The sequence below is a fragment of the Escherichia sp. AM3 genome, from assembly GCF_032029835.1.
GTDB lineage: Bacteria > Pseudomonadota > Gammaproteobacteria > Enterobacterales > Enterobacteriaceae > Escherichia > Escherichia coli.
In genome coordinates, this window is sequence record NZ_JAVUPQ010000031.1 from 1 (window position 1) to 46527 (window position 46527).

40 protein-coding genes, 1 tRNA gene, 1 pseudogene and 1 CRISPR repeat array are annotated in these 46527 nt (G+C 50.6%); of the genes and pseudogenes, 23 read left to right on the top strand and 19 right to left on the bottom strand.

The features are described 5' to 3' along the window. Position 1: 1 nt before the first annotated feature. Positions 2 to 75 (bottom strand) — tRNA-Met (locus tag RTW80_RS12985). Between the two features lie 208 nt (positions 76 to 283). Here RTW80_RS12985 and mltA point away from each other — a divergent pair. Next, positions 284 to 1381 (top strand): murein transglycosylase A, encoded by a 1098-nt coding sequence (gene mltA, locus RTW80_RS12990; protein WP_000678646.1) that lies wholly within the window; start codon positions 284 to 286, stop codon positions 1379 to 1381. 238 nt (positions 1382 to 1619) lie between these two features. Next, on the top strand, positions 1620 to 2426 hold the full coding sequence (tcdA, locus tag RTW80_RS12995) for a tRNA cyclic N6-threonylcarbamoyladenosine(37) synthase TcdA (protein ID WP_000117728.1): 807 nt from the start codon (positions 1620 to 1622) through the stop codon (positions 2424 to 2426). A gap of 50 nt (positions 2427 to 2476) precedes the next feature. On the opposite strand, the gene csdE is transcribed toward tcdA, so the two are convergent. Further along, a complete protein-coding gene (csdE, locus tag RTW80_RS13000; RefSeq protein ID WP_312719270.1) occupies positions 2477 to 2920 on the bottom strand; it encodes a cysteine desulfurase sulfur acceptor subunit CsdE in 444 nt (147 codons plus the stop codon). Further along, positions 2920 to 4125 (bottom strand): cysteine desulfurase CsdA, encoded by a 1206-nt coding sequence (csdA, locus tag RTW80_RS13005; protein ID WP_001338858.1) that lies wholly within the window; start codon positions 4123 to 4125, stop codon positions 2920 to 2922. The genes csdE and csdA overlap by 1 nt, the downstream gene beginning before the upstream one ends. Positions 4126 to 4316: 191 nt before the next feature. On the opposite strand from csdA, the gene RTW80_RS13010 reads away from it, so the two are divergent. The 4 genes from RTW80_RS13010 (at position 4317) to rlmM (ending at position 7319) form a co-directional block, all read left to right on the top strand. After that, positions 4317 to 4544 (top strand): YgdI/YgdR family lipoprotein, encoded by a 228-nt coding sequence (locus tag RTW80_RS13010; RefSeq protein ID WP_000750398.1) that lies wholly within the window; start codon positions 4317 to 4319, stop codon positions 4542 to 4544. Positions 4545 to 4894: 350 nt separating this feature from the next. Then, on the top strand, positions 4895 to 5812 hold the full coding sequence (gene gcvA / locus RTW80_RS13015; RefSeq protein WP_000044401.1) for a glycine cleavage system transcriptional regulator GcvA: 918 nt from the start codon (positions 4895 to 4897) through the stop codon (positions 5810 to 5812). Between the two features lie 18 nt (positions 5813 to 5830). Then, positions 5831 to 6226 (top strand): DUF423 domain-containing protein, encoded by a 396-nt coding sequence (locus RTW80_RS13020; protein WP_000203905.1) that lies wholly within the window; start codon positions 5831 to 5833, stop codon positions 6224 to 6226. Then, positions 6219 to 7319 (top strand): 23S rRNA (cytidine(2498)-2'-O)-methyltransferase RlmM, encoded by a 1101-nt coding sequence (gene rlmM / locus RTW80_RS13025; RefSeq protein ID WP_001045520.1) that lies wholly within the window; start codon positions 6219 to 6221, stop codon positions 7317 to 7319. The genes RTW80_RS13020 and rlmM overlap by 8 nt, the downstream gene beginning before the upstream one ends. 43 nt (positions 7320 to 7362) lie before the next feature. Here the strand turns inward: rlmM and fucR are convergent, their stop codons facing one another. The 5 genes from fucR to fucP form a co-directional block, all read right to left on the bottom strand. Then, the gene (gene fucR / locus RTW80_RS13030) at positions 7363 to 8094 is read right to left on the bottom strand and encodes an L-fucose operon activator (protein ID WP_000642344.1); all 732 of its coding nucleotides are present in this window, start codon (positions 8092 to 8094) and stop codon (positions 7363 to 7365) included. Positions 8095 to 8151: 57 nt separating this feature from the next. Then, the gene (gene fucU, locus RTW80_RS13035) at positions 8152 to 8574 is read right to left on the bottom strand and encodes an L-fucose mutarotase (protein WP_000920840.1); all 423 of its coding nucleotides are present in this window, start codon (positions 8572 to 8574) and stop codon (positions 8152 to 8154) included. A gap of 1 nt (position 8575) precedes the next feature. Then, positions 8576 to 9994, bottom strand: coding sequence for an L-fuculokinase (fucK, locus tag RTW80_RS13040; RefSeq protein WP_000808374.1), 1419 nt, complete (start codon positions 9992 to 9994; stop codon positions 8576 to 8578). 108 nt (positions 9995 to 10102) lie between these two features. Continuing rightward, the gene (gene fucI / locus RTW80_RS13045) at positions 10103 to 11878 is read right to left on the bottom strand and encodes an L-fucose isomerase (protein WP_000724176.1); all 1776 of its coding nucleotides are present in this window, start codon (positions 11876 to 11878) and stop codon (positions 10103 to 10105) included. A gap of 32 nt (positions 11879 to 11910) precedes the next feature. After that, positions 11911 to 13227 (bottom strand): L-fucose:H+ symporter permease, encoded by a 1317-nt coding sequence (gene fucP, locus RTW80_RS13050; RefSeq protein WP_000528603.1) that lies wholly within the window; start codon positions 13225 to 13227, stop codon positions 11911 to 11913. Between the two features lie 546 nt (positions 13228 to 13773). On the opposite strand from fucP, the gene fucA reads away from it, so the two are divergent. Both fucA and fucO read left to right on the top strand, forming a co-directional pair. Then, complete coding sequence (gene fucA, locus RTW80_RS13055) at positions 13774 to 14421, top strand: L-fuculose-phosphate aldolase (RefSeq protein ID WP_000440775.1); 648 nt, start codon at positions 13774 to 13776, stop codon at positions 14419 to 14421. A 27-nt stretch (positions 14422 to 14448) separates the two neighbouring features. After that, the gene (gene fucO / locus RTW80_RS13060; protein WP_000013591.1) at positions 14449 to 15597 is read left to right on the top strand and encodes a lactaldehyde reductase; all 1149 of its coding nucleotides are present in this window, start codon (positions 14449 to 14451) and stop codon (positions 15595 to 15597) included. A 54-nt stretch (positions 15598 to 15651) separates the two neighbouring features. Here the strand turns inward: fucO and xni are convergent, their stop codons facing one another. The 5 genes from xni to queF all read right to left on the bottom strand — a co-directional run bounded on the left by xni (position 15652) and on the right by queF (position 22114). Continuing rightward, positions 15652 to 16407: a flap endonuclease Xni gene (gene xni / locus RTW80_RS13065; protein WP_000268232.1), complete on the bottom strand. Its 756-nt coding sequence runs from the start codon at positions 16405 to 16407 to the stop codon at positions 15652 to 15654. A 111-nt stretch (positions 16408 to 16518) separates the two neighbouring features. Next, positions 16519 to 17886, bottom strand: a complete 1368-nt coding sequence (gene sdaB, locus RTW80_RS13070) for an L-serine ammonia-lyase II (protein WP_000626368.1) — start codon at positions 17884 to 17886, stop codon at positions 16519 to 16521. A gap of 57 nt (positions 17887 to 17943) precedes the next feature. Continuing rightward, positions 17944 to 19233, bottom strand: coding sequence for an HAAAP family serine/threonine permease SdaC (gene sdaC / locus RTW80_RS13075; RefSeq protein ID WP_000450476.1), 1290 nt, complete (start codon positions 19231 to 19233; stop codon positions 17944 to 17946). Between the two features lie 556 nt (positions 19234 to 19789). Continuing rightward, complete coding sequence (ppnN, locus tag RTW80_RS13080; RefSeq protein WP_000627995.1) at positions 19790 to 21154, bottom strand: nucleotide 5'-monophosphate nucleosidase PpnN; 1365 nt, start codon at positions 21152 to 21154, stop codon at positions 19790 to 19792. Between the two features lie 111 nt (positions 21155 to 21265). Next, on the bottom strand, positions 21266 to 22114 hold the full coding sequence (gene queF, locus RTW80_RS13085) for an NADPH-dependent 7-cyano-7-deazaguanine reductase QueF (protein WP_000100420.1): 849 nt from the start codon (positions 22112 to 22114) through the stop codon (positions 21266 to 21268). Positions 22115 to 22181: 67 nt separating this feature from the next. Between queF and syd the strand changes: the two genes are divergently transcribed. The 7 genes from syd (at position 22182) to gudD (ending at position 29417) form a co-directional block, all read left to right on the top strand. Further along, positions 22182 to 22727 (top strand): SecY-interacting protein, encoded by a 546-nt coding sequence (gene syd, locus RTW80_RS13090; RefSeq protein WP_000342431.1) that lies wholly within the window; start codon positions 22182 to 22184, stop codon positions 22725 to 22727. A gap of 621 nt (positions 22728 to 23348) precedes the next feature. After that, entirely contained in the window at positions 23349 to 23678 is a 330-nt protein-coding gene (locus tag RTW80_RS13095; protein ID WP_000207003.1) for a YqcC family protein, read from the top strand. After that, positions 23678 to 24460, top strand: coding sequence for a tRNA pseudouridine(65) synthase TruC (gene truC / locus RTW80_RS13100; RefSeq protein WP_000890001.1), 783 nt, complete (start codon positions 23678 to 23680; stop codon positions 24458 to 24460). Before RTW80_RS13095 ends, truC begins: the two co-directional genes overlap by 1 nt. 17 nt (positions 24461 to 24477) lie before the next feature. Continuing rightward, a complete protein-coding gene (locus tag RTW80_RS13105) occupies positions 24478 to 24927 on the top strand; it encodes a flavodoxin (protein ID WP_000807751.1) in 450 nt (149 codons plus the stop codon). Between the two features lie 434 nt (positions 24928 to 25361). Further along, entirely contained in the window at positions 25362 to 26714 is a 1353-nt protein-coding gene (gudP, locus tag RTW80_RS13110; RefSeq protein WP_000097082.1) for a galactarate/glucarate/glycerate transporter GudP, read from the top strand. 1 nt (position 26715) lies between these two features. Next, positions 26716 to 28056, top strand: a complete 1341-nt coding sequence (locus tag RTW80_RS13115) for an enolase C-terminal domain-like protein (protein ID WP_000211759.1) — start codon at positions 26716 to 26718, stop codon at positions 28054 to 28056. Positions 28057 to 28076: 20 nt separating this feature from the next. After that, on the top strand, positions 28077 to 29417 hold the full coding sequence (gene gudD / locus RTW80_RS13120; protein ID WP_000098247.1) for a glucarate dehydratase: 1341 nt from the start codon (positions 28077 to 28079) through the stop codon (positions 29415 to 29417). A 231-nt stretch (positions 29418 to 29648) separates the two neighbouring features. Here gudD and barA read toward each other — a convergent pair whose 3' ends face one another. Beyond that, positions 29649 to 32405 carry a two-component sensor histidine kinase BarA gene (gene barA, locus RTW80_RS13125; RefSeq protein WP_000186450.1) on the bottom strand — a complete coding sequence of 919 codons (2757 nt, stop codon included), beginning with the start codon at positions 32403 to 32405 and terminating at the stop codon, positions 29649 to 29651. A 56-nt stretch (positions 32406 to 32461) separates the two neighbouring features. Here barA and rlmD point away from each other — a divergent pair, with 56 nt between their 5' ends. From rlmD to eno, 7 genes are all read left to right on the top strand, one after another. Then, positions 32462 to 33763: a 23S rRNA (uracil(1939)-C(5))-methyltransferase RlmD gene (gene rlmD, locus RTW80_RS13130; protein ID WP_000046812.1), complete on the top strand. Its 1302-nt coding sequence runs from the start codon at positions 32462 to 32464 to the stop codon at positions 33761 to 33763. Between the two features lie 47 nt (positions 33764 to 33810). Continuing rightward, complete coding sequence (relA, locus tag RTW80_RS13135) at positions 33811 to 36045, top strand: GTP diphosphokinase (protein ID WP_000226815.1); 2235 nt, start codon at positions 33811 to 33813, stop codon at positions 36043 to 36045. 77 nt (positions 36046 to 36122) lie between these two features. Beyond that, on the top strand, positions 36123 to 36371 hold the full coding sequence (gene mazE, locus RTW80_RS13140; RefSeq protein ID WP_000581937.1) for a type II toxin-antitoxin system antitoxin MazE: 249 nt from the start codon (positions 36123 to 36125) through the stop codon (positions 36369 to 36371). Next, complete coding sequence (gene mazF / locus RTW80_RS13145; RefSeq protein WP_000254738.1) at positions 36371 to 36706, top strand: endoribonuclease MazF; 336 nt, start codon at positions 36371 to 36373, stop codon at positions 36704 to 36706. The genes mazE and mazF overlap by 1 nt, the downstream gene beginning before the upstream one ends. Before the next feature lie 70 nt (positions 36707 to 36776). Then, positions 36777 to 37568 (top strand): nucleoside triphosphate pyrophosphohydrolase, encoded by a 792-nt coding sequence (gene mazG, locus RTW80_RS13150; RefSeq protein ID WP_001071648.1) that lies wholly within the window; start codon positions 36777 to 36779, stop codon positions 37566 to 37568. Between the two features lie 227 nt (positions 37569 to 37795). Continuing rightward, positions 37796 to 39433: a glutamine hydrolyzing CTP synthase gene (gene pyrG / locus RTW80_RS13155; protein ID WP_000210878.1), complete on the top strand. Its 1638-nt coding sequence runs from the start codon at positions 37796 to 37798 to the stop codon at positions 39431 to 39433. A gap of 87 nt (positions 39434 to 39520) precedes the next feature. After that, positions 39521 to 40819, top strand: a complete 1299-nt coding sequence (gene eno, locus RTW80_RS13160) for a phosphopyruvate hydratase (RefSeq protein ID WP_000036723.1) — start codon at positions 39521 to 39523, stop codon at positions 40817 to 40819. A 59-nt stretch (positions 40820 to 40878) separates the two neighbouring features. Here the strand turns inward: eno and RTW80_RS13165 are convergent, their stop codons facing one another. Together RTW80_RS13165 and yqcG are read right to left on the bottom strand one after the other, a co-directional pair. Next, entirely contained in the window at positions 40879 to 41751 is an 873-nt protein-coding gene (locus RTW80_RS13165) for a TPM domain-containing protein (RefSeq protein ID WP_001268460.1), read from the bottom strand. 13 nt (positions 41752 to 41764) lie between these two features. Continuing rightward, positions 41765 to 41905 carry a cell envelope stress response protein YqcG gene (yqcG, locus tag RTW80_RS13170; protein ID WP_001288228.1) on the bottom strand — a complete coding sequence of 47 codons (141 nt, stop codon included), beginning with the start codon at positions 41903 to 41905 and terminating at the stop codon, positions 41765 to 41767. A gap of 138 nt (positions 41906 to 42043) precedes the next feature. On the opposite strand from yqcG, the gene queE reads away from it, so the two are divergent. Then, entirely contained in the window at positions 42044 to 42715 is a 672-nt protein-coding gene (queE, locus tag RTW80_RS13175; RefSeq protein WP_063119261.1) for a 7-carboxy-7-deazaguanine synthase QueE, read from the top strand. A 339-nt stretch (positions 42716 to 43054) separates the two neighbouring features. Beyond that, positions 43055 to 43937: direct repeats of the CRISPR family, unit length 29 nt; unit sequence GAGTTCCCCGCGCCTGCGGGGATAAACCG. Positions 43938 to 43982: 45 nt separating this feature from the next. Here queE and RTW80_RS13180 read toward each other — a convergent pair. The 3 genes and pseudogenes from RTW80_RS13180 to RTW80_RS31365 form a co-directional block, all read right to left on the bottom strand. Continuing rightward, complete coding sequence (locus RTW80_RS13180) at positions 43983 to 45461, bottom strand: FGGY-family carbohydrate kinase (protein WP_000039694.1); 1479 nt, start codon at positions 45459 to 45461, stop codon at positions 43983 to 43985. 26 nt (positions 45462 to 45487) lie between these two features. Continuing rightward, positions 45488 to 46453: pseudogene (locus RTW80_RS13185) on the bottom strand (MFS transporter); the annotation flags it as partial. A 15-nt stretch (positions 46454 to 46468) separates the two neighbouring features. After that, positions 46469 to 46525: an IS1 family transposase gene (locus RTW80_RS31365; RefSeq protein ID WP_003032489.1), complete on the bottom strand. Its 57-nt coding sequence runs from the start codon at positions 46523 to 46525 to the stop codon at positions 46469 to 46471. Positions 46526 to 46527: the final 2 nt, after the last annotated feature.

The following is a 46527-nucleotide window of genomic DNA, read 5'->3' on the forward strand; positions in this document are numbered from 1 at the left end:
GTTGCGGGGGCCGGATTTGAACCGACGACCTTCGGGTTATGAGCCCGACGAGCTACCAGGCTGCTCCACCCCGCGTCCGTGGATGCGCACTATACTCCGCTCGCGTTTTCATGCAACCTTTTTTTTACCCCGATCACGGATTTGGCATGATTTTGAACAAAAACAAATCACTAAAGCCTATTTTTTGTGCAAAATTTGCGTCAGGGAGAGGCTGCTCATTTCATTAAACGCGGCGGTTTGTTATCTTCGTTGCGCCTTATTTTTTAACCTGAAGAAGAGAACAATGAAAGGACGTTGGGTAAAGTACCTTCTTATGGGCACGGTTGTGGCAATGCTTGCCGCCTGCTCTTCCAAACCAACCGATCGCGGACAGCAATATAAAGACGGGAAATTTACCCAGCCTTTCTCTCTGGTGAACCAGCCAGATGCCGTTGGCGCGCCGATTAACGCCGGTGATTTTGCCGAGCAAATTAACCATATCCGTAATTCGTCACCGCGTCTGTATGGCAACCAGAGTAATGTTTATAACGCGGTACAAGAGTGGCTGCGCGCAGGCGGTGATACCCGCAATATGCGTCAGTTCGGCATTGATGCCTGGCAGATGGAAGGTGCCGACAACTATGGTAACGTGCAGTTTACCGGTTATTACACACCAGTAATTCAGGCGCGCCATACCCGCCAGGGCGAGTTTCAGTATCCTATTTACCGTATGCCGCCAAAACGTGGTCGTCTGCCGTCTCGTGCGGAGATCTACGCGGGTGCATTGAGCGATAAGTACATCCTCGCTTACAGCAACTCTCTGATGGATAACTTCATTATGGATGTGCAGGGTAGTGGGTATATCGACTTTGGTGATGGCAGTCCGCTTAACTTTTTCAGCTATGCAGGGAAAAACGGTCATGCCTATCGCAGCATTGGTAAGGTGCTGATCGACCGTGGCGAAGTGAAAAAAGAAGATATGTCGATGCAGGCGATTCGTCACTGGGGCGAAACACACAGTGAAGCCGAGGTTCGCGAGCTGCTGGAACAGAACCCGTCTTTCGTCTTCTTTAAACCGCAATCTTTTGCACCGGTGAAAGGGGCAAGTGCGGTGCCGCTGGTTGGCCGTGCTTCTGTTGCCTCTGATCGTTCCATTATTCCGCCAGGTACAACCTTGCTGGCAGAAGTGCCGCTGCTGGATAATAACGGCAAATTTAATGGTCAGTACGAATTGCGTCTGATGGTGGCGCTGGATGTCGGTGGCGCAATCAAAGGCCAACACTTCGATATCTATCAAGGGATCGGGCCGGAAGCCGGGCACCGCGCAGGTTGGTACAACCACTATGGACGTGTCTGGGTGCTGAAAACCGCCCCGGGCGCAGGTAACGTCTTTAGCGGCTGATGTGATATTCTGTATGCCGTTTTTACGGATATGACAGGGTGAGGGATAACCTCACATCCTGATTATTGACTAAGTGCGCGTTGTTCATGCCGGATGCGGCGTGAACGCCTTATCCGGCCTACAAATCATGCAAATCCAAAATATTGCAGGAGTTATGTAGGCCTGATAAGCGTAGCGCATCAGGCATTTATGCGTTTAGGGTGAGGGATAACCTCGCCCTTTTTAATTCTGAGGTGCTATGTCTGTGGTAATTAGTGATGCATGGCGTCAGCGTTTTGGTGGCACAGCGCGTCTGTATGGTGAAAAAGCGTTGCAACTGTTTGCTGACGCGCATATTTGTGTGGTCGGTATTGGCGGTGTCGGTTCCTGGGCGGCGGAAGCGCTGGCGCGCACGGGGATTGGCGCAATCACGCTTATCGATATGGATGATGTGTGCGTCACCAATACCAATCGGCAAATTCATGCCCTGCGCGATAACGTTGGGCTGGCAAAAGCGGAAGTCATGGCGGAACGTATTCGCCAGATTAACCCGGAGTGCCGTGTAACGGTGGTGGATGATTTCGTGACGCCGGATAACGTAGCGCAGTATATGAGCGTGGGTTATTCGTACGTGATTGATGCCATTGATAGTGTACGGCCCAAAGCGGCGCTGATTGCTTATTGTCGGCGCAATAAAATCCCGCTGGTCACGACCGGTGGCGCGGGTGGGCAGATTGACCCGACGCAGATTCAGGTTACCGATCTGGCGAAAACGATTCAGGATCCGCTGGCGGCGAAGTTGCGCGAGCGCCTGAAAAGCGATTTTGGCGTAGTGAAAAACAGTAAAGGTAAGCTCGGCGTGGATTGCGTGTTTTCTACTGAAGCGCTGGTGTACCCGCAGTCAGACGGTACGGTGTGTGCGATGAAAGCCACGGCAGAAGGGCCAAAGCGGATGGATTGTGCATCTGGATTTGGCGCGGCAACGATGGTGACCGCCACCTTTGGGTTTGTTGCGGTTTCTCATGCGCTGAAGAAGATGATGGCGAAAGCGGCGCGTCAGGGTTAAACAATCAGGTCGGATGAGACGCGAACGTCTTATCCGACCCGGTTCTGTGCTTAAACCTGCTTCGTCGCAGCGATAATCGCCTCGCTTAACGCATTTAACCCCTGGCTACGTGAGGCGCTAATCTGCGCACGCAATCCCAGCTCATCAAACAATGCCAGCGGCGACTGTGCCTGCAATTCGGCGGCGGTTTTCCCCTCAACGGCAGTCAACAGCACCGCCAGCAGGCCGCGCACTATACGTCCTTCGCTGTCGCCAAAGAAGTGCATTTTACCGTTTTCAGCCACGGTATATCCCAGCCAGACGCGGTTTTCGCATCCGGCAATCTCTTTAGCCTGCGCTTTTAACTCGTCTGGCAAAGCCGGAAGCTGTTTCCCCAGCATGATCAACTGGCGATATTTATCTTCCCATTGCGTCAACGGTGCGAAGGTATTGCGTAACGTTTCTGCGGTTACGGTTGTGCCGAACGGATGTCCGGCGAATTGCGGGTTCGTCATTAATCCACCAATAATTCCAGCGCGCGGTCAACGGCATTCACCAGCGCATCCACATCACTCTTTGTATTATATGGCGCAAAAGAGGCGCGCAGTGTGCCGGTTACGCCTAATTCTGCCAGTAGCGGCTGAGCGCAATGCTGCCCGGCGCGCAGGGCAATACCGTACTCCGCCAGCAGCGTCACCATATCGCTGTGATGAACGCCAGCAAAATCAAAGGCCAGCAGGCTGGAATCCTGGCAGCGGAATGAACGAAAGCCTGGACGTTTTGCCAGCGCATCTTCCGCCAGCGTCGCCAGGCTGCGACTCCAACTTTCTGCCTGGTTGATATCGTAATCTGCCAGCCATTCCAGCGCCGCGCTTAATCCTATGACACCAGCCACATTTGGCGTTCCTGCTTCCAGTTTCCACGGCGCAGATTGAGTCGTGAAGCCGTCAAAACTCACTTCGTGAATCATTTTGCCGCCACCCAGCCAGGGCGACATCGCTTCCAGCAGTTCTGATTTGCCATACAGCACGCCGATACCCGTCGGGCCATACAGTTTGTGACCAGAGAAAGCATATAAATCGATATCCAGTTGCTGAACATCTGCGGGGAAATGCACCGCCCCCTGAGCACCATCAACCATCACCACCATCCCGGCTGAATGAGCAAAGGTAATCGCTCGCGCCAGATCCGGGCAACCGCCAGTAACGTTCGACATCTGACCCAACGCCAGAATCCGACTACGGGGAGTAATCAGTTCTGGCAACAAATCGACATCCGGCAGTCGCTGCGCATTAAGCGGCAATTTCACCACTTTGGCTCCAGTTTGTTGGGCGACCATCAGCCAGGGGACGAGGTTAGCGTGGTGTTCTGCCACGCTGACAATAATCTCATCGCCCGGTTGCAGACGCGGACGCGCATAGCATTGTGCCACCATGTTGATGGATTCAGTGGTGCCGCGCGTCCAGACGATAGTTTTATCATCCGGTGCATTCAGTAATTGCGCCACTTTCTCTCGTGCAGCTTCATAACGCGTGGTCAGGCGTTGGGCTTCGGCAAACTGGCTGCGATGGACGTTTCCGGCGCTCAGACTGTAAAACTGTTGGGTGGCTTCAACCACGGCTTCAGGTTTAAGCGCGGTCGCGGCGCTGTCGAGATAGACGCCCGCATCCTGTAGTGCGGGAAACTGGGCGCGAAACTGCGCTGGATTAAAAACGTTCATGGTACTCCTCGGCTTGATGCACCGATCGTGACGCAAAATTCACTTTGATACAAGGAGAGTGCTAACCATCAGAATTATCTGGATATCCTGGCGAAGCCGCGTAAGTAACATATGCTGAATAGTGTTAGGCGTTAATTTTAGCCTGTTAATCAATACTATTAAGATTTATTAATCGCTTTAAGGAGAAGATGATGAAAAAGACTGCCGCAATTATTTCTGCCTGTATGCTGACTTTTGCCCTGAGCGCCTGTTCCGGTTCGAACTATGTGATGCACACCAATGACGGACGTACCATCGTCTCTGACGGCAAACCACAGACTGATAACGATACCGGTATGATTTCGTATAAAGACGCTAATGGCAACAAACAGCAGATCAACCGTACTGACGTGAAAGAGATGGTCGAACTGGATCAGTAATTCGCGATCGCAAGGTAAAAAAAAGCACCGCAATTAGGCGGTGCTACATTAATCACTATGGACAGACAGGGTAAATGTACAGGAAGTGAAAAAAGGTAGCTTTGCTACCATGGTCTGAATCGCAGACCAATTGCAAACACAACAACACAACATCACAACCGTAAGCCAAAAGTTCACCAGAACACGCATTCCGATAAAACTTTTCGTTCCGGCTCAGGAAGTGCCGCCACTATAGGTATTTGCTGGTAGAAGCTCAACGGACAATTTATAATGGCTCAGATTAAAAAAACTAATAGGTTACATAGTGTGATCTAATTGTTAAATTCATTTAACATCAAAGTTTAAAAGCCATGTCTAAACGATTACCACCGCTAAATGCCTTACGAGTTTTTGATGCCGCAGCACGCCATTTAAGTTTCACTCGCGCAGCAGAAGAGCTTTTTGTGACCCAGGCCGCAGTAAGTCATCAAATCAAGTCTCTTGAGGATTTTTTGGGGCTAAAACTGTTCCGCCGCCGTAATCGTTCACTCCTGCTGACCGAGGAAGGGCAAAGCTATTTCCTCGATATCAAAGAGATATTTTCGCAATTAACCGAAGCGACGCGTAAACTCCAGGCCCGTAGCGCCAAGGGGGCGTTGACGGTCAGTTTACTCCCCAGTTTCGCCATTCATTGGTTGGTTCCGCGACTTTCCAGCTTTAATTCAGCTTATCCGGGAATTGACGTTCGAATCCAGGCGGTTGATCGTCAGGAAGATAAGCTGGCGGATGATGTTGATGTGGCGATATTTTATGGTCGGGGCAACTGGCCGGGGCTACGGGTGGAAAAACTGTACGCCGAATATTTATTGCCGGTGTGTTCGCCGCTACTGCTGACAGGCGAAAAACCCTTGAAGACCCCGGAAGATCTGGCTAAACATACGTTATTACATGATGCGTCACGCCGTGACTGGCAGACATATACCCGACAGTTGGGGTTAAATCATATCAACGTTCAGCAAGGGCCAATTTTTAGTCATAGCGCCATGGTGCTGCAAGCGGCTATTCACGGGCAGGGAGTGGCGCTGGCAAATAACGTGATGGCGCAATCTGAAATCGAGGCCGGACGTCTTGTTTGCCCGTTTAATGATGTTCTGGTCAGTAAAAACGCTTTTTATCTGGTTTGTCATGACAGCCAGGCAGAACTGGGTAAAATAGCCGCCTTTCGCCAATGGATCCTGGCGAAAGCCGCTGCTGAACAAGAAAAATTCCGCTTTCGTTATGAACAATAATTTACGTAGGGTACGACCATGACCAGCCGTTTTATGCTGATTTTCGCCGCCATTAGCGGCTTCATTTTTGTGGCTCTGGGCGCTTTTGGCGCGCATGTGTTAAGTAAAACCATGGGGGCCGTTGAGATGGGCTGGATCCAGACCGGCCTCGAATACCAGGCGTTTCATACTCTGGCGATCTTAGGTCTGGCGGTGGCAATGCAGCGTCGCATCAGTATCTGGTTTTACTGGAGTAGCGTTTTCCTCGCGTTAGGCACGGTGCTGTTCAGCGGCAGCCTTTATTGCCTGGCACTGTCCCATCTGCGTTTGTGGGCGTTTGTCACTCCGGTTGGCGGCGTGAGCTTCCTTGCGGGCTGGGCGTTAATGTTAGTTGGTGCTATCCGTTTAAAGCGCAAGGGCGTAAGTCATGAATAAGGTTGTATTGCTGTGCCGTCCGGGCTTTGAAAAAGAGTGCGCCGCAGAAATTACCGATAAAGCCGGCCAGCGGGAAATTTTCGGTTTTGCCCGCGTGAAAGAGAATGCGGGTTATGTCATTTATGAATGTTATCAACCTGATGATGGCGATAAGTTAATCCGTGAGCTGCCGTTCAGTTCATTAATTTTTGCCCGCCAGTGGTTTGTGGTGGGGGAACTCCTGCAGCATTTGCCGCCAGAAGATCGTATTACCCCCATTGTCGGCATGTTACAGGGCGTAGTAGAGAAGGGCGGTGAACTGCGTGTTGAAGTTGCCGATACCAACGAAAGCAAAGAGTTGCTGAAATTCTGCCGTAAATTCACCGTGCCGCTACGCGCTGCCTTGCGCGATGCCGGGGTGCTGGCGAACTATGAAACGCCGAAGCGTCCGGTAGTGCATGTATTCTTCATTGCACCAGGCTGCTGCTATACCGGTTACTCATACAGCAACAATAATTCGCCGTTCTATATGGGCATTCCGCGCCTGAAATTTCCGGCAGATGCGCCGAGTCGTTCTACGCTCAAACTGGAAGAGGCATTTCATGTGTTTATTCCTGCGGATGAGTGGGATGAACGCCTGGCGAACGGGATGTGGGCGGTGGATTTGGGCGCTTGCCCAGGCGGCTGGACCTACCAACTGGTGAAGCGCAACATGTGGGTTTATTCCGTCGACAACGGCCCGATGGCGCAAAGTCTGATGGATACCGGGCAGGTGACGTGGCTGCGGGAAGACGGGTTTAAATTCCGTCCGACACGCAGCAATATCTCCTGGATGGTATGCGATATGGTTGAAAAACCGGCGAAAGTTGCGGCATTGATGGCGCAGTGGCTGGTTAATGGCTGGTGCCGTGAAACCATTTTCAACCTCAAACTGCCGATGAAAAAACGCTACGAAGAAGTGTCACACAATTTGGCGTATATTCAGGCACAGCTTGATGAACATGGCATAAATGCTCAGATTCAGGCACGGCAGTTGTATCACGATCGCGAAGAAGTGACGGTGCACGTCCGCCGCATCTGGGCTGCGGTGGGTGGTCGTCGCGACGAGCGATAACAGGCAAGGCCGGGGCGTCGTTTCCGGCCTGCTACCCTTTCCGTCAGGCTGTTACCAAAGAAGTTGCAACCTGGCGCTCATCAGAAATAATGTGCGTTACCTCATCCAGATGCCCGATGCGGGCTTCCCCTGAACGATTAAATTTACTTTTATCAATCAATAACAACGATTGCGCGGCACGTTTTAATAGCATCGATTTGTAATCAGCGTTGATGGCATTGGAGTCCCACAGTGCGCCGCTGCTATCGATCCCTTCACAAGAAAAAATAAACAGATCGATTTCCAGCGATTTAAGTTGGGAAATCAGCGAGGGATTGACGTAACAGCCATATTTGCGCTCAAGTGTGCCGCCGGAACTGATCAGTTGAATGCGTTCGCGTTTACCGAGTTCATGGCAAATCGGATGGCTATTGGTGAAGACCTGAATGTTGATGTCAGGCAACTGGCGTGCCAGATACCAGCAAGTTGAACTGGCGTCTAAGGCTATCACCATCCCTTCTTCAATCCACGCGAGCGCCTCGCGCGCGATATCTGCTTTATGCGCATAATGGCTTTTCAGCCTGATGTGAAAGGGATCGCCACTGTCTTGATTTTGACGGTGGATATATTTAGCGCGTCCATGATTGCGCAGAATTTTACCCTGCGTCTGTAATTCATTGAGATCGCGACGAATGGTTTCTTTACTGACCTTTAGCTGTTCAGAGAGAGCTTCCGTGGTCAGGCTGGTATGGTTCAGCAGCAGGTCGACTATCGCTTGCTGGCGTGCCGCTTTCATATTTTTCACCCCATCATTCGATAACCGCCCGCGTCATGCGGGCGTACCGGTATGAGATTACGGTGTTACCCCTTTTTTTAAAAGAATATTCCCGTACTTCGCTCGTTCGCCTGTGATAACGATCGCAAAGGCTTTTTGCGCCCGTTCATAAAACGCAAAACGATTGATGCGGATGATGTCAGGACACGGGGCTTGTAGTGAAAGCGCATTACGGTAACGTCGTTCTACTTCAGGATCGAGAGTGTCACCTTCTACCGCTGCCATCATCACCAGCGGCGGTGCATAACTGTCCAGTTCAAATAACGGGATAATCGCCTGGAGCAAGTCGCTCACCAACAGGCCATCAGCGCGGATCACCTGCGGTCCCATCGAATGGGCGGGAAAGTGAGCATCGGAAAAAATAATTTCATCTCCATGTCCCATCTCTGCCAGCACTTTCAATAGTTCGGGAGAAATTAACGGCGAAATTGTTTTCAGCATTTCACACTTCCTCTATAAATTCAGGTTCAGTTTGCGGGTAGAAATAACGGTACTGATAATGAATCTGCGCGCGGGCTTCTTCCGGGCTGTTAAATTCCCCTATGCCATACCAACCGAACAGCGCAGCTCCTGCGACGGTCGTTTCGGCGTCGTCGAGAACTTTTACCGGAATATCAAGCATATTGGCTTTAATCTGATTCCACAATGTGTTGCGACTTCCTCCGCCGACTAACAATAATTCAGAGGCTTTAAAGTGCCCGATTTTTTCCAGCATCTGTAGATTGCGCTGTAATTGCGCGGTTAACCCTTCCAGCGCCGCGCGATAGAAATGCCCCCGCGTGGTATTAAGCGTCACTCCTTGCCAGCCAGCGTTCTGACACGACAATAAATCACACTGCATTTTTACGCCATCCGCGCCAGGCGCGATCAGACGAGCCTCTTCAATCAACATTTGCCAGGGTGTTTCAGCCGTCCAGAACAGTTTTCTCACCCATTCCAGCACGCCGGATGCCAGCCATTGCATACCTGGGTTATACAACCCTGCCTGGCTATCCAGTTCGCAGGTGGAACCGGCGTACTGACTTAACAGCGAAGTATCAACCTGGGCGCTACGGACCATTAAAATTTCCCATGTACCGGAAGAGAGCACGGGTTCATTTTGGTCGGCACCAGCGCCAAAAAGGGCGAACTGGGTATCGTGACCTGCGGAAATCACCGGTATGCCAACGGGTAAGCCGAGCATTGCTGCGGCGCTGTTCTGTAGCGTACCAATCTGTTCACCCGCTTCCACCAGACGAGGGAAGAGTCGGCGTGGAATACCGGTGGCTTGTAAAATTTGCGGACTGAAATCGCGTTGCTGGATATCCAGCATCTGGCTGGTTCCGGCCATCGTGATATCAGTAGTGAATTCGCCGGTTAAACGGTGGTTAATCAGCGACGAAATAAAGAGCCAGGCGTGCGCGCGTTCCAGCAGTTGTGGATGATTTTCTTTCAACCACACCAACTTATATAACGTATTGAAACTAAAGGCTCCGACGCCAGAAATAGCCTGCAACCGCTGTGCGGAGATCAACTGTTCAATATTGTCCATAACCGCTGCTGTTCGCGGACATTTCCAGCTAATGATCGGATAGAGCAGATTGCCTTGCTTATCTACCAGAGCGCCATCCACACCAAAGGTGGTGACGGCGATACCGCGGATGTGGCATTCAGTTAGTTCACTATTGATTTGCCGACAGCAATCAGCAAAGCGTTGCAAAATGGCGTCTAAAGACCACTGGTGCCAGGTGTTGTTTTCCATCGCGATATCGCTGGCATTAGGCGTTGAGGCGCGGGCAACAATTTTTCCCTGCCGATTAACCGCGATGGCCCTGACATTGGTCGCGCCACAGTCGAGTACCAGGATAACTTCTTGTTTCATAATCGCTCCTGCAATATAGCCGGATAACATTGCTTATCCGGCTAACCACTCTTGCTTGTTCAGGCCCGGTAGCCGGAGCGACCGGGCATCACATCAGGGAGTAATGTATTAACGCTTGTACAACGGGCCGTAGTTCTGGCAAGCGCGGTAATCCTGGCCTTCAATATCCATGCCGTGCGCAGCCCAGGCAGAAGGACGATACACTTTGGTCTCTTCAACGTTGTGCATACATACCGGGATACGCAGCATGGAGGCGAGAGTGATAAAGTCAGCGCCAACGTGGCCGATGGTCAGAACCCCATGGTTAGCGCCCCAGTTCGCCATTACCGAGTACACATCCGTAAACGGCCCTTTACCGGTGAGGCGCGGTGCAAACCAGGTGGTTGGCCAGGTTGAGTTGGTGCGTTTGTTGAGGATGTCATGCACATCCTTCGGCAATTCCACGCTCCAGCCTTCCGCGATTTGCAGTACCGGTCCCAGGCCTTTGATGATGTTGACACGAGTCATGGTGAACGGGACGCCGCCTTCGGTAAGGAAGCGGGAAGAGTAACCGCCGCCACGGAAGTATTCGTGGATCGCCGGGCACCATTCGGTAGCGGCGAGGCAAGCGTCAGCCTCTTGCTGAGAGATTTCCCAGTGTGGCTTCATCGTCGGGTTACCTTCGCTGTCGCGTTGTTTACAGGAACCGTCCAGCGCAGCAGAACCTGAGTTGATCAAATGGATGATGCCGTGTTCTGCCAGTCCATCGAGTTTATGCCCCGTTACACGCTCAATTGCTTCTGGTGACCAGTAGGTACGCACATCGGCAAATACCTGAGCGGTGCCGGTGAGCTGGTGACCCATTAGCATTGCCACGCCGTTAAGACTGTCGTTTTCGGTCGCCACGACAAAGGGTTCGCGCACGCCATTCCAGTCAAATGAACTGTTGAGGATCGCTTCGGCGGTGTCACCATTGGGATATTGATCGGTCCAGTGACGTTGCCCCTGGAAGCCCGCAGCGATGGCGTTGTAGCCAAGTGATTCTTCCACGCGACCAATATCGGCCAGTTTGCTGTTGCCTTGCATCATGTCGCGGATACACATCGCCATCAGTAAACTTTCGCGCAGAACTGCGCGGCTTTGCTCGGCATTACGTTGATACTGTTTGTTATTTTCATCTTCGCCATAGCGGAAGTTTTTATCAGCCCAGGCCAGCGCCATTTCCAGTTCGGCTTCGTCGTAAATCTGCTGATCGATACGGCGACGCAGTTCGGTCATATCCACCGCCTGGACTTTCATTCCCAGCCAGGATTCAAAGAAGTTGTGATCAACAATAGAACCGGCGATACCCATCGAAACGCCGCCCAGCGACAGATAGCTTTTACCTTTCATGCTGGCGACGGCCAAACCGGCGCGGGCAAAGCGCAGCAGTTTTTCTTCAACATCGGCAGGAATCGATGTGTCATCGGCATCCTGAACGTCATGACCGTAAATGGAGAATGCCGGGATGCCTTTCTGGCTGTGAGCTGCCAGAGCCGCTGCCAGGTAAACAGCGCCGGGACGTTCAGTGCCGTTAAAGCCCCAAATGGCTTTCGGGCGGGTTGGATCCATGTCGATGGTTTCACTGCCATAGCACCAGCAAGGCGTTACCGTAATGGTGAGGCCTACATTCTGACTGCTGAATTTTTCTTCGCAAGCAGCGGCTTCAGCCATACCCGCGATACAGGTATCGGAAATGACACACTCGACGGCAGCTCCGCAGGCATGGCGCAGTTTCTCGGTCAGCAGTGCGGCCGTAGCTTTCGCCATATTCATTGTTTGTTCTTCAAGCGACTCACGAACACCCATGCGACGACCGTCAATAACCGGGCGGATACCAATTTTCGGTAAGCTGATTTTTTTCATTACAGATTCCTCACTTTATTCGGAAAATATGTTCAGTTAGTTGCCGTTTGAGAACGGAAACGGGCAAAGATAAAGATGACCGCGAAGCAGAGTGCGGGGATCAGTTCAGCAGTGGGGATGTTGCCCGCCGCGTCACTGACAAAACCCATGACCGGAGTGACAATACCGCCGCCAATGATGGTCATAACGATGAAGGACGAACCGTATTTGGTGTCCTGGCCGAGATTCTTAATGCCCAGCGAGAAGATTGTTGGGTACTGAATCGACATAAAGGCGCTGCATAAAGTCAGGGCTATTAAGCCCACATGACCGCCAGCGAAGGCTGAGATCAGGCACAGTGCCATAGCGATTAATGCGTAGGCGGCCAGGACTTTGTGTGGTGCGAAGCGACTGATGAGCCAGGTACCGGTGAAACGACCAATAAAGAAGCACACCATGGTTCCGGTTAAATAGTTAGCGGCAAAGCCTGCAGTCATACCTGGAATTTCTTCTACAGCGTAGCGAATCAAATAGCTCCAGCAGGCCGTTTGTGCGCCGACATAGCAGAATTGCGCTAATACCGCCCAGCGCCAGTGACGAATACGCGCCAGACGAGAAAGCGATGCGGAGAACGATCCTTGTTTGGCGTCACTGTGATTATCACTCTGCAATGCCGGGAATTTCGTCAGCATGATCAGCAGGGCGACCAGTAACACGATAGCCACGATGATCATATAAGGTGTCTGTACCGATAATACCAGGCTGTGTTTATACGCACTCAATTGCTCTGGAGACATTTTATCGAGAACGTCTTGCGATTGATGTGGCACGTTAGACAAAATAAGACTTTGCCCAAAGACAACCGCGATAATTGCGCCAAACGAGTTAAATGTTTGCGCAAGATTTAAGCGGAAGTGACCACTGCTTTCCGGCCCTAATACCGTAACAAAAGGGTTTGCGGCAGTTTCCAGACAACCTAATCCGGCTGCAATAATAAATAGGCCAACTAAAAATAAGGTGTAGTTCATTATTTCTGCAGCGGGCCAGAATAATGCAGCGCCCAAGGCATATAAAAATAATCCGGTAATAATCCCTGCTTTATAACTGAGTTTTTTCATCAATATCCCAGCAGGGATTGGGATAATGAAATAACCAAAGTAAAAGGCCGATTGGATCAGGCCAGCCTGGAAATTTGTCAGCGTAAAAGCCTGCTGGAATTGAGGTAATAAAATGTCGTTAAGGTTATTGGCTACCGCCCAAAGAAAAAACAGTGAGCACAGCAGCGCGAATGGAATAATGTAACTTCTGCTTTGCCCTGCATCTTTATCTACCGCACGGTAACTCTGCGTTTGTATTGATGTGTTTCCCATAGCATCCTCTTAGGTTCAGAAGCTTAAGCACGTAATCGGTTATGTTTTCAAAAGTGCAAAACCAGCGAGTTCGGGCTTCATATCAGTGAATATTTGCCTGTCTGAAATGAACTCATGGATTCATTTTCAAATAAAAAACGCTCTGTAATATGACGGCGGTCACACTTATTAGCTGGAAGGTGACTTTATGTGACTACCATCACTTTAATAATCGAAATTTCATGCCCGTTTCAGAAAATAAATCATAAAAAACACAAACCAGATGACCGTATTAATTGTTTATGCCGAAAACGGGCATTCCTGGCTTGAGTGAATAGAAAAATGACCGTTTTGATAAATATTTTTAAGAGCGGTCATTTTTAATGGGGTTATAAAAAGAGAACTTGCAGTTATTTACTGTGATTAGTTGAACCAGGTCACAAAATATAAGCTTGTGAATTTCTTTCTGGTTAATCAGGAAGAAGATGGTGGGTAATTAAACGGCTAATTCAATAGTGTGAAAGGAACAACATTATTGCCCTGTTTTGAATCAGAGAGAGGTAGCTAATGGAACGAAATAAACTTGCTCGTCAGATTATTGACACTTGCCTGGAAATGACCCGCCTGGGACTGAACCAGGGGACAGCGGGGAACGTCAGTGTACGTTATCAGGATGGGATGCTGATTACGCCTACAGGCATTCCATATGAAAAACTGACGGAGTCGCATATTGTCTTTATTGATGGCAACGGTAAACATGAGGAAGGAAAGCTCCCCTCAAGCGAATGGCGTTTCCATATGGCGGCCTATCAAAGCAGACCGGATGCCAACGCGGTTGTTCACAATCATGCCGTTCATTGCACAGCAGTTTCCATTCTTAACCGACCGATCCCCGCTATTCACTACATGATTGCGGCGGCTGGCGGTAATTCTATTCCTTGCGCGCCTTATGCGACCTTTGGAACACGCGAACTTTCTGAACATGTTGCGCTGGCTCTCAAAAATCGTAAGGCAACTTTGTTACAACATCATGGGCTTATCGCTTGTGAGGTGAATCTGGAAAAAGCGTTATGGCTGGCGCATGAAGTTGAAGTGCTGGCGCAACTTTACCTGACGACCCTGGCGATTACGGACCCGGTGCCAGTGCTGAGCGATGAAGAGATTGCCGTAGTGCTGGAGAAATTCAAAACCTATGGGTTACGGATTGAAGAGTAATTTCGTAAAGCAACAAGGAGAAGGATGATGGCTAACAGAATGATTCTGAACGAAACGGCATGGTTTGGTCGGGGTGCTGTTGGGGCTTTAACCGATGAGGTGAAACGCCGTGGTTATCAGAAGGCGCTGATCGTCACCGATAAAACGCTGGTGCAATGCGGCGTGGTGGCGAAAGTGACCGATAAGATGGATGCTGCAGGGCTGGCATGGGCGATTTACGACGGCGTAGTGCCCAACCCAACAATTACTGTCGTCAAAGAAGGGCTCGGTGTATTCCAGAATAGCGGCGCGGATTACCTGATCGCTATTGGTGGTGGTTCTCCACAGGATACTTGTAAAGCGATTGGCATTATCAGCAACAACCCGGAGTTTGCCGATGTGCGTAGCCTGGAAGGGCTTTCCCCGACCAATAAACCCAGTGTACCGATTCTGGCAATTCCTACCACAGCAGGTACTGCGGCAGAAGTGACCATTAACTACGTGATCACTGACGAAGAGAAACGGCGCAAGTTTGTTTGCGTTGATCCGCATGATATCCCGCAGGTGGCGTTTATTGACGCTGACATGATGGATGGTATGCCTCCAGCGCTGAAAGCTGCGACGGGTGTCGATGCGCTCACTCATGCTATTGAGGGGTATATTACCCGTGGCGCGTGGGCGCTAACCGATGCACTGCACATTAAAGCGATTGAAATCATTGCTGGGGCGCTGCGAGGATCGGTTGCTGGTGATAAGGATGCCGGAGAAGAAATGGCGCTCGGGCAGTATGTTGCGGGTATGGGCTTCTCGAATGTTGGGTTAGGGTTGGTGCATGGTATGGCGCATCCACTGGGCGCGTTTTATAACACTCCACACGGTGTTGCAAACGCCATCCTGCTACCGCATGTCATGCGCTATAACGCTGACTTTACCGGTGAGAAGTACCGCGATATCGCGCGCGTTATGGGCGTGAAAGTGGAAGGTATGAGCCTGGAAGAGGCGCGTAATGCCGCTGTTGAAGCGGTGTTTGCTCTCAACCGTGATGTCGGTATTCCGCCACATTTGCGTGATGTTGGGGTACGCAAGGAAGACATTCCGGCACTGGCGCAGGCGGCACTGAATGATGTTTGTACCGGTGGCAACCCGCGTGAAGCAACGCTTGAGGATATTGTAGAGCTTTACCATACCGCCTGGTAAATGCGCTGATGTGATAATGCCGGATACGACGTTTGCGGCGTATCCGGCTCGCCGTTACCGTACCAACCGCAATTGCTGTAAATTGCCGTCGATATGCAAATCGGTTTGTAAGCGGGCAATATCGCGGCACAGAAACGCCATCTCTTTATGGGTTTCTAATTTTTTGCGCCACTTTTCGGCAACCGCATCCAGATTCTCATATATCCCTTCCAGACTCTGAAACTCGACCAGCAGCTGCGTGGCGCTTTTTGGTCCGATTCCCGCAACACCCGGTACCTTTGAACTGCTGATCCCCGCAAGTCCCCAGTAATCGGGCAACTGCTGCGGTTGAACGCCAAATTCTTTATCGATAAATGGCGCATCCAGCCAACGTTTCTGGAAGTAATCACGAATACGTAATGTCGGTGAAAGTAACTGACAGTAGCCTTTATCTGTCGAAACAATCGTTGCCTGATGCCCGGCCTGTGTCACTTTGACCGCCAGCGTGGCGGCTAAGTCATCGGCTTCGTTGCCGCTGGTTGACCAGCACGGGACGCCGCGTTGCTCAAAGGCGGCGCGTAATGCAGGCATCTCGTCGTGCAACTCTTCCGGCATTGGCGGTCGACCCGCTTTGTAATCTGGTAAACGCTGATGACGCCAGCCGCTACTGCGGTTTTCATCATCAAAAACGGCGACCGCGTGGGTTGGCTGGCTGTGCATAATGAGCTGATCGAGCGCATGCTGGCAGGTTTCGACACAGGGCGATCCCTGAACGGCATGAATGCGACGAATAAGATTCAGTGCATCGACAATAAGCAAATGAACAGCCACGATAACCCCCTTAAAGATCAGGCGATAAGGGTAACATTCGATGCCGGAACAGGCTACGGCTGGATGAGAAATCGGGAAGAGGCCTCGCAAAACGAGGCCTCTGGAGAGCGATTAATCGCAGGCAACGATCTTCATTGCCAGGCCGCCGCGAGAGGTTTCGCGGTACTTGGCGTTCATATCTTTACCTGTTTCGTACATGGTTTCGATAACTTTATCGAGGCAGACGCGCGGCTCGCTGGTACGGCGTAGCGCCATACGTGCGGCGTTCACCGCTTTTACTGCCGCAATGGCGTTACGCTCGATGCATGGCACCTGGACCTGTCCGGCGACCGGGTCACACGTCAGACCGAGGTTGTGCTCCATGGCGATTTCCGCCGCGATGCACACCTGCGCCGGGCTTGCACCTAACAGCTCTGCCAGACCAGCCGCCGCCATTGAGCACGCCACACCAACTTCACCCTGGCAGCCGACTTCAGCACCAGAAATTGACGCGTTCATCTTATAAAGAGAACCAATGGCACTGGCTACCAGCAGGTAACGAGCCAGTGAGTTAGCGTTCACTTCGCGGATAAACTTGTCGTAGTACGCCAGCACTGCCGGGATAATCCCGCACGCACCGTTAGTCGGCGCAGTCACCACGCGTCCGCCAGCAGCGTTCTCTTCGTTCACTGCCAGTGCAAACATGTTGATCCAGTCAACAACCGCCATCGGGTCAGTGGTGGTTTTATCCTGGCTGACCAGCATCCGGCGTAGTGCCGCAGCACGGCGTGGAACGCGCAGTTTGCCAGGCAACACGCCTTCGGTGGAAATACCGCGCTCAATACCGCCACGCATGACTTCCCATACGTTCGCCAGGTGCTGTTCCAGCTCTTCTTTGCTGTGCAGCGCCAGCTCATTTTTCATCATCAGGCCAGAGAGTGACAGCCCGGTTTCCTGACAATGTTTTTGCAGATCGGCTGCTGAACTGTACGGATAAGGAACTTCAACCGGTGCGCTATTCTGCTGGCCAAAATGCTCTTCATCAACGATAAAGCCACCGCCAATAGAGTAGTAAGTCTGGCTGTAAACGACTTTATCGCCCGCCAGCGCGGTAATGCGCATACCGTTTTCATGCAGAGAAAGGTTGTCTGCATGGAAGTTCATGCACTGATCAACCGGGAACTCCACTTCATGCTGACCGTTTGCCAGCATCAGGCGACCATGAGTATTCACATCCTGAATAAAACCAGGGATGGAATCGATATCCACGGTATCCGGCAGGTTACCCGCCAGGCCCATAATAATGGCGATATCAGTGTGGTGGCCTTTACCGGTCAGAGAGAGCGAGCCGTACACGTCAACCACCACGCGGGTCACGTCTTTAAGCAGATTATGGGCAATCAGATCGTCGGTAAATTGTTTACCCGCTTTCATTGGTCCAACGGTATGAGAACTGGAAGGGCCAATGCCGATTTTGAAAATATCGAATACGCTAATCATAGGAAATACATCGCGTTAAAACGGAGGAAGCGCCGCCCGAAAGCGGCGCGAAAGGACTTAGCTGAACAGAGAGTAGAAGATTGCGGAGATTGCAATCAGACCCATCACGACAACGAATACGTTGCTGATGTGACCGCTGTACTTACGCATTGCCGGTACTTTCTGAATTGCGTACATCGGCATCAGGAACAGGATCATCGCGATGATTGGGCCGCCCAGGGTTTCAATCATACCCAGGATGCTCGGGTTCAGGGTGGCAACAATCCAGGTCGTTACCAGCATGAACAGCGCAGTGATACGGTTCAGCTTGTTGATTTCGATAGACTTACCTTTACCACGCAGAGATTTAATCACCATACCGTTGAAGCCTTCACGTGCGCCCAGGTAGTGGCCGAGGAAGGATTTGGTGATAGCGATAATCGCGATAATCGGAGCCATCCACGCGATAACCGGTGCGTTAAAGTGGTTAGCCAGGTAAGACAGAATCGAGATGTTCTGCTCTTTAGCCGCAGCCAGGTCTGCCGGAGTCAGGCTCAGTACGCAGCTGAAGACGAAGAACATTACGGTCAGCACCATCATGATGTGTGCGAATGCAAGGATCTTCGAGCATTTCTGTTCTGCCATATCGCCGTACTCTTCACGCTTCGCAACGGCGAAAGAAGAGATGATCGGAGAGTGGTTGAACGAGAACACCATTACCGGAATTGCCAGCCACAGGGTCATCCACAGACCGTTCCCGGTTGCAGATGCAGTGTCCAGAGACAGCGTTTCCAGTGCTGCGCCGTTCCACTGCGGGATCAGGTACAGAGCCAGCAGCATCAGTACGCCAACAAACGGGAATACCAGAATACTCATCGCTTTAACGATCATCTGCTCACCGAAGCGAACGATGGTCATCATACCCACGATCAGGATCAGCGACAGAATCGCACGCGGCGGTGGTGTCATACCCAGCTGGTGAGACATGAAGCTTTCAACTGTATTGGTGATTGCTACGCTATAAACCAGCAGGATCGGGTAGATAGCGAAGAAATAGAGCAAGGTAATCAGTTTACCTGCGCCAATACCAAAGTGTTCTTCTACAACCTCGGTGATGTCTTCGCCCGGGTTTTTACCAGACAGTACGAAGCGAGTCAGGCCGCGGTGAGCAAAAAACGTCATCGGGAACGCAAGGATAGCCATGATGATCAGCGGGATCATACCGCCAACACCGGCGTTGATTGGCAGGAACAGCACGCCCGCGCCGATTGCCGTGCCGTAAAGGCCCAGCATCCACATGGTGTCTGTCTTGCGCCAGGCACTACGAGAGTCTTTCGACGCAATCGTGCTGGTTTGAGTCGTTTCCATCTATTTCTCCTGGAGGAATGCAAATAATTCAGCTTTTAGCCAGTTCAGCCCGGGAAGGTGCCTGACCGTAAAAATGAAATCTGTCTATCGGCGATGGCTTAATCATTTACCGCCGTAATAATTTGAGGGCGGAAAGATACACACAAGTTATGTATCTATCAGTGATCTTGATCCCAAATACAATAATCTACTTGGAAGATAGATTATCCCAACGCTTTACTCTGTAAATCAAAAGTAAAAGAGAATTTAAGGGCAATATTTGCCCATTAAACGACATCTGACTTCTTCCGGGGCGCGCAATATATGTAGGTTGAACTGAAAAAATCAATACTTTTAGTTAATCATGGCGATAATTTCTTTTTCATAGCGATAAAATACGGTTTATGAAAATAGGGAAACGTTTGCGTTGCAACATAAATTGTATGACATATTAACTGTGATGATATTTGTCGCGTGAGGGTGGTAAGAAACATTCATATAACAAATGAAATGAGTTGATGAGTAAGTGACCAAAAACGAGAAAACCCGGCAACAAACGTCACCGGGGGAGCGGAGATTACGTGCAGATTTCGTAGCAAGGGATGTAGGCTGAGCCTGGCAGCTTCATACGATGCTGGGCAACAAAACCCTGTAGCAGGTCGTCCATACGACGCATAATCTCTTTATCGCCGTTGATTTTGTAAGGACCAAACTCTTCAATGGCGCGAATACCGACTTCTTTTACGTTACCCGCCACAATACCGGAGAACGCGCGGCGCAGGTCGGCAGCCAGCACTTCAACAGGTTGATCCGGGTAAAGCTTCAGATTAGCCATATTCTCGTGAGACGGCTCAAACGGCATTTGCAAATCTGGCGCAATGCGCATTGACCAGTTAAAGCTGTAGGCATCGCCTGTATCACGGCGATTTTCTTTCACCAGCGGCATCGATTTTTTCATCTGACGAGCGACTTCAGCGGCGTCATCAATGATGATGCGGTAATGGCGGCGCGCGTTTTCACCCAGCGTATGCACGACAAACTCGTCCAGTACGCGGAAGTAGTCGGCGCTCTCTTTCGGGCCGGTGAGGATCAATGGTAAAACCTGATCTTTGTTGGCCGGGTTCATTAAAATTCCCAGCAAATACAGCAACTCTTCTGCCGTACCCACACCGCCAGGGAAGATAATGATGCCGTGAGCGATACGGACAAACGCTTCCAGACGTTTTTCGATATCCGGCATGATGATCAATTCGTTGACCAGCGGGTTAGGCGGTTCAGCGGCGATAATCGACGGCTCTGTCATACCAATAAAACGACTGTCTTTGTAACGCTGCTGCGCGTGTCCGACCGCAGCACCTTTCATCGGCGCTTCCATCGCTCCCGGACCACAGCCGGTGCAGATATTCAGCTCACGCAGGCCCAGCTGGTTTCCGACGCGACGGGCATACAAATACTCGTTTTCGTTAATTGAGTGACCGCCCCAGCAGACCACCATATTTGGCGCTTCACCCACATGCAGCGCGCGAGCGTTACGCAAGATGGAAAAGACCAGGTTAGTGATGTGGACGGAGTTGTCGAGATTCAGGTTGGGAAAACGAACGGTGTTATGGATTTGCCCGTAAACGAAGAGAATGTCACGCAGGACCGCGAACAAGTTGGCCTGCAAAGCGCGAATAATTCGCCCATCGACAAAAGCCTCTTCCGGGGGATTAATCAGTTCCAGCTTTACGCCGCGTTCACGGCGCAAGACGTTAATATCGAAATTTTCAAAACGAGACAGCAATTCTTTGCTGTTATCGGTCAAACTACCGGAGTTCAGTACGGCAAGTGAACAGTTGCGAAACAGTTGATAGAGGTCGCTGCTGGCGGTGCGTTTAAGCATATCCACTTCCAGCTGCGACAACATATCCATGGAGCCAAGCGGGCTAATATGTGTAATCAAGAAAAACTCCTTATGGGACGAATATCGTCATTCCCTTTGATTACAATAGCCCTGCCTGATGACCTTTCACAACCTTCTGCGTGAATCCAGCACGCAAAATTGAGAAAAAATTTATTGCCGAACCAGTCTTGTGGTCGATGGGACAAAATCGCTATTACTGCGCCACGGGTTAATGTCCAGACCGCCACGACGGGTATAACGTGCGTAAACGCTCAATTTTTCTGGCTGGCAGAAGCGTAACAGGTCATTAAAGATGCGTTCCACGCACTGTTCGTGGAACTCGTTGTGATGACGGAATGAGACCAGGTAACGCAGCAGTTTTTCTCTGTCAATTTGGCGTCCACGATACTGAATTTGGATCGAACCCCAATCTGGTTGATGGGTGATCAGGCAGTTTGATTTCAGCAGGTGGCTGACAAGCGTCTCTTCCACTACTTTTTCACCACAGGTGGCATTCTCCAGATAGTCAGTAGTGAATTCATAGTTATCGATAGTGATATCCTGGTCATCAATGCAAGTGCCATTAAAATGACCTATCGGCTGGCCTTCCAGTTCATCAAGACGATATAACGCCACGCTAATCTTACCCTGAGCGCAAGTGCTTAAGTCGCGCTCCAGCGTCTGGCGCACCTCATCCCAGTTATTAAAACGCGTCTGGTTAAAACTGTTGAGATAGAGCTTAAAACTCTTCGACTCAATCAGATTTACGCTGGTGTAATCAAGTTCAACATGACCGACAGCGACCTGCGGCAAACCTTTCGCATTCAGCCAGGAAAGTTCATACAGCGTCCAGATATCCGTACCGTGAAAAGGCAGGTTATCCGCTTTCAGACCCAGCGGGTCGCGATTCAGGCTGCGTGGAACGCCTTGCAGTAGGCTGGCGTCATAGGTATCCCGGTAATCGGTTGATTTTCCAAGAGTCAGGCCCGCAAGTGCCTGATGGTTTGCATAAGAAGACATGTTTCACCGTCATAAACCAGATAAACTAAACGACAAGTGTATCTGGTTTAAGTGAAGAGAGAAATTAGTGGACGATTTGACCGCACAAGCCCTGAAAGATTTTACTGCACGCTACTGCGATGCGTGGCATGAAGAGCATAAAAGCTGGCCGTTAAGTGAGGAACTGTACGGTGTTCCTTCACCGTGCATTATTTCAACTACCGAAGATGCCGTATACTGGCAACCCCAGCCGTTTACCGGGGAACAAAATGTAAACGCGGTTGAACGCGCTTTTGATATTGTGATACAACCCACAATTCATACCTTTTATACGACTCAGTTTGCCGGGGATATGCACGCGCAGTTTGGCGATATCAAACTGACATTGCTGCAAACCTGGAGTGAAGACGACTTCCGTCGGGTGCAGGAAAATCTGATTGGTCATCTGGTGACTCAGAAAAGGCTAAAACTGCCGCCCACGCTATTTATCGCGACGCTGGAAGAAGAGTTAGAGGTCATCTCGGTGTGTAATCTCTCCGGTGAAGTGTGCAAAGAGACGCTGGGAACACGTAAACGGACGCATTTAGCCTCAAATCTTGCGGAATTCCTTAATCAACTTAAGCCTCTTCTGTAATCCAAATACCCCATCTGGTTGTGAGAGATCTCTTACAGACCCTGTAGGAGATCGCCAGGAAATAAGCGAATACTTAAAAAGATAAGAATCGTTATTTTCATTTAAAAACAACATGTTACTTGTTAATTCTTAACTTTCATATGAAATTTTCCTTAAGGCATTGTCTGTAAGCGCCTTGTAAGACTTCGCGAAAAAGACGATTCTATCTTCGTCGACAGGGAGTCAGACAACGAAGTGAACATCAGGATGATGACACTTCTGCAGGACGCACCAGGATGGTGTTTCAGGGAAAGGCTTCTGGATGAAGCGAAGAGGATGACGCAGGACGCGTTAAAGGACACCTCCAGGATGGAGAATGAGAACCGGTCAGGATGATTCGGTGGGTCAGGAAGGCCAGGGACACTTCAGGATGAAGTATCACATCGGGGTGGTGTGAGCAGGAAGCAATAGTTCAGGATGAACGATTGGCCGCAAGGCCAGAGGAAAAGTTGTCAAGGATGAGCAGGGAGCAACAAAAGTAGCTGGAATGCTGCGAAACGAACCGGGAGCGCTGTGAATACAGTGCTCCCTTTTTTTATTCCTGCTATCCTTCGCGGCAGTTTTTCTTATTGAGGTTGCTTTATGACCACTCATGACCGCGTTCGTCTCCAGTTGCAGACGCTTGAAGCGTTACTGCGTGAACATCAGCACTGGCGAAACGATGAACCCCAGCCGCATCAATTTAATAGTACCCAACCGTTCTTTATGGACACCATGGAACCACTGGAGTGGTTGCAGTGGGTGCTGATCCCGCGAATGCACGATTTGTTAGATAACAAACAGCCGTTACCGGGCGCTTTTGCCGTTGCACCCTATTATGAAATGGCGCTGGCGACGGACCATCCGCAACGCGCGCTTATTCTGGCTGAGCTGGAAAAACTGGATGCTCTTTTTGCGGATGATGCGAGCTAATGCTGGAAATACTCTATCAGGATGAATGGCTGGTTGCGGTAAATAAACCCTCCGGCTGGCTGGTTCACCGCAGCTGGCTGGATCGCGACGAGAAAGTAGTGGTCATGCAAACCGTGCGTGACCAGATAGGCCAGCATGTTTTTACTGCTCATCGTCTGGACCGACCCACTTCTGGTGTGTTGTTGATGGGATTATCCAGCGAGGCCGGACGGCTGCTGGCACAACAGTTTGAACAGCACCAAATCCAGAAACGTTACCATGCGATTGTGCGCGGCTGGTTGATGGAAGAAGCGGTGCTGGATTATCCACTGGTGGAAGAACTGGACAAAATCGCTGATAAATTTGCCCGCGAAGATAAAGGCCCGCAGCCAGCAGTGACGCATTATCGCGGTCTGGCGACCGTAGAAATGCCGGTAGCGACCGGACGTTACCCGACCACGCGCTACGGCCTGGTGGAACTGGAGCCGAAAACCGGACGCAAACATCAGCTTCGCCGACATCTTGCCCATTTGCGTCATCCGATTATTGGCGATAGCAAACATGGCGATTTACGCCAGAATCGCAGCGGTGCTGAGCATTTTGGCCTCCAGCGGTTAATGCTACATGCCAGTCAGTTGTCATTGACGCATCCTTTTACTGGCGAGCCGCTGACTATTCACGCGGGCCTGGACGACACCTGGATGCAGGCGTTATCACAATTTGGCTGGCGCGGTCTGCTTCCTGAAAATGAAAGGGTTGAGTTCAGTGCGCCATCGGGTCAGGATGGAGAGATAAGTTCCTAATCCAGGGAGAAAACGGTATGGCGGAAATTGGTATTTTTGTCGGCACCATGTACGGGAATTCACTGTTAGTGGCCGAAGAAGCGGAAGCGATTCTGACCGCGCAGGGCCACAAAGCAACGGTATTTGAAGATCCTGAATTAAGCGACTGGCTGCCCTATCAGGATAAGTATGTTCTGGTGGTTACGTCCACGACCGGGCAGGGCGACCTTCCTGATAGCATTGTGCCACTCTTTCAGGGAATCAAAGATAGTCTGGGCTTCCAGCCGAATCTGCGTTATGGCGTGATTGCGCTCGGCGACAGTAGTTATGTGAATTTCTGCAATGGCGGCAAACAGTTCGATGCCTTGTTGCAGGAACAGAGCGCTCAGCGGGTTGGCGAAATGCTGTTGATTGACGCCAGTGAGAACCCGGAACCGGAAACGGAATCAAATCCGTGGGTCGAACATTGGGGCACGCTGTTGTCCTGATATGTTCAGCGAGCGGTAAATGCCGTTTTAGCAGTGCTGAATCGAATCTTTTCAGGCAAATGCCAGTAAAAACTGCTTCATAGTGCGGATTTTTACTGGCGTTTGCCTGGAGTCAAGCGATCCATTTCATACTCTTCTTTATTTCTTCGTTTTAACCCTTCCTTTCTTGTTCTTGTTTTCATTTCCGTGAAGTGGATTCCACCGTCCAGGGCTAATGCCAAAATCGGGCCTCATTGAACGCATTAATGTTGTGTTGTTGCACGGTGAGCCGCTATGGCGCGCTTTTTATACTGCTATTGCCAGATATAAACACGCGCCGTATTCGGCGAACGACCTATAAAAACGGCAAAAAACACCCTACGTCACCTCTGATTTCCTGGCGATGTCGCAGTCCAGAGTGAGCGTGGCTAACGCGAATTTTCAGGAGTGCAACAATGAGTTCTTTAAGTCAGGCTGCGAGCAGTGTGGAAAAACGCACAAATGCTCGTTACTGGATAGTGGTGATGTTGTTTATCGTCACATCCTTCAACTACGGCGACCGCGCTACGCTCTCTATCGCCGGTTCGGAAATGGCCAAAGATATCGGCCTTGATCCTGTGGGAATGGGCTATGTGTTCTCTGCTTTCTCATGGGCTTATGTTATCGGGCAGATCCCTGGTGGCTGGTTGCTGGACCGTTTTGGTTCAAAACGCGTCTACTTCTGGTCGATCTTTATCTGGTCGATGTTTACCTTGCTGCAAGGCTTCGTCGATATCTTTAGTGGATTCGGCATTATCGTTGCCCTGTTTACGCTGCGCTTCCTGGTCGGGCTTGCTGAAGCGCCATCTTTCCCCGGCAACAGTCGCATTGTTGCGGCCTGGTTTCCGGCGCAGGAAAGGGGAACGGCGGTGTCGATTTTTAACTCCGCCCAATACTTCGCAACGGTTATCTTCGCGCCGATTATGGGCTGGCTGACGCATGAAGTGGGCTGGTCACACGTCTTCTTCTTTATGGGCGGTCTGGGCATTGTCATCAGCTTTATCTGGTTGAAAGTCATCCACGAGCCAAATCAACATCCGGGCGTAAATCAGAAAGAGCTGGAGTATATCGCCGCGGGTGGCGCGCTGATCAATATGGATCAGCAAAACACTAAAGTTAAAGTGCCGTTCAGCGTGAAGTGGGGGCAGATCAAACAGCTGCTCGGGTCACGGATGATGATCGGCGTTTATATCGGTCAGTACTGTATCAACGCCCTGACTTACTTCTTTATTACCTGGTTCCCGGTTTATCTGGTGCAGGCACGCGGGATGTCGATTCTGAAAGCGGGCTTTGTGGCTTCCGTTCCGGCGGTTTGCGGTTTTATCGGCGGTGTGCTGGGTGGGATTATTTCCGACTGGCTGATGCGCCGCACGGGATCGCTGAACATTGCGCGTAAAACACCGATCGTAATGGGCATGTTGCTGTCGATGGTGATGGTGTTCTGCAACTACGTCAACGTTGAGTGGATGATCATCGGCTTTATGGCGCTGGCCTTCTTCGGTAAGGGCATCGGGGCGCTGGGTTGGGCAGTAATGGCAGATACCGCGCCAAAAGAGATCAGCGGTCTTTCCGGTGGCCTGTTCAACATGTTCGGTAACATTTCTGGCATCGTCACGCCAATCGCAATTGGTTATATCGTTGGCACGACTGGCTCCTTTAATGGGGCGCTGATTTATGTTGGTGTTCATGCCTTAATCGCGGTACTGAGCTACCTGGTGCTGGTGGGCGATATCAAGCGTATCGAGCTGAAACCTGTCGCGGGGCAATAAGATGACGACACAATCCAGTCCTGTTATTACTGATATGAAAGTCATTCCGGTCGCCGGGCACGATAGCATGTTGCTTAATATTGGTGGGGCACATAACGCATATTTCACCCGCAATATTGTGGTACTCACCGATAACGCCGGGCATACCGGCATTGGTGAAGCGCCGGGCGGAGAGGTGATTTATCAAACACTGGTCGATGCTATTCCGATGGTTCTGGGCCAGGAAGTTGCGCGCCTGAATAAAGTGGTTCAGCAGGTGCATAAAGGTAATCAGGCAGCCGATTTTGATACCTTCGGCAAAGGTGCCTGGACTTTTGAATTGCGCGTTAATGCCGTGGCGGCGCTGGAAGCCGCCTTGCTTGACCTGCTAGGTAAGGCGCTGAATGTTCCGGTCTGCGAACTGTTGGGGCCAGGCAAGCAACGCGAGACTATTACCGTCCTCGGTTATCTGTTTTATATCGGTGATCGGACCAAAACCGATCTTCCTTATCTGGAAAATACGCCGGGCAACCATGAGTGGTATCAGTTGCGCCATCAGAAAGCGATGAACAGCGAAGCCGTTGTGCGTCTGGCGGAAGCCTCACAGGATCGCTACGGCTTTAAAGATTTCAAACTTAAGGGCGGCGTGTTACCTGGCGAGCAAGAAATCGACACTGTTCGTGCATTGAAGAAACGCTTCCCGGATGCGCGGATTACCGTTGATCCCAACGGTGCATGGCTGCTTGATGAAGCCATTTCTTTATGCAAAGGGCTGAATGATGTTCTTACCTATGCCGAAGATCCATGCGGCGCAGAACAGGGCTTCTCCGGACGTGAAGTGATGGCGGAATTTCGACGGGCGACCGGCTTGCCCGTCGCGACTAACATGATCGCCACCAACTGGCGCGAAATGGGTCATGCGGTGATGCTCAATGCGGTAGATATTCCACTTGCCGATCCGCACTTCTGGACGCTTTCCGGTGCAGTCCGTGTGGCGCAGCTTTGCGACGACTGGGGGCTGACCTGGGGCTGCCATTCTAATAACCATTTCGATATCTCTCTGGCGATGTTTACCCATGTGGGCGCGGCGGCACCGGGTAATCCTACCGCTATCGATACCCACTGGATTTGGCAGGAGGGCGATTGTCGCCTGACCCAAAATCCGCTGGAGATTAAAAACGGAAAAATTGCCGTTCCTGATGCGCCCGGTCTGGGCGTGGAACTGGACTGGGAACAGGTACAAAAGGCACATGAGGCCTATAAACGTCTGCCTGGCGGTGCGCGTAACGACGCAGGTCCGATGCAGTACCTGATCCCCGGCTGGACCTTTGACCGTAAACGTCCCGTTTTCGGCCGTCATTGATTCTGAAAAAGGACATAAATATGAGTTCTCAATTTACGACGCCTGTTGTTACTGAAATGCAGGTTATCCCGGTGGCGGGTCATGACAGTATGCTGATGAATCTGAGTGGTGCACACGCACCGTTCTTTACGCGTAATATTGTGATTATCAAAGATAATTCTGGTCACACTGGCGTAGGGGAAATTCCCGGCGGCGAGAAAATCCGTAAAACGCTGGAAGATGCGATTCCGCTGGTAGTGGGTAAAACGCTGGGTGAATACAAAAACGTTCTGACGCTGGTGCGTAATACTTTTGCCGATCGTGATGCTGGTGGGCGCGGTTTGCAGACATTTGATTTGCGTACCACTATTCATGTAGTTACCGGGATAGAAGCGGCAATGCTGGATCTGCTGGGGCAGCATCTGGGGGTAAACGTGGCATCGCTGCTGGGCGATGGTCAACAGCGTAGCGAAGTCGAAATGCTCGGTTATCTGTTCTTCGTCGGTAATCGCAAAGCCACACCGCTGCCGTATCAAAGCCAGCCGGATGACTCATGCGACTGGTATCGCCTGCGTCATGAAGACGCGATGACGCCGGATGCGGTGGTGCGCCTGGCGGAAGCGGCATATGAAAAATATGGCTTCAACGATTTCAAACTGAAGGGCGGTGTACTGGCCGGGGAAGAAGAAGCCGAGTCTATTGTGGCACTGGCGAAACGTTTCCCGCAGGCGCGTATTACGCTCGATCCTAACGGTGCCTGGTCGCTGAACGAAGCGATTAAAATTGGTAAATACCTGAAAGGGTCACTGGCTTATGCAGAAGATCCGTGTGGTGCGGAGCAAGGTTTCTCCGGGCGTGAAGTGATGGCAGAGTTCCGTCGCGCGACAGGTCTGCCGACTGCAACCAATATGATCGCCACCGACTGGCGGCAAATGGGCCATACGCTCTCCCTGCAATCCGTTGATATCCCGCTGGCGGATCCGCATTTCTGGACAATGCAAGGTTCGGTACGTGTGGCGCAAATGTGCCATGAATTTGGCCTGACCTGGGGTTCACACTCTAACAACCACTTCGATATTTCCCTGGCGATGTTTACCCATGTTGCCGCCGCTGCACCGGGTAAAATTACTGCTATTGATACGCACTGGATTTGGCAGGAAGGCAATCAGCGCCTGACCAAAGAACCGTTTGAGATCAAAGGCGGGCTGGTACAGGTGCCAGAAAAACCGGGGCTGGGTGTAGAAATCGATATGGATCAAGTGATGAAAGCCCATGAGCTGTATCAGAAACACGGGCTTGGCGCGCGTGACGATGCGATGGGAATGCAGTATCTGATTCCTGGCTGGACGTTCGATAACAAGCGTCCGTGCATGGTGCGTTAAGACAGAAAACCAAAACCGGCTCTATCTGGAGCCGGTTTGAGACTGATGCTAAACGCAAAATAGCCTGTTGTGCTATGTATCAGGTCTACATCATTTTTTAATTCATTGAATTTAATTGGTTTTGTAGGCCGGATAAGGCGTTAACGCCGCATCCGGCATAAACACAGGCACTTTGTCACCAATCTGAAACCAGCGTCATAAAAAGCCGATTGCTACTCGACAAGACATCCATTACCCGAGAATTTTGCTGGCTTCGCGCGCGACATTATCCATCTCGTCCAACAGTTCCAGCAGCTCCGGTTCCAAATCTTCTTCTTTAGTACCGCTACGTAGCTGTTGTTCGATCAGTTGGCAGAGATTCTTCATACGTGGCACACCGCTATAGCCGCAACTGCCATGCAGTTTATGAATCAAATCAACCAGGCCTTCCGGGTTTTCTCCAACCAGCTGTTCCTCAACTTTGTTGCGAACTTCAGGCAGGAAATCGAGTAACATTTGCAGCATATCGCGCGCTAAATCGGTTTTTCCTGCTGCCTGGCGTAGTGCCAGTTGCCAGTCGAGGGTCGCATTCGGGTTCACCACAATTTCGTTGACTTCGGGCGTCACGACGCGAGAGGAAATACCGCTGCCAGGCTTGTAGCGCAACAACAAATTATGCAATCGCTCTTCTTCAATCGGTTTCGCCAGATAATCGCTCATCCCTGCGCCAAGCAGCTTCTCTTTTTGCCCGGCCATTGCATGCGCCGTTACCGCGATAACCGGCGTTTGTTGCTGATGCGGGAGTTGGTGGATGAGTTCGCAGGCCCGAATGCCATCCATGTCCGGCATTTGAATATCCATTAAGATCAAATCGAACGGCATCTGTTTCGCCCGTTCAACCGCCTGATGCCCGCTATCGCAAAGTTCCACATGTTGCACCATATCTTCCAGCAATGCGCCGATAAGTTTCAGGTTAGCGGGGTTGTCATCAACCGCCATGACTGTCATTGCCAGCTTACTTTCATCGGTTACAGGCAAAAGCGTGTTTTGTTTGTGATGACAAAATTCCGTCAGGGCAGGCAACAGGCGTGTAGGTGTTAATGGTTTCAGCAGACACGCGCCGATACCATCTTGCTTGAGTTTTTCAGCATTGACTTGTGCATGGCAAGGAAGTGCCAGCATCAGGAAATCGGTCATCGATACCGCTTTCGCTAATCGCTCATGTTGCATTGTTAGCGGCTCGCGGAAGGTCACCGCGATGCCTAACAACATCATGTCGTAATGCGCGGGAGGCAGCGCGGAGAACGTTGGGCTATAAACCACTTCCAGCGGCGTTTCACTTAAAATATCCAGCGTGCATTGCGCTGCTGCGGAGTTTGGTTCGACATAGGCCAGGCGCTTACCTGCGAGGCACTGGGTGGATGGCCCTTCGATAATAATGTTCGGGTTCAGATCGAGATTAATGTGGAACCAGAAAGTTGAACCGCGATTCGGCTGGCTATGGAACGAAATATCGCCGCCCATTTCATTAACCAGTTTTTGTGTAATCACCAGCCCCAGCCCGGTGCCACCATGACGGCGGGAAATACTGGCATCAGCCTGTCGGAAGGCCTGGAATAAGCGCGATTGATCGCGTTCAGGAATACCAATGCCGGTATCCCGAATCTGCACTTCAATCTGCACTTTGGTATTACTCAGCGCACGTTTTTCTACCAGAATATCAATGTTGCCATTCTCGGTGAATTTAATTGCATTCCCCACCAGGTTAGTGATGATTTGCTGTAATCGCAGCGGGTCGCCGATCACGTTATCAGGCACGTCGCTTTTAATATTGAGCGTCAGTTCCAACCCTTTATCGTGAGAAGAATGTGCCAGCAGAGTAACGACTTCATCCAGCGTGCTGCGTAGTGGGAATGGAATACTTTCCAGAATCAGCTTACCTGCTTCCAGTTTCGAGAAGTCGAGAACATCATTAATAATTGCCAGCAAATTATTTGCCGAACGTTCAATCGTATTCAGGTGATCGCGCTGCGTTGGTGTTAATTCTGTTTTCAGCGTCAGGCGGGTAAAGCCAATAACACCATTCAGTGGTGTACGCAGCTCGTGTGACATATTTGCCAGAAACTCGGATTTAATACGCGCCGCTTCCTGGGCGCGCTTTTTCGCCAGATCCAACTCAACGTTCTGAATTTCCATCTGCTCCAGCGTTTCACGCAGATCGGACGTCGCCTGGTCGATATTGTGCTGCATCTCTTCGTGATAAGCAGCCAGCGACATTGCCATCGAGTTGATACCGTTTTTCAGCATATCCAGCTCACCGAGCATAAATCCTTCCACCCGGCTGTCGAGTTGCCCGCGACGGATGCGGTCGACGGTATTCACCATGTTGCGAATCGGACCGGTTACATCGCGCATTAAGCGCCAGCCAAAAATAAGCGCAATACCGATACAAAACAGCATCATCACGCTGGAAATAAAGATCTCTTTATATTGCTGCAAGCGAACCGATTTAAGATCCAGCTCCAGCGCAATATATCCCAACATATTTTGACTATTTTTGGCATCGCTACTGGGCGATTCGTCGGGGGAGTAACTCTCAGAAATAATCGGCGTGCGGAGGATCATAATATCGCCGTCACGAGTGACAGTGAGCTGGCGAGGAAACGGCACGTTGCTGCCGAGCTGCATTGATGAGGGATCAAGATGAAAATTGGAGGTGACAAAGAGTCGGTTATTTTCATCATAAACCGAAATCGCGCGAACAATATCGGAATGGCGACGATGCAGTACGCTTATTAACTGACCGATAGATTCGCGATTTTGCAGGCTCATGCCATATTCAGTAGAAACTGCAAGCGGCTCAATAATGCTGGCACCGGCATCTTCCAGTTGACGCTGCAAGTCGTTATAGCGATGCACGACGAAAAAGATACTCAGCAATAAACCAATAAGGACGGTCGGTGCCAGGATCAGAATCATCATGCGTGCGCGCAGGCTGTAGTTGGTCATGGAGTTCCGTTATGGGACAATTAAGGTCACACTGTTAAATTGAGAAAGTCTCGCCAATGGCGCAATTCTACTCTGCAAAACGACGCACGACGACGCGTCAGATCATAACCGTTTCAGTCAACGACCTCGACTCTTTTGGTCAGGGCGTGGCGCGACATAACGGCAAAACGCTATTTATCCCCGGATTATTGCCGCAGGAAAACGCGGAAGTTACTGTTACTGAAGATAAAAAACAGTATGCCCGCGCTAAAGTCGTACGCCGGTTAAGCGATAGCCCGGAACGCGAAACGCCACGCTGTCCTCATTTTGGCGTATGCGGTGGCTGTCAGCAACAACACGCCAGCGTGGATTTACAGCAGCGAAGCAAAAGTGCGGCACTCGCCCGATTAATGAAACACGATGTCTCTGAAGTGATCGCCGATGTTCCCTGGGGCTATCGCCGTCGCGCGCGTTTAAGTCTGAACTACTTACCGAAAACACAGCAACTTCAGATGGGGTTTCGCAAAGCGGGCTCCAGTGACATTGTCGACGTCAAACAATGCCCCATTTTAGCGCCCCAACTTGAAGCATTGCTGCCCAAAGTCAGGGCATGTCTGGGCAGCTTACAAGCTATGCGCCATCTTGGTCATGTTGAACTGGTACAGGCAACCAGCGGCACGCTGATGATTTTGCGCCATACCGCACCGCTAAGTTCGGCAGATCGCGAAAAACTGGAACGCTTTTCGCATTCTGAAGGCCTGGATCTGTATCTCGCCCCCGATAGTGAGATACTCGAAACCGTCTCTGGTGAGATGCCCTGGTATGACTCAAACGGGTTGCGCTTAACTTTTAGCCCGCGCGATTTTATTCAGGTCAATGCGGGTGTGAACCAAAAAATGGTCGCGCGTGCGTTGGAATGGCTGGATGTGCAACCTGAAGATCGCGTACTGGATCTGTTCTGCGGTATGGGCAACTTTACACTGCCATTGGCGACACAAGCTGCCAGTGTGGTCGGTGTAGAAGGTGTTCCGGCGCTGGTGGAAAAAGGCCAGCAGAATGCGCGTCTTAATGGCTTACAGAATGTGACGTTTTATCACGAAAATCTTGAAGAAGATGTCACAAAGCAGCCGTGGGCGAAAAACGGCTTCGATAAAGTGTTGCTGGACCCGGCGCGAGCAGGTGCCGCAGGTGTTATGCAGCAAATTATAAAACTGGAACCTATTCGTATAGTTTATGTATCCTGTAACCCTGCAACGCTGGCTCGGGATAGCGAAGCGTTATTAAAAGCAGGATATACCATTGCGCGACTGGCGATGCTGGATATGTTCCCACACACGGGACATCTGGAATCGATGGTACTTTTCTCGCGCGTTAAATAGTTGCGATTTGCCGATTTCGGCAGGTCTGGTCCCTAAAGGAGAGGACGATGGTTGCGGTAAGAAGTGCACATATCAATAAGGCTGGTGAATTTGATCCGGAAAAATGGATCGCAAGTCTGGGTATTACCAGCCAGAAGTCGTGTGAGTGCTTAGCCGAAACCTGGGCGTATTGTCTGCAACAGACGCAGGGGCATCCGGATGCCAGTCTGTTATTGTGGCGTGGTGTTGAGATGGTGGAGATCCTCTCGACATTAAGTATGGACATTGACACGCTGCGGGCGGCGCTGCTTTTCCCTCTGGCGGATGCCAACGTAGTCAGCGAAGATGTGCTGCGTGAGAGCGTCGGTAAGTCGGTCGTTAACCTTATTCACGGCGTGCGTGATATGGCGGCGATCCGCCAGCTGAAAGCGACGCACACTGATTCTGTTTCCTCCGAACAGGTCGATAACGTTCGCCGGATGTTATTGGCGATGGTCGATGATTTTCGCTGCGTGGTCATCAAACTGGCGGAGCGTATTGCTCATCTGCGGGAAGTAAAAGATGCGCCGGAAGATGAACGCGTACTGGCGGCAAAAGAGTGCACCAATATCTACGCGCCGTTGGCAAACCGTCTTGGGATTGGGCAACTGAAATGGGAGCTGGAAGATTACTGCTTCCGTTATCTGCACCCGACCGAATACAAACGCATCGCAAAACTGTTGCATGAACGCCGTCTCGACCGCGAACACTATATCGAAGAGTTTGTCGGTCATCTGCGCGCTGAGATGAAAGCTGAAGGCGTTAAAGCTGAAGTGTATGGTCGTCCGAAACACATCTACAGCATCTGGCGTAAAATGCAGAAAAAGAACCTCGCCTTCGATGAGCTGTTTGATGTGCGTGCGGTACGTATTGTCGCCGAGCGTTTACAGGATTGTTATGCCGCACTGGGGATAGTGCACACTCACTATCGCCACCTGCCGGATGAGTTTGACGATTACGTCGCTAACCCGAAACCAAACGGTTATCAGTCTATTCATACCGTGGTTCTGGGGCCGGGTGGAAAAACCGTTGAGATCCAAATCCGCACCAAACAGATGCATGAAGATGCAGAGTTGGGTGTTGCTGCGCACTGGAAATATAAAGAGGGCGCGGCTGCTGGCGGCGCACGTTCGGGACATGAAGACCGGATTGCCTGGCTGCGTAAACTAATTGCGTGGCAGGAAGAGATGGCTGATTCCGGCGAAATGCTCGACGAAGTACGTAGTCAGGTCTTTGACGACCGGGTGTACGTCTTTACGCCGAAAGGTGATGTCGTTGATTTGCCTGCGGGATCAACGCCGCTGGACTTCGCTTACCACATCCACAGTGATGTCGGACACCGCTGCATCGGGGCAAAAATTGGTGGGCGCATTGTGCCGTTCACCTACCAGCTGCAGATGGGCGACCAGATTGAAATTATCACCCAGAAACAGCCGAACCCCAGCCGTGACTGGTTAAACCCAAACCTCGGTTACGTCACAACCAGCCGTGGGCGTTCGAAAATTCACGCCTGGTTCCGTAAACAGGACCGTGACAAAAACATTCTGGCTGGGCGGCAAATCCTTGACGACGAGCTGGAACATCTGGGGATCAGCCTGAAAGAAGCAGAAAAACATCTGCTGCCGCGTTACAACTTCAATGATGTCGACGAGTTGCTGGCGGCGATTGGTGGCGGGGATATCCGTCTCAATCAGATGGTGAACTTCCTGCAATCGCAATTTAATAAGCCGAGTGCCGAAGAGCAGGACGCCGCCGCGCTGAAGCAACTTCAGCAAAAAAGCTACACGCCGCAAAACCGCAGTAAAGATAACGGTCGCGTGGTAGTCGAAGGTGTTGGCAACCTGATGCACCACATCGCGCGCTGCTGCCAGCCGATTCCTGGAGATGAGATTGTCGGCTTCATTACCCAGGGGCGCGGTATTTCAGTACACCGCGCCGATTGCGAACAACTGGCGGAACTGCGCTCCCATGCGCCAGAACGCATTGTTGACGCGGTATGGGGTGAGAGCTACTCCGCCGGATATTCGCTGGTGGTCCGCGTGGTGGCTAATGATCGTAGTGGGTTGTTACGTGATATCACGACCATTCTCGCCAACGAGAAGGTGAACGTGCTTGGCGTTGCCAGCCGTAGCGACACCAAACAGCAACTGGCGACCATCGACATGACCATTGAGATTTACAACCTGCAAGTGCTGGGGCGCGTGCTGGGTAAACTCAACCAGGTGCCGGATGTTATCGACGCGCGTCGGTTGCACGGGAGTTAGGCCGAAATTTGCTCGTATCTATAATGTAGATTGATATATACTGTATCTACATATGATAGCGGTTTGAGGAAAGGGTTATGATCCACAGTAGCGTAAAGCGTTGGGGAAATTCACCGGCGGTGCGGATCCCGGCTACGTTAATGCAGGCGCTCAATCTGAATATTGATGATGAAGTGAAGATTGACCTGGTGGATGGCAAATTAATTATTGAGCCAGTGCGTAAAGAGCCCGTATTTACGCTTGCTGAACTGGTCAACGACATCACGCCGGAAAACCTCCACGAGAATATCGACTGGGGAGAGCCGAAAGATAAGGAAGTCTGGTAATGGTAAGCCGATACGTACCCGATATGGGCGATCTGATTTGGGTTGATTTTGACCCGACAAAAGGTAGCGAGCAAGCTGGACATCGTCCAGCTGTTGTCCTGAGTCCTTTCATGTACAACAACAAAACAGGTATGTGTCTGTGTGTTCCTTGTACAACGCAATCAAAAGGATATCCGTTCGAAGTTGTTTTATCCGGTCAGGAACGTGATGGCGTAGCGTTAGCTGATCAGGTAAAAAGTATCGCCTGGCGGGCAAGAGGAGCAACGAAGAAAGGAACAGTTGCCCCAGAGGAATTACAACTCATTAAAGCCAAAATTAACGTACTGATTGGGTAGTGTTACTAACTCACTTCTATTCTGGTCACAGGTTTCCACCTGACAGACCCGCAATTTTCAGGACAATTCAATGAATCAAATCGACCGTTTGCTCACTATTATGCAGCGCCTGCGCGATCCGGAAAACGGCTGCCCGTGGGATAAAGAGCAGACATTTGCCACCATTGCGCCTTACACCCTTGAAGAAACCTACGAAGTGCTGGACGCCATCGCCCGTGAAGATTTTGACGATCTTCGCGGTGAACTGGGCGATCTGCTATTCCAGGTGGTGTTTTACGCGCAAATGGCTCAGGAAGAAGGGCGCTTTGACTTTAATGATATTTGCGCTGCTATTAGCGATAAATTAGAGCGTCGCCATCCGCATGTTTTTGCTGATAGTTCTGCCGAAAACAGTAGTGAAGTGCTTGCCCGTTGGGAGCAAATCAAAACCGAAGAGCGCGCGCAGAAAGCGCAGCATTCGGCGCTGGACGATATTCCTCGTAGTTTACCGGCTTTAATGCGTGCGCAAAAAATCCAGAAACGTTGCGCCAACGTTGGCTTCGATTGGACGACGCTTGGTCCGGTAGTCGATAAAGTCTACGAAGAGATCGACGAGGTGATGTACGAAGCGCGGCAGGCTGTTGTCGACCAGGCTAAACTGGAGGAGGAAATGGGGGACCTGCTGTTTGCCACGGTCAATCTGGCTCGTCATTTAGGGACAAAAGCGGAAATCGCATTGCAAAAAGCGAACGAAAAATTTGAGCGTCGTTTTCGCGAAGTGGAGCGTATTGTTGCCGCGCGTGGACTGGAAATGACAGGTGTTGACCTCGAAACAATGGAAGAAGTCTGGCAACAGGTAAAACGGCAGGAAATTGATCTCTAAGGGAATTACGCGGTCAAGCGCCATTTGTGTCATTTTTTAAATGACAAGCGCTTGATTTGCGTCAAAAACATTTACCCCAAAGGGGCTATTTTCTCACTCCTGATTTCAATAGTGCGCTGGCGAAGAGGAGGGATAATGAAAGTTTGTGGCACAGGTCATGTTCGGGTATACTGCTTTCCCGTCCTGGTTATTCCATCGTCTTTTCAACCTAACTTCTCAGGTTCAGCATGACAACGAACTATATTTTTGTGACCGGCGGGGTCGTATCCTCTCTGGGTAAAGGCATTGCCGCAGCCTCCCTCGCAGCCATTCTTGAAGCCCGTGGCCTCAATGTGACCATCATGAAACTGGATCCGTACATCAACGTCGATCCAGGTACTATGAGCCCAATCCAACACGGGGAAGTGTTCGTTACTGAAGACGGCGCTGAAACCGACCTGGACCTGGGGCACTACGAGCGTTTCATTCGTACCAAAATGAGCCGCCGCAACAACTTCACCACGGGTCGTATCTACTCTGACGTTCTGCGTAAAGAACGCCGCGGTGACTACCTCGGCGCAACCGTGCAGGTTATTCCGCACATCACTAACGCAATCAAAGAGCGCGTGCTGGAAGGTGGCGAAGGTCATGACGTAGTACTGGTAGAAATCGGCGGTACAGTAGGTGATATCGAATCCTTGCCGTTCCTCGAAGCGATTCGCCAGATGGCTGTTGAAATTGGCCGTGAGCACACTCTGTTTATGCACCTGACGCTGGTGCCGTACATGGCAGCGTCTGGTGAAGTCAAAACCAAACCGACTCAGCACTCTGTAAAAGAGCTGCTCTCCATCGGTATCCAGCCTGACATCCTGATTTGTCGTTCAGATCGCGCTGTTCCGGCGAACGAACGTGCGAAGATTGCATTGTTCTGTAATGTTCCGGAAAAAGCGGTTATTTCTCTGAAAGACGTCGATTCCATCTATAAAATTCCGGGCCTGTTGAAATCTCAGGGGCTGGACGATTATATTTGTAAACGATTCAGCTTAAACTGCCCGGAAGCGAATCTGTCCGAATGGGAACAGGTTATCTTCGAAGAAGCGAACCCGGTAAGTGAAGTCACCATCGGTATGGTCGGCAAGTACATTGAACTGCCGGATGCTTATAAATCAGTGATCGAAGCACTGAAACACGGTGGGCTGAAGAATCGTGTCAGCGTCAACATCAAACTGATCGATTCACAAGATGTTGAAACGCGCGGCGTTGAAATCCTTAAAGGTCTGGACGCAATCCTCGTACCTGGCGGTTTCGGCTATCGTGGCGTAGAAGGCATGATTACGACCGCGCGTTTTGCGCGTGAGAACAATATTCCTTATCTGGGCATTTGCCTGGGTATGCAGGTGGCGTTAATTGATTACGCTCGCCATGTTGCCAACATGGAGAACGCCAACTCTACGGAATTTGTGCCAGACTGTAAGTACCCGGTTGTGGCGCTGATTACCGAGTGGCGCGATGAAAACGGCAACGTTGAAGTTCGTAGCGAGAAGAGCGATCTCGGCGGTACCATGCGTCTCGGCGCACAGCAGTGCCAGTTGGTTGACGATAGCCTGGTTCGCCAGCTGTACAATGCGCCGACAATTGTTGAGCGTCATCGTCACCGTTACGAAGTCAACAACATGCTGTTGAAACAGATTGAAGATGCAGGTCTGCGCGTTGCGGGCCGTTCCGGGGATGATCAGTTGGTCGAGATCATCGAAGTTCCGAATCACCCGTGGTTCGTGGCTTGCCAGTTCCATCCGGAGTTTACTTCTACTCCACGTGATGGTCACCCGCTGTTTGCAGGCTTTGTGAAAGCCGCCAGCGAGTTCCAGAAACGTCAGGCGAAGTAAGTAAAAAAGTTAGAGCGGCAACGCGTACCCTGGGTACGCGTTGTTTGTCTGGAGTTTCAGTTTAACTAGTGACTTGAGGAAAACCTAATGTCCAAAATCGTAAAAATCATCGGTCGTGAAATCATCGACTCCCGTGGTAACCCGACTGTTGAAGCCGAAGTACATCTGGAGGGTGGTTTCGTCGGTATGGCAGCTGCTCCGTCAGGTGCTTCTACTGGTTCCCGTGAAGCTCTGGAACTGCGCGATGGCGACAAATCCCGTTTCCTGGGTAAAGGCGTAACCAAAGCTGTTGCTGCGGTAAACGGCCCGATCGCTCAGGCGCTGATTGGCAAAGATGCTAAAGATCAGGCTGGCATTGACAAGATCATGATCGACCTGGACGGCACCGAAAACAAATCCAAATTCGGCGCGAACGCAATCCTGGCTGTATCTCTGGCTAACGCCAAAGCTGCTGCAGCTGCTAAAGGTATGCCGCTGTACGAGCACATCGCTGAACTGAACGGTACTCCGGGCAAATACTCTATGCCGGTTCCGATGATGAACATCATCAACGGTGGTGAGCACGCTGACAACAACGTTGATATCCAGGAATTCATGATTCAGCCGGTTGGCGCGAAAACTGTGAAAGAAGCCATCCGCATGGGTTCTGAAGTTTTCCATCACCTGGCAAAAGTTCTGAAAGCGAAAGGCATGAACACTGCTGTTGGTGACGAAGGTGGCTATGCGCCGAACCTGGGTTCCAACGCTGAAGCTCTGGCTGTTATCGCTGAAGCTGTTAAAGCTGCTGGTTATGAACTGGGCAAAGACATCACTTTGGCGATGGACTGCGCAGCTTCTGAATTCTACAAAGATGGTAAATACGTTCTGGCTGGCGAAGGCAACAAAGCGTTCACCTCTGAAGAATTCACTCACTTCCTGGAAGAACTGACCAAACAGTACCCGATCGTTTCTATCGAAGACGGTCTGGACGAATCTGACTGGGACGGTTTCGCATACCAGACCAAAGTTCTGGGCGACAAAATCCAGCTGGTTGGTGACGACCTGTTCGTAACCAACACCAAGATCCTGAAAGAAGGTATCGAAAAAGGTATCGCTAACTCCATCCTGATCAAATTCAACCAGATCGGTTCTCTGACCGAAACTCTGGCTGCAATCAAGATGGCGAAAGATGCTGGCTACACTGCAGTTATCTCTCACCGTTCTGGCGAAACTGAAGACGCTACCATCGCTGACCTGGCTGTTGGTACTGCTGCAGGCCAGATCAAAACTGGTTCTATGAGCCGTTCTGACCGTGTTGCTAAATACAACCAGCTGATTCGTATCGAAGAAGCTCTGGGCGAAAAAGCACCGTACAACGGTCGTAAAGAGATCAAAGGCCAGGCATAAGACTGACTTTATCTGATTTAAAAATGCCAGCCTCCGGGCTGGCATTTTTTATGGTTGAGTTACCAGCGGCCGGATGCGCCGCCACCTCCAGAAGAACCGCCCCCGCCGCTAAATCCGCCGCTATCTGAGCCTCCAGCGGAACCGCTGTTGTCTGAATGATAACTTCTACCAGATGCTCTTTTCTGAAGTACACATAAACAGGTAAAGACCATAAATATGGTGAAAGTAAAAAAGAAGGAAAATACAGCAATGGAAAAAATTTTATCGGAGAACAGGAATAAATCTAAAAGATAGATTGCTGAAATACAGACTCCACTTTTACATGCGCGACAAAAATTACTGCCTTGATGAAAAAACCAGAAAGGGAAGAACATCACTGCAAATACCCAAAAAATAGCAAAGTAATAATGATCACTGGAAGACGCTGATTCACTTTCTGAAGGATTAGTCGGATATTGGTGTTGTGAAGTGAGTTGGTTATTCAAAGCGTTTATAGCTAGCTCTAATCCCTTAGCTAATTTTTGTTGTTTAAATGCGGGTATCATGTTGCTACGGATGATATCTCCAGCCAGAGCATCGGTTACCTTTTCTTCCAGCCCATAACCTACCTGGATGCGGACAGTGCGATCCGACCAGGCAACAACGATCAGTATCCCATCATTACGTTTGGCATCTCCTAAACGCCAATTGTCAAAAACTCTTGTAGCATATTGTTCAATTGTCTCGTCTTTGGTTGTGGGAACAATTAATACGGCAATTTGCACTTGGGTATTATTGAAAATAGATTCTAACTTGTGCGTCAGTTCTTTCTTTTCTTGTGAGTTTAAGCTACTCGTAAGATCCGTAACTTGTTGCTGTAATTGTGGGACAATAGTTGGTTGGGCTGCAACAAAGGAACATACGAAAGTGAACATTAGTATGAAATAGCGCATTATAAATTTCTCATTAAATCTGGATAAATAAATTGACGGCGGCATCGGTAATTTTATATTCGTTATCATTAAAAACTAATACAGAAAAAATAAATATAATTTTGGTGAATGTTTTGACATGATTAAATCCATTTTCTTTATTTTCTTCTGACATAATACGTTACTCCCTTTAATTATTAACGATATGTTTCGCATTTTTCTTTAAACCTGCCTGTAACAGAATGTTAATAAGACATGATTGTTGTGGCAGGATCTGCAATAATTAACAATTATCCACTTCACAGAGAATGCTATGCAGTACCCGATTAACGAGATGTTCCAGACCCTGCAAGGTGAGGGTTACTTTACCGGCGTTCCCGCCATTTTTATTCGTTTACAGGGATGCCCGGTTGGCTGTGCCTGGTGCGACACCAAACACACCTGGGAAAAGCTTGAGGATCGGGAAGTCTCCCTTTTCAGCATTCTGGCGAAGACCAAAGAGAGTGATAAGTGGGGGGCTGCGAGCAGTGAAGATTTGCTGGCTGTCATTGGTCGCCAGGGATACACCGCGCGGCATGTGGTGATTACGGGTGGTGAGCCTTGCATTCATGATTTGCTGCCACTGACTGATCTGCTCGAAAAGAACGGTTTTAGCTGCCAGATCGAAACCAGTGGTACTCATGAGGTACGCTGCACACCGAATACCTGGGCTACCGTATCGCCAAAGCTGAACATGCGCGGCGGCTATGAAGTGTTGTCACAGGCACTGGAGCGAGCCAACGAAATCAAGCATCCAGTGGGGCGCGTACGCGATATTGAAGCACTGGATGAACTACTGGCAACGCTGACCGATGATAAACCGCGAGTCATTGCACTGCAGCCGATTAGCCAAAAGGATGATGCCACACGTTTGTGCATTGAAACCTGCATTGCGCGTAATTGGCGTTTGTCGATGCAAACCCATAAATATTTAAATATTGCCTGATTAAACATTTATAAGCGTTATAAATGGGTGGAACCTGTAAAGACTTCTACTCATTTATATTGTTTGTCGCCTCTGAAAACTCCTCCATTTTACCCATCCAGGGCTAATCATTAGCATTCTCTACAAATTCTGTGGCATTAATTTTTCGCTGGAGTGAAAATTATTGCGGTAAAGTTTGGTCGATTTTAGTTTGTATAGAGTTATTTTAATTATTTACTTTTTCAATCAATGGATTAAGTGCTCTTTAACATAATGGATGTGTTGTTTGTGTGATACTGTAAAGTTGGTAGATTGTGACTGGCTTAAAAAATCATTAATTAATAATAGGTTATGTTTAGAGAGTTCCCCGCGCCTGCGGGGATAAACCGCGCGAGCGCGTTAGCTGACGACATGATCCAAAGAGTTCCCCGCGCCTGCGGGGATAAACCGCAACATATTTAAACGATTTAAGCCAGGCATATGAGTTCCCCGCGCCTGCGGGGATAAACCGTTCTGGGTAACTGGGCGTGGATATCCGGCGATGAGTTCCCCGCGCCTGCGGGGATAAACCGCAGCCCCTGAGTCAGTGGATGATTGCGAATGAGAGTTCCCCGCGCCTGCGGGGATAAACCGAACTTTTTAACAGTGTGGCGCAGGCGATGGGCGAGTTCCCCGCGCCTGCGGGGATAAACCGGTGCGGCAGATATTGACCGCGAAGCGGTTATCGAGTTCCCCGCGCCTGCGGGGATAAACCGCATATCGCGATCGCGCCGGGTACGAAAATCACGAGTTCCCCGCGCCTGCGGGGATAAACCGAAACACCTGAACGATGTCATCAACGACGTAAAGAGTTCCCCGCGCCTGCGGGGATAAACCGCTATGAAGGCGTAGTGGATTCAGTCATAAAAAGAGTTCCCCGCGCCTGCGGGGATAAACCGAGGACGTAAACCCAATGAAAAACATGATTGCGGAGTTCCCCGCGCCTGCGGGGATAAACCGCGCGGCAATGGATGCGCAGGTACGCGAATTAAGAGTTCCCCGCGCCTGCGGGGATAAACCGGTGTTTGAGGTGCCGCAGCCAATCTGTACGTCGAGTTCCCCGCGCCAGCGGGGATAAACCGATCTCGCTTCTGATGGTGCACCTCATCAATAGGAGTTCCCCGCGCCAGCGGGGATAAACCGAGATTTTGGGACAACGTATTCAGTCTGGACGAGAGTTCCCCGCGTCAGCGGGGATAACCATTTAGGTATGTTCAGGCCGGGCAGTTTTCCGCCCGGCCTACCTCATTCACACATTCGACCAGCTCTGGATCGAATCCGCATTCCCCAATTCCCCATGCATCACTTCATACGATTTTTTCAGAATCACATCAGTGTGTTTGGTTAAATCTTTGAAAATGCCTTTATTCATCGCGTCGTAGCGTTTGGCATTGCTCTCAACAGGCATAAAGATATCTTTCACGCGAACCATTTTATCGACAGCCGTTGCGTAATCCGGGTATAGCCCCAGACCTACCGCTGTATTAATCGCTGCCCCCAGGCTTGCACAACCGTTAATGGCGTTACGTCGTGCCGGAAGGTTGAACACGTCGGCAAAAATCTGCATAAACAGATCGCTGTTCGAACCGCCGCCAGTAATGATCACATGCTTCGCAAAGTGATTCATTTCATTACACATATTGTCGTAATTGTTCTTCAGCGTCAGCGCCACGCTTTCCAGTATCGAACGATATATCCATGCGTAATCCATGCTGGAATCAAAGCCGATCATAATCCCGCGTTTGTAGGGTTCCCACGGATTGGTCAGCCAGTCCAGCACCGTCATCAGCCCATTACAGCCAGGTGGCACACTAGAGGCTTTCTTGTTGAGTAAATCTTCCGGTGAAAGATCCTGCGCCCTGGCATCCTGAATTAACGACTCGCCTAACATGTCACGCAGCCAGCTCACCGTCCACATACCTTTGCGAATACCGTAACCTTCATACAGCAATGTTTGCGGAATAGAAGACATAATCGGCCAGTACGCTACCGGATCTTTCGGCAGTGCTTTGCCGTTCATCATCAATGCGATGTAAGTGCCAAGAGAAATTACCGCAGTTTCATCATCCAGTAATCCGGCCCCCAGAGCTTCTACCGGTTTATCACTGGTGGTACAAACAACCGGCAGTCCTGCCGGGAAATGTGTCGCCAGTGCGGCTTGTGGTGTGATATGTCCGAGGACGGTGCCAGGCATTTGCACATCAAACAGCATATGACGGGGGATATTAAACTTATCCATTACCGCAGCATCTTCGCTCCATGCCCAGCTCTTATAATCCACCGGCCACTGACCAAAATAGTTGGCGATATTGTCTTTAAACTCGCCGGTTAAGCGATGCGTCAGATAACCCGAAAAAGAGGTGACATACGCCACGTCAGGATTCGTATGTTCGTAAGGGCGTGTAACGCGTGCATCCTGCCAGCTAATCAACGGCGCAGCTGGCGTGCCGTCGGCTTTCAATAACGCACGGCAGCAACGGATGGAGCCCAGGCCGATGCCAACAATATCTTCTTTATTCCCGGCAAACTGGCTCATCAAATCGTGACCTGCAAAACATAATGATGCCCATAAATCGTCGTCAGGATGTTCTGCAGTATCGGCATCTGGCGTGTGCATCGGCTGTAATAAGCCTTTACCTTCGCAAACCACATTACCTTCCAGATCGTACATCACCACTTTTGTGCTCTGACTTCCGCCATCAATCCCTATGATGTATTTTTTCGACATGATTTTTCTCCTGTAATTTTCCTGGCTTACTTGCTGCTAGCCATTGCGGGGGCGCTATCAGCAGTACGAATTTTTTGGAACAGCAAAAAGGTAAAGACAATCACCATGGCAAGCGCCGCCATTCCCATCAGCCACATATTGCGGTAGGCTTCTGCTGCGGGCAGGGTGTCTTGCCAGTGGCCGATAATCGGGTAAACGAAGACATCCGGCAGGAATCCAATCACCGAACAAATACCTACCGTGGTGCCCATAATGTAAGACGGTGTTCTCGCTTCGCCAGGGCAGGCCCAGTACAGCCCGCGTGAGGCGTAACAGGTGAATCCCAGCAGTAAAATCAGGCCAATCCCCATCGCGACCGATTGCGGGTTAGAGTTCGTGACGAGCAGGGCAGTTAACGCCAGCAGGCCGAGTACGGAAAGGATTTGGATCACGCGGGTAGGGGATTTCACTTTACTGTAGGTGGTGATAATGCCGCCAAGTGGGCCGCACAGCGCGCGGAAGATTTTGTTGATCACAATCCCCATGTAGCTCGCCGCCACCAGCGACATGCCGTACATTTCGGTCAGATAGTTGGTGGAGTAACTCAGAATGGCGTAGATGGTGAAGACACCAAAAATCACCATGCTGCAATACCAGGTGGTGCTGATGCGCAAAACGGCAAGGATGTCGCTAAGCTGGAATGACTGTTTTTCTTCGTTATTGGCACTGCGCAGGTTGTTGTTATCGCTAACAAAAAACCAGCACAGAATCCCCAACAAGATGTAAACCACACTGTAGATGATAATGACTGTTTTCAGGCTGGCGCTGTCATCCGGTGCAAAGCGAGAAAAGACCCACATGGTAAACACCGCCAGCGACATTACACCGACGCCGCGCAGCCCTTCCATCCAGCCCATAATTTTCCCTTGCTCACTATGATCGCCCAGCAACGAGGCGGCTTTAATCGACACCGACCACAGCATTAAAATCGTCGTTATCGCAAAGGCGACCTGGGTAATGACTCCAACTTATTGATAGTGTTTTATGTTCAGATAATGCCCGATGACTTTGTCATGCAGCTCCACCG

What these genes read in the sequence shown, in the direction of transcription:
- queF (WP_000100420.1), bottom strand. Translation starts at nt 22,114, where the DNA reads ATGTCTTCTTATGCAAACCATCAGGCACTTGCGGGCCTGACTCTTGGA.
- gudD (WP_000098247.1), top strand. Translation starts at nt 28,077, where the DNA reads ATGAGTTCTCAATTTACGACGCCTGTTGTTACTGAAATGCAGGTTATC.
- RTW80_RS13095 (WP_000207003.1), top strand. Translation starts at nt 23,349, where the DNA reads ATGACCACTCATGACCGCGTTCGTCTCCAGTTGCAGACGCTTGAAGCG.
- rlmM (WP_001045520.1), top strand. Translation starts at nt 6,219, where the DNA reads ATGAATAAGGTTGTATTGCTGTGCCGTCCGGGCTTTGAAAAAGAGTGC.
- RTW80_RS13180 (WP_000039694.1), bottom strand. Translation starts at nt 45,461, where the DNA reads ATGTCGAAAAAATACATCATAGGGATTGATGGCGGAAGTCAGAGCACA.
- RTW80_RS13105 (WP_000807751.1), top strand. Translation starts at nt 24,478, where the DNA reads ATGGCGGAAATTGGTATTTTTGTCGGCACCATGTACGGGAATTCACTG.
- mazF (WP_000254738.1), top strand. Translation starts at nt 36,371, where the DNA reads ATGGTAAGCCGATACGTACCCGATATGGGCGATCTGATTTGGGTTGAT.
- queE (WP_063119261.1), top strand. Translation starts at nt 42,044, where the DNA reads ATGCAGTACCCGATTAACGAGATGTTCCAGACCCTGCAAGGTGAGGGT.
- fucU (WP_000920840.1), bottom strand. Translation starts at nt 8,574, where the DNA reads ATGCTGAAAACAATTTCGCCGTTAATTTCTCCCGAACTATTGAAAGTG.
- eno (WP_000036723.1), top strand. Translation starts at nt 39,521, where the DNA reads ATGTCCAAAATCGTAAAAATCATCGGTCGTGAAATCATCGACTCCCGT.
- yqcG (WP_001288228.1), bottom strand. Translation starts at nt 41,905, where the DNA reads ATGTCAGAAGAAAATAAAGAAAATGGATTTAATCATGTCAAAACATTC.
- truC (WP_000890001.1), top strand. Translation starts at nt 23,678, where the DNA reads ATGCTGGAAATACTCTATCAGGATGAATGGCTGGTTGCGGTAAATAAA.
- gcvA (WP_000044401.1), top strand. Translation starts at nt 4,895, where the DNA reads ATGTCTAAACGATTACCACCGCTAAATGCCTTACGAGTTTTTGATGCC.
- fucA (WP_000440775.1), top strand. Translation starts at nt 13,774, where the DNA reads ATGGAACGAAATAAACTTGCTCGTCAGATTATTGACACTTGCCTGGAA.
- barA (WP_000186450.1), bottom strand. Translation starts at nt 32,405, where the DNA reads ATGACCAACTACAGCCTGCGCGCACGCATGATGATTCTGATCCTGGCA.
- mazE (WP_000581937.1), top strand. Translation starts at nt 36,123, where the DNA reads ATGATCCACAGTAGCGTAAAGCGTTGGGGAAATTCACCGGCGGTGCGG.
- tcdA (WP_000117728.1), top strand. Translation starts at nt 1,620, where the DNA reads ATGTCTGTGGTAATTAGTGATGCATGGCGTCAGCGTTTTGGTGGCACA.
- fucO (WP_000013591.1), top strand. Translation starts at nt 14,449, where the DNA reads ATGGCTAACAGAATGATTCTGAACGAAACGGCATGGTTTGGTCGGGGT.
- fucK (WP_000808374.1), bottom strand. Translation starts at nt 9,994, where the DNA reads ATGAAACAAGAAGTTATCCTGGTACTCGACTGTGGCGCGACCAATGTC.
- mltA (WP_000678646.1), top strand. Translation starts at nt 284, where the DNA reads ATGAAAGGACGTTGGGTAAAGTACCTTCTTATGGGCACGGTTGTGGCA.
- rlmD (WP_000046812.1), top strand. Translation starts at nt 32,462, where the DNA reads ATGGCGCAATTCTACTCTGCAAAACGACGCACGACGACGCGTCAGATC.
- mazG (WP_001071648.1), top strand. Translation starts at nt 36,777, where the DNA reads ATGAATCAAATCGACCGTTTGCTCACTATTATGCAGCGCCTGCGCGAT.
- csdE (WP_312719270.1), bottom strand. Translation starts at nt 2,920, where the DNA reads ATGACGAACCCGCAATTCGCCGGACATCCGTTCGGCACAACCGTAACC.
- gudP (WP_000097082.1), top strand. Translation starts at nt 25,362, where the DNA reads ATGAGTTCTTTAAGTCAGGCTGCGAGCAGTGTGGAAAAACGCACAAAT.
- fucP (WP_000528603.1), bottom strand. Translation starts at nt 13,227, where the DNA reads ATGGGAAACACATCAATACAAACGCAGAGTTACCGTGCGGTAGATAAA.
- fucI (WP_000724176.1), bottom strand. Translation starts at nt 11,878, where the DNA reads ATGAAAAAAATCAGCTTACCGAAAATTGGTATCCGCCCGGTTATTGAC.
- sdaC (WP_000450476.1), bottom strand. Translation starts at nt 19,233, where the DNA reads ATGGAAACGACTCAAACCAGCACGATTGCGTCGAAAGACTCTCGTAGT.
- relA (WP_000226815.1), top strand. Translation starts at nt 33,811, where the DNA reads ATGGTTGCGGTAAGAAGTGCACATATCAATAAGGCTGGTGAATTTGAT.
- RTW80_RS13020 (WP_000203905.1), top strand. Translation starts at nt 5,831, where the DNA reads ATGACCAGCCGTTTTATGCTGATTTTCGCCGCCATTAGCGGCTTCATT.
- sdaB (WP_000626368.1), bottom strand. Translation starts at nt 17,886, where the DNA reads ATGATTAGCGTATTCGATATTTTCAAAATCGGCATTGGCCCTTCCAGT.
- RTW80_RS13165 (WP_001268460.1), bottom strand. Translation starts at nt 41,751, where the DNA reads ATGCGCTATTTCATACTAATGTTCACTTTCGTATGTTCCTTTGTTGCA.
- RTW80_RS13115 (WP_000211759.1), top strand. Translation starts at nt 26,716, where the DNA reads ATGACGACACAATCCAGTCCTGTTATTACTGATATGAAAGTCATTCCG.
- pyrG (WP_000210878.1), top strand. Translation starts at nt 37,796, where the DNA reads ATGACAACGAACTATATTTTTGTGACCGGCGGGGTCGTATCCTCTCTG.
- RTW80_RS13010 (WP_000750398.1), top strand. Translation starts at nt 4,317, where the DNA reads ATGAAAAAGACTGCCGCAATTATTTCTGCCTGTATGCTGACTTTTGCC.
- csdA (WP_001338858.1), bottom strand. Translation starts at nt 4,125, where the DNA reads ATGAACGTTTTTAATCCAGCGCAGTTTCGCGCCCAGTTTCCCGCACTA.
- fucR (WP_000642344.1), bottom strand. Translation starts at nt 8,094, where the DNA reads ATGAAAGCGGCACGCCAGCAAGCGATAGTCGACCTGCTGCTGAACCAT.